This window comes from Pseudomonas sp. YuFO20, from assembly GCF_035064975.1.
GTDB lineage: Bacteria > Pseudomonadota > Gammaproteobacteria > Pseudomonadales > Pseudomonadaceae > Aquipseudomonas > Aquipseudomonas putida_AE.
The window spans coordinates 1-51300 of the sequence record NZ_JAXDEO010000047.1 but is presented as its reverse complement, the minus strand read 5'-3'; the positions used below and the strand labels follow the sequence as shown (position 1 = coordinate 51300).

The 51300-nt window shown below is 58.8% G+C and carries 46 protein-coding genes; 31 read left to right on the top strand and 15 right to left on the bottom strand.

What is annotated here, in order from left to right; all coding sequences use genetic code 11:
* The first annotated feature begins 182 nt into the window (after nt 1-182).
* Both SOP85_RS23490 and SOP85_RS23485 read left to right on the top strand, forming a co-directional pair.
* Entirely contained in the window at nt 183-1685 is a 1503-nt protein-coding gene (locus SOP85_RS23490) for an ATPase domain-containing protein (protein ID WP_323628378.1), read from the top strand.
* Nucleotides 1682-3352: a response regulator gene (locus tag SOP85_RS23485; protein ID WP_323628376.1), complete on the top strand. Its 1671-nt coding sequence runs from the start codon at nt 1682-1684 to the stop codon at nt 3350-3352. The genes SOP85_RS23490 and SOP85_RS23485 overlap by 4 nt, the downstream gene beginning before the upstream one ends.
* Nucleotides 3353-3459: 107 nt before the next feature.
* Here the strand turns inward: SOP85_RS23485 and SOP85_RS23480 are convergent, their stop codons facing one another.
* The 5 genes from SOP85_RS23480 to SOP85_RS23460 all read right to left on the bottom strand — a co-directional run bounded on the left by SOP85_RS23480 (nt 3460) and on the right by SOP85_RS23460 (nt 10001).
* Nucleotides 3460-3837 carry a response regulator gene (locus SOP85_RS23480; protein ID WP_274075813.1) on the bottom strand — a complete coding sequence of 126 codons (378 nt, stop codon included), beginning with the start codon at nt 3835-3837 and terminating at the stop codon, nt 3460-3462.
* A gap of 77 nt (nt 3838-3914) precedes the next feature.
* Nucleotides 3915-5096, bottom strand: a complete 1182-nt coding sequence (locus tag SOP85_RS23475) for a hybrid sensor histidine kinase/response regulator (protein WP_274075814.1) — start codon at nt 5094-5096, stop codon at nt 3915-3917.
* Entirely contained in the window at nt 5090-5683 is a 594-nt protein-coding gene (locus SOP85_RS23470; RefSeq protein ID WP_323628375.1) for a chemotaxis protein CheB, read from the bottom strand. The genes SOP85_RS23475 and SOP85_RS23470 overlap by 7 nt, the downstream gene beginning before the upstream one ends.
* Nucleotides 5680-6513, bottom strand: coding sequence for a CheR family methyltransferase (locus SOP85_RS23465; RefSeq protein ID WP_323628373.1), 834 nt, complete (start codon nt 6511-6513; stop codon nt 5680-5682). Before SOP85_RS23465 ends, SOP85_RS23470 begins: the two co-directional genes overlap by 4 nt.
* The gene (locus SOP85_RS23460; protein ID WP_323607899.1) at nt 6513-10001 is read right to left on the bottom strand and encodes a response regulator; all 3489 of its coding nucleotides are present in this window, start codon (nt 9999-10001) and stop codon (nt 6513-6515) included. Before SOP85_RS23460 ends, SOP85_RS23465 begins: the two co-directional genes overlap by 1 nt.
* Nucleotides 10002-10262: 261 nt before the next feature.
* Here SOP85_RS23460 and SOP85_RS23455 point away from each other — a divergent pair, with 261 nt between their 5' ends.
* The 13 genes from SOP85_RS23455 to SOP85_RS23395 all read left to right on the top strand — a co-directional run bounded on the left by SOP85_RS23455 (nt 10263) and on the right by SOP85_RS23395 (nt 27528).
* Nucleotides 10263-10646: a response regulator gene (locus SOP85_RS23455; protein ID WP_323607898.1), complete on the top strand. Its 384-nt coding sequence runs from the start codon at nt 10263-10265 to the stop codon at nt 10644-10646.
* 225 nt (nt 10647-10871) lie between these two features.
* Complete coding sequence (locus SOP85_RS23450) at nt 10872-12194, top strand: hypothetical protein (RefSeq protein ID WP_323628371.1); 1323 nt, start codon at nt 10872-10874, stop codon at nt 12192-12194.
* Between the two features lie 114 nt (nt 12195-12308).
* The gene (locus SOP85_RS23445; protein ID WP_323628370.1) at nt 12309-15266 is read left to right on the top strand and encodes a hypothetical protein; all 2958 of its coding nucleotides are present in this window, start codon (nt 12309-12311) and stop codon (nt 15264-15266) included.
* A 145-nt stretch (nt 15267-15411) separates the two neighbouring features.
* Nucleotides 15412-16713 (top strand): glycosyltransferase, encoded by a 1302-nt coding sequence (locus SOP85_RS23440; RefSeq protein ID WP_323628369.1) that lies wholly within the window; start codon nt 15412-15414, stop codon nt 16711-16713.
* Nucleotides 16714-16836: 123 nt separating this feature from the next.
* Nucleotides 16837-17727 (top strand): phospholipase, encoded by an 891-nt coding sequence (locus SOP85_RS23435; protein WP_323628368.1) that lies wholly within the window; start codon nt 16837-16839, stop codon nt 17725-17727.
* 66 nt (nt 17728-17793) lie between these two features.
* Nucleotides 17794-18699, top strand: a complete 906-nt coding sequence (locus tag SOP85_RS23430; protein WP_274075823.1) for an AraC family transcriptional regulator — start codon at nt 17794-17796, stop codon at nt 18697-18699.
* A 245-nt stretch (nt 18700-18944) separates the two neighbouring features.
* Nucleotides 18945-20255: an ABC transporter substrate-binding protein gene (locus SOP85_RS23425; RefSeq protein WP_323628367.1), complete on the top strand. Its 1311-nt coding sequence runs from the start codon at nt 18945-18947 to the stop codon at nt 20253-20255.
* 172 nt (nt 20256-20427) lie between these two features.
* Complete coding sequence (locus tag SOP85_RS23420; protein ID WP_274075871.1) at nt 20428-21327, top strand: carbohydrate ABC transporter permease; 900 nt, start codon at nt 20428-20430, stop codon at nt 21325-21327.
* Nucleotides 21328-21337: 10 nt separating this feature from the next.
* Nucleotides 21338-22168 (top strand): carbohydrate ABC transporter permease, encoded by an 831-nt coding sequence (locus tag SOP85_RS23415; protein WP_323628364.1) that lies wholly within the window; start codon nt 21338-21340, stop codon nt 22166-22168.
* A gap of 175 nt (nt 22169-22343) precedes the next feature.
* On the top strand, nt 22344-23447 hold the full coding sequence (locus SOP85_RS23410; protein ID WP_323607894.1) for an ABC transporter ATP-binding protein: 1104 nt from the start codon (nt 22344-22346) through the stop codon (nt 23445-23447).
* Nucleotides 23448-23462: 15 nt separating this feature from the next.
* Complete coding sequence (locus SOP85_RS23405) at nt 23463-24935, top strand: mannitol dehydrogenase family protein (RefSeq protein ID WP_323628363.1); 1473 nt, start codon at nt 23463-23465, stop codon at nt 24933-24935.
* A 138-nt stretch (nt 24936-25073) separates the two neighbouring features.
* On the top strand, nt 25074-26570 hold the full coding sequence (gene xylB, locus SOP85_RS23400; RefSeq protein ID WP_323628361.1) for a xylulokinase: 1497 nt from the start codon (nt 25074-25076) through the stop codon (nt 26568-26570).
* 13 nt (nt 26571-26583) lie between these two features.
* Complete coding sequence (locus tag SOP85_RS23395) at nt 26584-27528, top strand: carbohydrate kinase family protein (protein WP_323628359.1); 945 nt, start codon at nt 26584-26586, stop codon at nt 27526-27528.
* Between the two features lie 136 nt (nt 27529-27664).
* Here SOP85_RS23395 and SOP85_RS23390 read toward each other — a convergent pair whose 3' ends face one another.
* Nucleotides 27665-28966, bottom strand: a complete 1302-nt coding sequence (locus tag SOP85_RS23390) for an OprD family porin (RefSeq protein WP_323628358.1) — start codon at nt 28964-28966, stop codon at nt 27665-27667.
* Nucleotides 28967-29311: 345 nt separating this feature from the next.
* Here SOP85_RS23390 and SOP85_RS23385 point away from each other — a divergent pair, with 345 nt between their 5' ends.
* Together SOP85_RS23385 and SOP85_RS23380 are read left to right on the top strand one after the other, a co-directional pair.
* Entirely contained in the window at nt 29312-29581 is a 270-nt protein-coding gene (locus SOP85_RS23385; protein WP_274075831.1) for a DUF2790 domain-containing protein, read from the top strand.
* 89 nt (nt 29582-29670) lie between these two features.
* Nucleotides 29671-30066: a hypothetical protein gene (locus SOP85_RS23380; RefSeq protein WP_274075832.1), complete on the top strand. Its 396-nt coding sequence runs from the start codon at nt 29671-29673 to the stop codon at nt 30064-30066.
* Here SOP85_RS23380 and SOP85_RS23375 read toward each other — a convergent pair.
* Nucleotides 30063-30335: a DUF1652 domain-containing protein gene (locus tag SOP85_RS23375; RefSeq protein WP_323628356.1), complete on the bottom strand. Its 273-nt coding sequence runs from the start codon at nt 30333-30335 to the stop codon at nt 30063-30065. The genes SOP85_RS23380 and SOP85_RS23375 overlap by 4 nt on opposite strands.
* A gap of 303 nt (nt 30336-30638) precedes the next feature.
* On the opposite strand from SOP85_RS23375, the gene eco reads away from it, so the two are divergent.
* Nucleotides 30639-31121 (top strand): serine protease inhibitor ecotin, encoded by a 483-nt coding sequence (gene eco / locus SOP85_RS23370; RefSeq protein ID WP_323607887.1) that lies wholly within the window; start codon nt 30639-30641, stop codon nt 31119-31121.
* Nucleotides 31122-31133: 12 nt separating this feature from the next.
* On the opposite strand, the gene ilvA is transcribed toward eco, so the two are convergent.
* From ilvA to SOP85_RS23355, 3 genes are all read right to left on the bottom strand, one after another.
* A complete protein-coding gene (gene ilvA / locus SOP85_RS23365) occupies nt 31134-32147 on the bottom strand; it encodes a threonine ammonia-lyase, biosynthetic (RefSeq protein ID WP_323628355.1) in 1014 nt (337 codons plus the stop codon).
* Nucleotides 32148-32408: 261 nt separating this feature from the next.
* Complete coding sequence (locus SOP85_RS23360; RefSeq protein WP_323628354.1) at nt 32409-33560, bottom strand: PQQ-dependent sugar dehydrogenase; 1152 nt, start codon at nt 33558-33560, stop codon at nt 32409-32411.
* 43 nt (nt 33561-33603) lie between these two features.
* Nucleotides 33604-33945 (bottom strand): hypothetical protein, encoded by a 342-nt coding sequence (locus SOP85_RS23355; RefSeq protein ID WP_323628353.1) that lies wholly within the window; start codon nt 33943-33945, stop codon nt 33604-33606.
* Between the two features lie 192 nt (nt 33946-34137).
* On the opposite strand from SOP85_RS23355, the gene ku reads away from it, so the two are divergent.
* Nucleotides 34138-34998, top strand: a complete 861-nt coding sequence (gene ku / locus SOP85_RS23350; RefSeq protein WP_274075838.1) for a non-homologous end joining protein Ku — start codon at nt 34138-34140, stop codon at nt 34996-34998.
* Nucleotides 34999-35098: 100 nt separating this feature from the next.
* On the opposite strand, the gene lpxO is transcribed toward ku, so the two are convergent.
* Nucleotides 35099-35998 carry a lipid A hydroxylase LpxO gene (gene lpxO / locus SOP85_RS23345; RefSeq protein WP_323628352.1) on the bottom strand — a complete coding sequence of 300 codons (900 nt, stop codon included), beginning with the start codon at nt 35996-35998 and terminating at the stop codon, nt 35099-35101.
* A 494-nt stretch (nt 35999-36492) separates the two neighbouring features.
* Here lpxO and SOP85_RS23340 point away from each other — a divergent pair, with 494 nt between their 5' ends.
* Nucleotides 36493-38079, top strand: coding sequence for an ABC-F family ATPase (locus SOP85_RS23340; RefSeq protein WP_274075840.1), 1587 nt, complete (start codon nt 36493-36495; stop codon nt 38077-38079).
* Nucleotides 38080-38347: 268 nt separating this feature from the next.
* Nucleotides 38348-39535, top strand: a complete 1188-nt coding sequence (locus SOP85_RS23335) for an MFS transporter (protein ID WP_274075841.1) — start codon at nt 38348-38350, stop codon at nt 39533-39535.
* Here SOP85_RS23335 and SOP85_RS23330 read toward each other — a convergent pair whose 3' ends face one another.
* Both SOP85_RS23330 and SOP85_RS23325 read right to left on the bottom strand, forming a co-directional pair.
* The gene (locus SOP85_RS23330) at nt 39536-40573 is read right to left on the bottom strand and encodes an alpha/beta hydrolase family protein (RefSeq protein ID WP_323628351.1); all 1038 of its coding nucleotides are present in this window, start codon (nt 40571-40573) and stop codon (nt 39536-39538) included.
* A 169-nt stretch (nt 40574-40742) separates the two neighbouring features.
* Nucleotides 40743-41354: an FMN-dependent NADH-azoreductase gene (locus SOP85_RS23325; RefSeq protein WP_323628350.1), complete on the bottom strand. Its 612-nt coding sequence runs from the start codon at nt 41352-41354 to the stop codon at nt 40743-40745.
* A 130-nt stretch (nt 41355-41484) separates the two neighbouring features.
* Between SOP85_RS23325 and SOP85_RS23320 the strand changes: the two genes are divergently transcribed.
* Both SOP85_RS23320 and SOP85_RS23315 read left to right on the top strand, forming a co-directional pair.
* Nucleotides 41485-42393, top strand: a complete 909-nt coding sequence (locus SOP85_RS23320; RefSeq protein WP_323628349.1) for a LysR substrate-binding domain-containing protein — start codon at nt 41485-41487, stop codon at nt 42391-42393.
* A complete protein-coding gene (locus SOP85_RS23315) occupies nt 42390-42749 on the top strand; it encodes an MmcQ/YjbR family DNA-binding protein (protein ID WP_274075845.1) in 360 nt (119 codons plus the stop codon). The genes SOP85_RS23320 and SOP85_RS23315 overlap by 4 nt, the downstream gene beginning before the upstream one ends.
* Here SOP85_RS23315 and SOP85_RS23310 read toward each other — a convergent pair whose 3' ends face one another.
* Nucleotides 42750-43178 (bottom strand): DUF1294 domain-containing protein, encoded by a 429-nt coding sequence (locus SOP85_RS23310; protein WP_323628348.1) that lies wholly within the window; start codon nt 43176-43178, stop codon nt 42750-42752.
* Nucleotides 43175-44005, bottom strand: a complete 831-nt coding sequence (locus tag SOP85_RS23305) for an undecaprenyl-diphosphate phosphatase (RefSeq protein WP_274075847.1) — start codon at nt 44003-44005, stop codon at nt 43175-43177. The genes SOP85_RS23310 and SOP85_RS23305 overlap by 4 nt, the downstream gene beginning before the upstream one ends.
* Nucleotides 44006-44293: 288 nt before the next feature.
* Here SOP85_RS23305 and pnuC point away from each other — a divergent pair, with 288 nt between their 5' ends.
* From pnuC to SOP85_RS23265, 8 genes are all read left to right on the top strand, one after another.
* On the top strand, nt 44294-44857 hold the full coding sequence (gene pnuC, locus SOP85_RS23300) for a nicotinamide riboside transporter PnuC (RefSeq protein WP_323628347.1): 564 nt from the start codon (nt 44294-44296) through the stop codon (nt 44855-44857).
* Nucleotides 44854-45378 (top strand): AAA family ATPase, encoded by a 525-nt coding sequence (locus SOP85_RS23295; RefSeq protein WP_323628346.1) that lies wholly within the window; start codon nt 44854-44856, stop codon nt 45376-45378. The genes pnuC and SOP85_RS23295 overlap by 4 nt, the downstream gene beginning before the upstream one ends.
* A gap of 332 nt (nt 45379-45710) precedes the next feature.
* Nucleotides 45711-46148 (top strand): hypothetical protein, encoded by a 438-nt coding sequence (locus SOP85_RS23290; RefSeq protein WP_323628379.1) that lies wholly within the window; start codon nt 45711-45713, stop codon nt 46146-46148.
* A 1-nt stretch (nt 46149) separates the two neighbouring features.
* On the top strand, nt 46150-46722 hold the full coding sequence (locus SOP85_RS23285; protein WP_274075850.1) for an adhesin: 573 nt from the start codon (nt 46150-46152) through the stop codon (nt 46720-46722).
* Nucleotides 46723-46773: 51 nt separating this feature from the next.
* The gene (locus SOP85_RS23280; RefSeq protein ID WP_323628345.1) at nt 46774-48342 is read left to right on the top strand and encodes a heme utilization protein; all 1569 of its coding nucleotides are present in this window, start codon (nt 46774-46776) and stop codon (nt 48340-48342) included.
* Between the two features lie 62 nt (nt 48343-48404).
* Nucleotides 48405-49085, top strand: a complete 681-nt coding sequence (locus SOP85_RS23275) for a C39 family peptidase (protein WP_274075852.1) — start codon at nt 48405-48407, stop codon at nt 49083-49085.
* Between the two features lie 33 nt (nt 49086-49118).
* Complete coding sequence (locus SOP85_RS23270; RefSeq protein ID WP_274075853.1) at nt 49119-49865, top strand: hypothetical protein; 747 nt, start codon at nt 49119-49121, stop codon at nt 49863-49865.
* A gap of 46 nt (nt 49866-49911) precedes the next feature.
* Nucleotides 49912-51192, top strand: coding sequence for a hypothetical protein (locus SOP85_RS23265; RefSeq protein WP_274075854.1), 1281 nt, complete (start codon nt 49912-49914; stop codon nt 51190-51192).
* Nucleotides 51193-51300: the final 108 nt, after the last annotated feature.

Sequence of the window (51300 nt, the reverse complement as noted above, 5' to 3'; positions counted from 1 at the left end):
GCCGGCGAAGGCGTCCTTGAGATCGCCTTCGCCGGCAAGCCGGCTCCTACAATGGTTGCGAACACCCAACGCCATCTCCTTACAAAAAGTTGAACGCTCATTGCCGCCAAAGGTCAAGTGAACAGGTAGCCGGCTATGCTTTACGTGCTGCCTCGCTTCCCCTAGTCATGAGAGGGCATTTTTTGTCTACATCCAACGAGTTGATCAGCGTAAAAGCCGCCACAGGGATTGATGGTCTCGATGACATCCTCAATGGCGGACTGTCCCGCGGCCACGTGTTTTTGCTTGAGGGAGAACCCGGTACCGGCAAGACCACGGTCGCCCTGCACTTTTTGTTGGCCGGCGCCAAAGCCGGCGAACGCTCGTTGTACATCACCCTGTCGGAAACCGAACGCGAATTGCGCCAGGGTGCGCGCTCCCATGGCTGGGAGCTGGACGACAATGTCCATATCTTCGAACTGACGCCTCCCGAAAGCCTGCTGACGGCCGAGCACCAGCAATCGCTGCTGTATTCATCGGACCTGGAGCTGGGTGAGGCCACCAAACAGATTTTTGAAGTGGTCGAACGCGTCAGGCCAACCCGCGTGGTGCTCGACAGCCTCTCCGAGATTCGCCTGCTGGCGCAAAGCTCGCTGCGTTACCGCCGGCAGATCCTCGCCATCAAGCACTACTTCGTGCGCTACGAGGCCACGGTGCTGCTGCTCGACGACCTGACCACCGAATCCCTGGACAAGACCGTGCACAGCGTCGCCCACGGGGTGGTTCGCCTGGAGGAGCTGACGCCCAACTATGGCGCCGAGCGCCGCCGGGTTCGCGTGGTGAAGTACCGTGGCCAGAAATACCGCGGCGGTTTTCATGACTTCACCATCATGGGCGACGGCGTCCACGTGTTCCCCCGCCTGGTGGCCGCCGAGCACCGGGGCGATTACCTGCGCCAACAATTGACCAGCGGCATCCGCGAAATGGATGCGCTGCTCGGCGGCGGCATCGAGACCGGCTCAAGCACGCTGATCCTCGGCCCGGCCGGCACTGGCAAGTCGTTGATCTCGATGATTTTTGCCGCCGCTGCCGTCTCCCGAGGCGAGAAAGCGGCCCTGTTCATCTTCGATGAAGAACTGGGCCTGCTGTTCGCACGCATGAAGAACATCGGCATCGACTTGAAAGTCTTGCAAGACACCGGCAATTTACTGATCGAGCAAGTGGATGCTGCCGAACTCTCTCCTGGCGAGTTTTCCCACCGGGTGCGGCGCTGCGTCGACGAGGGTGACATCAAGACCGTGGTGATCGACAGCATCAACGGCTATCAAGCGGCGATGCCCGAAGAAAACGCCCTGGTGCTGCACATGCACGAGCTGCTGCTGTACCTCAATCGCAAAGGCGCGGCGACTTTCATGACGGTCGCCCAGCATGGCCTGGTCGGTGACATGCAGGCCCCGGTGGACATCACTTACCTCGCCGACACGGTCATCCTGTTGCGCTATTTCGAAGCCCTGGGCAAGGTACGGCGAGCCATTTCGATCATCAAGAAACGCACCGGCAGCCATGAATCGACCATCCGCGAATACAAGATCAATGGCAACGGCATGACCATCGGCGAGCCGCTGGAAACCTTCCAGGGCGTGTTGCGCGGTGTGCCAACCTACCTGGGCGCGAGCAATCCCCTGCTCGGGGATGAAAGCCCGTGATCGTCCATGAAGCGACGTCCGAGCGAGCGATCATTCTTGCACCGCTCGGGCGCGACAGTCAGATCGCCATGATGCTGCTCAACGAGGCAGGCTTCGCCGGAGTCGTCAGCAACGACCTGCCGGGGCTTTGCCAGGAACTGGAGCAAGGCGCCGGCTTGTTGCTCATGTCCAGCGAAGCCTTGCTGCACAGCGACCTTGAGCCGCTGCTCGGGCTGATCGAGCAACAACCGGCCTGGTCCGATTTGCCGATCGTGCTGCTGACCCACCACGGTGGCCCGGAACAAAATCCGGCGTCACGCTTTGGCCCCCTCCTGGGCAATGTCACATACCTGGAACGGCCCTTCCACCCGGAAACCTTGATCAGCATGGTCGCCGCCGCCCTGCGCGGACGCCGACGACAATATGAAGCCAGGGATCGGCTGGTGGACCTGAGCCAAAGCGAGCTGCGCCTGCAAAATACCCTCGAGACCCTGGAGCAGCAGGTCGAAGAGCGCACCGCACAACTGCGCCACAACGAGGAAGTGTTGCGTCAGTCGCAAAAAATGGAAGCGGTCGGCCAACTCACCGGTGGCATCGCCCATGACTTCAACAACATGCTGACCGGCATCATCGGCAGCCTGGAACTGTTGCGCCGACGCCTGGCCCGGGGGCGCACCGAGGATCTCGACAGCCTGATCGACCTCGGCGTGACTTCGGCCAACCGCGCCGCGAGCCTGACCCACCGGCTGCTGGCGTTTTCCCGGCGCCAGTCGCTCGATTCCAAGCCCGTGCAGATGAACACCCTGGTGGTGTCCATGGGCGAACTGTTGCAGCGCAGCATCAACGAAAGCATTCACCTGGACATGCAGTTGGACGAGCAGCTGTGGGTCGCCGAAGCCGACCCCAATCAACTGGAAAGCGCCCTGCTCAACCTGGTCATCAATGCCCGCGACGCCATGCCCAATGGCGGAAAACTGCTGGTGCAGACCTCCAACCGCCACCTGGACGCCGAATTCACCCAGCCCCACGGCAACCTCAAGCCCGGCGACTACGTGGTACTGAGCGTCACCGACAATGGCTGCGGCATGCCGCAAAGTACGATCAATCGAGCCTTCGACCCGTTCTTTACCACCAAGCCCATTGGCCAGGGCACCGGCCTCGGGTTGTCGATGATCTATGGCTTCAGCAAACAATCGGGCGGGCATGTCGCCATTAATAGCGAAGTCGGCACAGGCACCACGGTTAACCTGTATCTGCCGCGTTTTGGCGGAGACCTGCCCGAGGACCAGCCGATCGACACGGAACATCCTCCCTACGCGCAAAACGGCGAGACCGTGCTGATCGTCGAGGACGATCCGGCGGTGCGGCAATTGGTCAGCAACGTGCTGGGCGACTTGGGCTATGCCTTCGTCGAGGCCTGCGATGCCGACACGGCAATGCCGATTCTCGACTCGACCCAGCGCATCGACCTGTTGATCAGCGACGTCGGCCTGCCCGGCATGAACGGCCGGCAACTGGCGGAAATCGGCCGGCAGCTGCGGCCGGACCTGAGGGTCCTGTTCATCACCGGGTATGCCGAGCACGCGGCGGTGCGCGGCGGGTTCCTCGATCCGGGCATGCAGATGATCACCAAGCCATTCACCTTCGACCTGTTGACGGCCAAGGTGCAGGAGATGATTCGCGCCTGATCCCGTTCAGAACACACCACTCCCTGTGTAGGAGCTGCCGCAGGCTGCGATCTTTTGATCTTGATCTTTAAAAAGCAAGGTCAAAAGATCGCAGCCTTCGGCAGCTCCTACGACAGCATTTCCTGCATCATTTCCTGCAAACGGTCGAGATCGAAGGGCTTCTCCAGAATCGGTGCCTTGCGCGTGATCGGGCTGTCCGTCTCGCGGATTTCCTGGGCGTAGCCGCTGATGAAAATCACCTTGAGTTCGGGTCGCAGCTTCACCGCGGGCTCGGCGATCTGCACGCCGGAGATCCCGCCCGGCAGGCGGAAGTCGGTGATCATCATGTCCAGGTGCGGCTTGCTGGCGAGGATCTCAAAGGCCTGCTCGCCGTTTTCGGCCTGCAGGACCCGGTAGCCCTCCCCCGACAGGTAGGCCGAGAGCACCATCAGGATAGAGGGATCGTCCTCGACGACGAGGACTACATCTTGTGCATCTTCACTCATGGGAAGCCTTTGTTCGGTCAATAGCTGCTGATACGACCGTGGGGTCGATCAGAGGTTGCGTTTATCTGGCTGTTTTCCTACAGCGGCAGACAAACGCGAAACAGGGCGCCTTCGCCAATCCGGCTTTCGACGGTAATGGTGCCGCCATGGGCGGCAACTATCTGTTCGGAAATAAACAACCCCAGGCCCAGCCCGGCGGCAACATGGTTGGCCGAGACGCGCTCGAATTGCTGGAAAATTCGCTGTTGGTTCTCTTCACTGATGCCGATTCCGCTATCACGGACTTCGACCCGTGCCTCACCGTTCTCACTGTACACCTTAAGGCTGATCGGGCTCTTGGCGCCATAACGCAAGGCGTTGGTCAGCAGGTTGGAAATCACCTGTTCAATGCGAAATTCATCCCAATCGCCCATCACCGGTTGCTCGGCGTCAAGACTGACCGACGCCTCGGCGGCCTCGATCTGCGGGGCGAAATTCTGTACCAAACCCCGAGCCAGCGCCGCCAGGTCGAAGTGTGTGGGGCGGATCGACAACTTGCCGGTGCGGATGCGTGACACATCCAGCATGTCTTCGATCAGGCGGATCAGGCTTTTGATCTGCCGTTCGTCGCGATCGACCATGGCGTGCATCTTGTCGAGGGTAAACGCCGCGGCGTTGTCCCGGGCCAGGTGCATCTTGCGCAACTGGGTTTCGAGAATCAGGCCATTGAGCGGCGTGCGCACCTCATGGGCAACGATGGACATGAAATCATCGCGCATGCGCACCGCCTGCTCCAGCTCCAGCTGGGTACTCTGCAACTGCTGGAGCAGCGCTTCCTGCTCGCGGCGGCTGCGCTCCAGCGCTTCGACCTGTTGTTTCATGGCCTTGCTCTGGCGGTAAAGGTCGACGAAGACGTTGACCTTGCTCTTGACCGCCTGGATATCGAGGGGTTTGTGCAGGAAGTCGACGGCGCCGCTTTCGTAGCCCTTGAACGCGTAGTTCAATTCGCGACCGGCGGCGCTGACGAACACGATCGGGATGTTCCGGGTCTTTTCCGTACCGCGCATCAACTCGGCCAGCTCGAAGCCATTCATGCCGGGCATCTGCACGTCGAGGATGGCCATCGCGAATTCGTGTTGCAACAGCAGCGACAAGGCCTCATCGGCAGACAGCGCCTTGTAGACCAGACGGTCTTCACGGGCGATCAGCGCTTCGAGCGCCAGCAGATTTTCCGGCAGATCGTCGACGATCAGCAGTTTGGCCTGAATATTACTTAGCATGCGATTCTTTCCAGCTCGACAAGCAAACGGCCGATGCCGCGTAGGGTGAGTAGGTGGTCGGGTTGCAGAATATCCAGCGCCGCCTGGGGCATGGTCGCGACCTGGGCGTCCTCCGGGTCCTGGACGATGGTCAGCCCGCCACGCTGCTTGACCTGGGACAAGCCTCGCGCGCCATCCTGGTTGGCGCCGGTCAGCAACACCGCGGCCAGGGTCGGACCGTAGGCATCGGCGGACGATTCGAACAGATAATCGATGGCTGGCCGCGAATAATGCACTCGGTCCTCCAGGCTCAAGGAAAAGCTGCGGTCCCGTTCAACCGACAAGTGATACCCAGGCGTGGCGAAATACAGGGTCCCGGCTTCGACCGGGGTCTTGTCCCGGGCTTCCAGGACCGGCAGCGACACACGCCGGGCGAAAACTTCCGCCAAATGGCTGCGGCGCTCGTCCGGCAGGTGCAGGACCACGATGATCGGCAATGCGAACCCCTCACGCAGGGGGCCGAGGATGTTCAGCAGCGCCTCTACCCCGCCGGCCGACGCACCGATCACAATCGCTTCAATGGAAGGTAAGCCCGTTGCACTGTTCATGTTTTGCGATAGATCCGTTCTTGTTTGACCAACGGCTCGAACTGGTTGCCGAAGGCCGAAAAATCCGGGGTTTCCTTGCTGCCCAGCACCAGGAAACCACGGTGGCAAAGCGACTCATGAAACAACCCGAAGGCGCGATCCTGTAGTTTTTTATTGAAATAAATCAATACATTGCGACATGAAATTAATTGAGTTTCTGAAAACACACTGTCCGTTGCCAGGCTGTGATCGGCGAAGGTGACGTTTTCGCACAACGACTTGTCGAAAATCGCGTACCCATAGGCCGCCGTGTAGTAGTCGGCGAAGGAGCACTGGCCCCCGGCCTGCTGGTAGTTGGAAGTGTAGGCGCGGACATTCTCCATGGAGAAAATCCCCTGCTTGGCTTTTTCCAGCGAGCGCGGATTGATGTCGGTGGCGTAGATGATGGTGCGTTCGAGCAGGCCTTCTTCGCGCAGCAGGATGGCCATCGAATAGACTTCTTCACCGGTGCTGCACCCGGCGATCCAGATCTTGATCGACGGGTAAGTCTTGAGCAACGGCACCACCTCGCGGCGGATGGCGAGGAAGTGCGAAGGATCGCGAAACATTTCACTGACCGGGATCGTCAGCAGTTGCAGCAGCTGCATGAACGCCGTCGGATCGTGCAGGACCTTTTCCTGCAACGCCGAGATGGTCTTGCATTCGAACTGGCTCAACGCGTGCGCCACCCGACGCTTGATCGATGCGCCGGAGTAATCGCGAAAATCGTAGCTGTACTTGAGGTAGATCGCCTCGATCAACAAGCGCAGTTCGATTTCGCTGCTGCGCTCACCTGAATAATCACGCTCCACTAAATGCGTTCCATCTTCGGTAACCACACACGAATCAGCGAAAACAGGCGATCGAGGTCGATGGGCTTGGCCAGGTAATCGTTGGCGCCGGCCTGCAGGCAGCGCTCCTGATCGTCCTTCATGGCCTTGGCCGTCACCGCGATGATCGGCAGCTTGCGCCAGCGCGGCTCTTTGCGGATCAAGGTGGTGGCTTCGAAACCATCCATTTCCGGCATCATCACGTCCATCAACACCAGATCGATGTCTTCGAATTCATTCAATCGCTCGATCGCTTCACGACCGTTTCGGCCGATGACCACGACGGCGCCCTTTTGCTCCAGCGCACTGGTGAGGGCAAAGATGTTGCGAACATCGTCGTCCACCAGCAGCACCTTGCGCCCCTCGAACACCTTGTCGCGGCTGCGGGCGGTCTTGAGCATCTTCTGCCGGTCATGGGACAACCGTGATTCGACTTTGTGCAGAAAAAGTGTCACTTCGTCCAGCAGGCGCTCGGGGGAACGCGCGCCCTTGATGATGATCGAGCGCGAATACTTGCGCAGTTCGGCCTCTTCGTCCCGGGTCAGGTTGCGCCCGGTATAGACAATCACCGGCGGGAACGAGCAGATGTCCTCGGTGGACATGCGCTTGAGCAGATCGTTGCCGAGCATGTCCGGCAGCTTGAGGTCGATGATCATGCAATCGAACACGGTGGTGCGCAGCAGTGCCAGGGCATCCTGCGCCAGGCCAACGGCGGTGATTTCTATGTCTTCATCGCCGATCAGCCGGGAGATGCTGTCGCGTTGCAGATCGTCGTCCTCGACCAGCAGCACGCGCTTGACCTTCTGGGTCAGCTTGGCTTCCAGGCGCCCAAACACCTCCTTGAGTTCTTCGCGGGTGGTCGGCTTGACCGCATAACCGATGGCGCCCATGTGCATCGCGGCTTCGACCCGGTCTTCGACGGAAATCACATGCACCGGAATATGCCGGGTCTCGGCGTGCTCCTTGAGGCGTTGCAACACGGTCAGCCCGGAATGGTCCGGCAGGCGCATGTCCAGCAGAATGGCATCCGGAACGAATTGCCGGGCCAGGTCGTAGCCTTCGTCGGCGCCGTGGGCCACCAGGCACTGGTAACCCAGTTCATGGGCGAGGTCATAGAGGATGTGGGCAAAATTCGGCTCGTCCTCCACCACCAGGATACAGCGCACGTCGAAAGGTGCCTTGAGACGGTCATCGTTGAAACGCGCGATCTCCTGGACCGGTGCCTGCGCTATCGCGACGGGCGCAACCCGGGTGCTCGTGTGGGTCGGCGAGGCACGCATCGGCTCGACGGGCTCCTCGCCCGGTTCGACATATTGCAGCGGCAGGATCAGGCTGAACGCGCTGCCCTGCCCCGGCGTGCTGGTGACGTTGATCGAGCCGCCGAGCAGCGCGGCCAGGTCGCGGGAAATCGACAGGCCCAGGCCTGTCCCGCCATAACGACGATTGGTGGTGCCGTCGGCCTGGCGAAAGGCTTCGAAAATGATTTCCTGTTGATCGTCGGCAATGCCGATCCCCGAATCGCTGACAATAAAGGCTATGCCGTTGTTCGGCGCCGCGCTCACGGTCAGGCTGACTCGGCCTCGCTCAGTGAACTTCACGGCGTTTGAGAGCAGATTCTTGATCACCTGCTCCACGCGCTGGCGGTCGGTATACATCATCAATGGCGCGCCGTCCTGCAACTCGACCGCAAACTCCAGTTGCTTGTCCGCCGCCAGGGGCTGGAACATGCCGCGCAAGCCGTCCACCAGGCGCGCAACGCTGGTGTTTTCCGGGCGTATCTCCAGTTTGCCGGCTTCGACCTTGGAAATATCGAGAATGTCGTTGATCAGGTTAAGCAAGTCGTTGCCGGCCGAGTAGATCGACTCGGCGAACTTGACCTGTTCGGCACTGAGGTTTTCCTGCGGGTTTTCCGCCAGCAACTTGGCCAGGATCAGTGAGCTGTTCAACGGCGTGCGCAGCTCGTGGGACATGTTGGCAAGGAATTCGGACTTGTACTTGCTCGAACGCTGCAATTCTTCGGCACGCTCTTCGAGCTGGGTCTGGGCCTGATTGAGCTCGGTATTCTTCAGGTCCATGGCGTCGCGTTGGTCGGCCAGTACCTGCGCCTGTTCGGCGAGCTGTTCGTTGGTCTGTTCCAGCTCGACCTGCTGGGTTTCCAGATGGGCCTGGGATTCCTTGAGAATCCTTGACTGCTCTTCAAGCTCTTCGTTGGCGGTCTTGAGTTCTTCCTGCTGCACCTGCAGTTCTTCGTTGAGCTGCTGGGTTTCGGCCAACACCTCCTGCAAGCGCTGGCGATAACGCGCAGCCTCGATCGAGGTGCCGATATTGCCGGCGATGAGCTCCAGCAGATCGATGTCCCGCTCGGTCAGCGGGCGCAGGAAGCCCAATTCGATCACGCCGTTGATCCGGTCGTCGTCGCTGGTCGGCACCACCAGCACGCTGCGCGGCAAGCCTTCGCCGAGACCGGAACTGACCTTGAAATAGTCGCTGGGCACATCGTCCAGGCGAATCAGGCGGCCCTGTTGCGCCACCTGGCCGACAATGCCTTCGTCGCTGTAGATCTGCTGCTCACGCTCCTGCTGCTCACGGGAAAACCCATAGGACGCCACGCGGCGCAGACCGCCGTGTTCTTCGCGTACATAAATGGCCGCCACGGCAGTGCCCAAGTACTGCGCGCAGAACTGCAGGATGTTGCGCCCCAGCAGGTTCAGCGACAGTTGCCCCAGCACTTGTTCGGCCAGTTGGGTCTGGCCGTTGCGCAGCCAGGCCTGTTGCTCCAGCCGGTGGGCACTGGCCTGTTGCGCCGCCAGGGTCGCCGTGTAGCTTTGCGACAGATTGACCAGATCGCGACGACCGATGTACGCCAGCAATGCGCTGATAGCGGCAATGAACAACAGATAAAGGGTGATGCTCCAGATCGTGGTACGACGCACTTCCTCGTTGCGCGTGGCGCGCAACTGCTGCTCCATGTCGATCACGTCTTCGTACTGCTTGCGGATCTCATCGGTCAGGCGCTTGCCTTTCCCGGTCCTGACCGCCCCGCGGTAGTCACCGTTGGCGCGCTGCAGTTCGATCATCGATTGCGCGTAACCGGCCCACTCCTGCTGCAAGGACTCCAGCCTGTGCAAGCGGTCAGTCTGGACCGGGTTGTCGGCGGTCAGCTCGAGCAGGGTCTTGAGCACGACCTCGATGCGCGGCTTGGCCGTTTCATAGGGTTCAAGGAACTTGTCATCGCTGGTGAGCAGGAAACCGCGCATGCCGGTTTCCAGATCGACCGTCAGCTTGACCGCCTCATTGGCGTTATTGATCACCCGGTCCGTGTGTTCGACCCACTGGATGGTCGACAGCAGATAGGTGATCAGCGACACGAAGAAAACCGCACTGATGGCGCCGACGCCCAGCGGCAGGCTGATGTTGCGACTCAGGAGCTTACGGAATCGCTGCTCATCAACCGAAGACTCAGAGGTCATAGTTAAGCCTTGTTGAACCGATGAAAACCAAGGAGTTTGCCCCAAAACTGACGTAATGATCGAATTTTCTCACAGCGATGGGCGCAAAATCCCACATTCCACTGCTGCCGCGCCTGCACAGCGGTTATCCTTTGCCCAGGCGTATGCCGCCATTCTTTTTATAGCCCATGGGGAACTTGTCGGGATCCGTCACTTACTCATGCAAGAGAGCCGGCGATTTTGATCGGCCGAAAACCTAACCACCCTTTCGAGAGCGCCATCATGATCACCAACGCCCCCACCATCCTGGTCGTCGAAGACGATGCCATCGTGCGCATGTTGATTGTCGACGTGCTGGAGGAGCTGGAGTTCAAGGTGCTTGAAGCAGATGGCAGCGAACAGGCGCTGGAGCTGATCAAGGACATGGGCCAGCACATTGACCTGATGATGACCGATGTCGGTCTTCCGGGCATGGACGGCCGCGAGCTGGCCATTGAAACGCGCACCCTGCGCCCCGCCCTGCCCATCCTGTTCGCCAGTGGATATGCAGAAAATATCGATGTTCCGGATGGCATGCACCTGATTGGCAAACCCTTTTCCATCGATCAGTTGCGCGACAAGGTTAAAGGTATACTGGCTGAGCCGCTTACAACCCTGCCCAAATGAATACCCCATTTATTTATAAGCATTGCCATAGCCGGCCAGAAACCTGGCCGCCTTGAAAACCAACTCCCCGCAAGAAACAAAAAGCACAACATACCCTCTGGCAAATTCAATATCGCCGGCCCTACTCTGCAACTGAACGATCACAAACACCCTGCAAACCGTCCTACCCGGTTATCTCCACAGACTCGCGCTCGCCTGCGAGATCATCAACAAAAGGATTTATTGATGAACACTCTTAAATATGATTTTCGCAAGACATCGACTATTGAAAATTTAAAATCCGACATCGATGCCTTGCTGGAGGCAAACAGGTTAGAAAAAAACCTCATCATTGAGTCGCTGGAGGGATATGTCAATGACCTCCCCGATGCAAACGTCGAATTCAAACTAAGCAACCTGCTTATTTCTACCACCCCGGGAAGCGCTCTGGAGTTAGCTCAACGTGCGGGCCAAGCCAAACTGAACGACCTGCTGGAAAGCAACGAGTTCATGAGCCTGGAGGAGTTATCCAGCCTTCCCGAATCCGCCAGCTACGTGTGCAACTCGAACAAAGAGCTTCACGTCGTGATTGACGACACGCCCATGCAAATCGATGACCTTCTCAAGGAGAATGAAACTCTCAACCGACACCTGGATGAACTCAGTGAATACGCGACCAACGCGGGTGGCTCCATTTACAGCGCTGGCAAGATCAACGTAGAGCAGTGGATCAGATTTTATGGGTATCCTCTGCCCTCCACGGCCCAGCAACTTGCCCACCTCATGGTTGTTTTCCAGAAAGGACGCCCTGCATTATCTGGAACGGGAAAATATTACGAGATACTCAAGGACCCGCAAATCTCCCCGACTGCATTGTCTCTCGTTCAGCGCGAAACAATCAGGAACATAACGACAGCGTTTGGGCTGGGTGGCACAGGCCAACTCTTGAATAGCCTTTTCGTACATTACCAGAACACGCTGGTCAACGAGAAACTGGACTTGGCTGAATGTATTGACGCGTTCATGAAAGGCATGATCGGTATGAATGTCGCGCAGGACAGCATTGAAGCGTTAGGCTGGTACGGCAGCGACGTGGATGAGCCACCCCGCAAAGAGGATCTGCAACAACTCCTCATGGCAGCGATCGTTTTGAACATTGATCCGAACATGGGTGAGGTGCAAAGCAAAGGTCGCGTGCAGGGTTATGAAATTTACCAACCCAAAAATGCGGACCTGCACCCCACTCAAATCTTGCTGAACCTGGAAGAGCATCTTGTCGCCAATAATCTTATTCTCGCTAAAGCAGCGCCCCTTGCCGCCTATATTCTAATGGCTGACGAGGCACCTGAATTCCTTGTGAAAAATATTCCGGGCAGTATGACCATCAGCTCGCCTGGATGGGTCGCGCATAGTATTACTGTCGCAAAAATCGAAATCATTTCCCCGGGATCATCGCGGGACATGACCTATGACCAAGTACAGTCTTATGCCGACCTGGTGCCCATCGACCAGTTGCTCGACAAGGTCAAAGGCGTACTTGCTGATCGACTTAAAGCCCCTCGCAGATGAATATCCAGCTGACCCTTTGAGCATCGAAACCCCAGAACCTCCTGCAAAACAATTACCCAGCTATCTTCACAGACTCGCGCCCTGTTGTGAAATCATCAAAAAAAGGATTTATTGATGAACACCCTTGAATACGACTTCCGCAAAACATCGACTATTGATAATTTAAAATCCGATATCGATGCCTTAATGACGGTAAACAAACTGGAAAAAAATTTCATCACTGAGTCGCTGGAGGGTTATGTGAATGACCTTCCCGATGTAAACGCCGAGTTCAAACTGTGCAACTTGCTTATCCCTGCCACCCCTGGAAGCTCTTTAGAAATAGCTCAACGTGCGGGGCAAGCGAAACTGAACGATTTATTGAACAGCGACGAATTCAATCGCCTGAATGAATTATCGAGCCTGCCCGAATCCGCCATCTACGTGTGCAACTCGCACAAAGAGCTACACGTCATGATTGACGACACCCCCATGCAGATCGATGACCTTCTCAAGGAGAATGAAATCCTCAATCGACACCTGGAGGAGCTCAGTGAATACGCGAAAAACGCGGGCGGCTTCATTTACAGTTCCGACGAAATCAACGTAGAGCAGTGGATCAGATTTTATGGGCATCCTCTGCCGTCCACGGCGCAGCAACTTGCAAACCTCACGGACTTTTTCAACAAAGAACGCCCTGCATTATCAGGCACAGGAAACTATTATGAGATTCTAAAAGACCCGGAAATTTCCCCAAATGCATTATCGCTTGTCCAGCGCGAAAAAATCATAAACACAACGGCAACGTATGAACTAAGTGAAACAGGCCAATTACTCAACAGCCTGGTCGAGCAAAACAAAAATTCACAAGTCGATTTGAAAGTCGACCCGGATCGATACATCAACGAGTTCATGGAAGGCATGATCGGCATGAATCTCGCGCAAGACTGCCTTGTAGCGTTAGAGTGGTACGGCACCGACTCGGATGAACTCTCCAGCCATGAGGATCTCCGACAACTCCTCATCGCAGCTATCATACTGAACATCGATCCGAATATAGGTGAAATTGAAAGCAAAGGTCGTGTGCAGGGCTACGAGCTTTACCAACCGGCCAATGCGGATCTACACCCCACTCAAATCTTGCTGAACCTGGAAGAGCATCTTGTTGCCAATAATATTGTTCTTGCTAAAGCATCGCCCCTCGCCGCGTATCTTCTAGTGGCTGACGAGGCACCTGAATTCCTGGTAAACGAAATTCCGGACAGCATGACAATCAGTTCCCCGGCGTGGGTCATGCATACCTTTGCTGTCGCAAAAGTTGAGATCATTGCCCCAGGTTCATCGCGGGGCATGACTTATGACCAAATACAGTCTTACGCCGACCTGGGGCCCTTCGATCAGCAACTCGAGCAACTATTCGGGCTCGGCGTGATAACACACATGCTTAATTGGGGCGCAGTGAACGGCCTTTTTCCCTACAGTCCTGACGGTGAATACACCGTTGAAAACTTCTGCACCGCCGAGACTCATTACAACCAATACACCGAGGCCCTGGAGCAATGCAGCAATGCCATAAACACCCCCCTTCCTACGCGCGAAGAAGTCGCCTTGGCCGAACTTAAAAGAGCCTTGCCGGATGGTGAATACCTGACCGACAAACGTTACGGCCACAAGGACCTTCCAAGGAGCAAGGCAATATCGATTCATGAGTTGTTTATGTCAGGAGACTTGATGCATAAGGGCTGGACGGGAACCCATATGTCCGCAGACATCTTTACTCTTGACTACCATGACGGACTGAAATTAGCCCAACCTTATTTTTACATGCTTCAAAACATCCAGACTCTATACGCCAAGACATTCGACGACTACTTCAAAAAAATACAACAAGGAACATCCACAGCATTAAAGCTCGCCTTATCAAAAATCCCCGAGACAGATCGAATTCGCCTGGAATATGGTGCCCTGACCTTTTATACAGTCCGCGAAAAATTCTCCGATCACGCAACACATGAGACACAACGATTGAGAGACAAATACAGAGGGCGCTATGGCGTGATCATCTGCGCTGAACACGACTTTCAAAAATATTATTATGAACTATTTACCCTGCGAGCCGAATGCTACAGCCGACAGGATCTTGGCGATATTTTCCTGACTACTTCCATTGAATATTTCGAGCCTAGCATCAATACTGATAAAGACCGATTGCAATGGCAGACGCAAGCCCTTGATTGGCCTTTGGATATAAACGCCTATATCAAGGGCACGGCACCCGTTAAAAACGCCACCGGTAAATTGGTGGTCGAGAAATTATGGGAATCCAACGAAACCCCACAACACGCCCCGCACACCAGGAGCCAACTTGAAACTTTCTTCTCGCAAAGAACAAGCAGCACTGTAGCGCGAATACTTTCACACTTCCCACCGGCCACATACAATGAACTTTTCGATGCCGGTTATGGCATAGCTCCCCTTGAAGCTGCGCGAAAGAATACAAAAGACAATATAGACCTGGTTCTCAATTTGATTATTCCGTTCAAGGGCTGTATCGAAGATCTGACTTCGGCTGACCCTGACCGTGAAGCATCCGGAATTTTTGGATGCGCACTGGACGCGCTGGCGGTTGTTGGCTCTGTAGCAGGCGTCGCCTCTAAATTTGCCAGCGTCGCTTTGAAGTCGGGTAGCCTTCTTTCAAAATCGGTAAAACTGGTCAGGCTCAGTGGCAATTTTGCGTTGAGTCTGATTAACCCACTGGATGGCATCCCGAGCCTCTTGAAAAAGGGCGGGAAGATTAGCAAAAATGGCGTGTTGCTCATCACGGGTCAAGGCATCAAGACCTCCGGCAAAGCCACCCGACAAATTCGATCCGTAAGCGGAACGCTCGATGCATTTAACGCGGCAAAGTCCTTGAATATTGCAGATGTGAAAGCTGCCCGCCTGGGGGATATTGGCGAGCTTTCTCAAGCAACGGATGTACTGATCTGCAACACAGCGAACAACTGGTACCAACTCTCACTTAATTCCAATCGGGCCAGAGGCGGGAAGATCACCAATTTCCGGGAGATAAGCGGAGTGAGTCCATACGTGTGACTTGACCCAACAGCGACGTCGACGGGCGGTGCACATCAAGGGCGCTGCCCTTCGTCAGCTCAGCTATCCGTCTCCTGTTCGCCGGCTGTGGTTTAATGCGCGCGTTTTTTCCCCCGCCCCTGGCCGCATCAAGGAATTCGCAATCATGAATCAGCCCCGCGCAACCAAAATCCTGGTCATTGGTTACGTCTGGCCCGAGCCTCGCTCTTCTGCGGCCGGTGGTTATGTGATGCAACTGCTCGGGGCTTTCCTGCAACAGGGCTGGGACGTCACCTTCAGCAGCCCCGCCGGGGCTGGCGAGCATCAGGAAGACCTGACGGTGCTGGGCATTCGTGAAGTACCGATCGAGCTGAACGACAGCAGTTTCGACCGATTCATCAGCGAACTGGCCCCGGATATCGTGCTGTTCGAACAATTCATGATGGAAGAACAATTCGGCTGGCGGGTCGAAACGCACTGCCCGAATGCCTTGCGCGTGCTGGGGACCCAGGATTTGCAAAGCCTGCGCCATGCCCGTCATCAACGGCTCAAGGATCGGTTGAAGGGCAGCGTCGATGACAATGACTTCAACGATCTGTTTGCGCCGGCGCTGCGCCAGGAGTTCGAATTCATGGCCGTGACCGACGTGGCCAAGCGGGAAATCGCCGCGATCTATCGTTGCGACTTGAACCTGATGATCTCCGAAGTGGAGATCGAGTTGCTGGTCGAGCACTTCAAGCTGCCGCGCAGCTTGCTGCATTGGTGCCCGTTGATGGTGGACCTGCCCACCCATGCGCCTGCGCCGTTCGAAGACCGGGCGCACTTTATTCACATCGGCAATTTTCGCCATGCCCCCAATTGGGATGCGGTGCTCTGGTTGAAAACCACCATTTGGCCAATGATTCGCCAGCAATTACCCGCTGCACAGCTGCACATCTACGGCGCCTACACACCGCCCAAGGCCACCGCGCTGCATAACGCGGCACAGGGGTTTCATGTGATGAACTGGGCTGAAGACGCCTTGCAAGTGATGTCGGCGGCGCGGGTGTGCATGGCGCCGTTGCGTTTTGGCGCGGGCATCAAAGGCAAGATTGTCGATGCAATGCTCTGTGGCACGCCAAATGTCACCACGCCCGTCGGCGCCGAAGCCATGCACGCAGACGAACCCTGGCCGGGGGCGATCACCCGCACTGCCCGGTCCTTTGCCGACAGTGCCGTTGAGCTTTACCAGGACAAGGCGCAGTGGCTCAGCGCCCAGGCCCTGGGCCTGGACTTGCTGGCGAGTCGTTATCAGCCACGTATTCATGGCCCGGCACTGATCGCACGGCTCGAAGATTGCCGCCGACACCTGGCGGCCATCAGAAGAGACAACTTTACCGGCAGTATGCTGCGTCATCATCAGCACAAGAGTACCCAATACATGGCGCAATGGATTGAAGCCAAGAATCGCCACAAGGCAGATAGCTGACAGCAAAAGACATTTCTTGCATCAAGCCTTGGTTGGTTGCAGCCATTGAACATGGTTATAAATGGCTGCCATTTATTATTCTCCACCCCAAGGCAGGGGTGGAATAAACCACAAGGAATGACAATGACACAATCTGAAAGAGGGGCTCTGGACACCAACAGATGGATGAGTAACTGCCTCGAAATCGAACGCCTGAAACTGACTGACATTGTCTGGCCAGGCGCCCATAACGCCGGCATGGACAAACAAGCCCCCAACTACGAAGTCGTCGTCGGCAACTGGACCACTTGCCAAAACGATTCGTTTACCTGGCAATTGTCAAAAGGCGCGCGGGTGTTTGATATTCGACTTGGCTATACCGAAGGTCTCGACCAACCTGTCTTCTACTTCCATCACAATGGTCACCAGTCCCATCGCACCCTCGATGAATTGATCGACGCAACAACAGCTTTCCTTGATCAGAATCCTGACGAGTTCATCGTGTTCGACTTTCATCAGTTGGGCGACGGCCAGAAGTATTTTGCCCATAAAAAGCTGAGTGACCTGCTGATAAGGCGTCTCGGACAACGCATCATCCCCCCTGGCGACGCCACTAAAACGGTGGCCGAGCTCATGCGCACCAGCACTCGACGAAGGGTGATATTGGCAGCACCTGTCGTCCGCGAGCTGGACGATGATTATTTCTGGCCTTCCATCACCCACAAGTGGAGCGGCATGTCCTTTGCCGATACCCGGGACCTGAAGCGCCACATCTCCAGCACGCTGGCATCCGTACCTTTCACATCGTTCCTCTGGTCGTTGTCAGCCACCAGCTATGGCTTTTTGGGCGGGCCGCAGAAGATCAAGGACGAGATCAACGACTGGTTCAACCCAACACGCGACTGGGTCACACGCTGCAGCATCATCAACCTCGACTTCTTCGAAGAGTCCAACATCGTGCGTTATTGCTGGAGTGCCACGAGCATGAAGGCCGTTTATGGCAGCGCCCTGTTGTCGCGACCTCTATCCACATAACGCCCTGGCCTATTCGCCCGTGAAAGAGGCATGATCGAGGTGCGATAACAATATAAGCGCCCCGACATGAGCCGAGCCACCCGCGTTACCGACCCTTCCTATGAACTGATGGACGACCATAACGGGTTGTCCATCATCTATCGCCAGCACGGATTCCCGTGTCCCCTGGTACGCTGGCATTTTCACAAGGAGTACGAGCTGCACCTGATCGTCGCCAGTTCAGGCAAGGTGTTCATCGGCGACTACATCGGTAACTTCCACCCGCAAACCCTGTTCCTCACCGGCCCCAACCTGCCCCATAACTGGATCAGCCAGGTGGCCGAAGATGAAGTGGTGCCCAAGCGCGACATGCTGGTCAACTTCACCGACGAGTTGTTCGACAGTGGCTATCAGGTATTTGCCGAGCTCAAGACCCTGGCGCCCCTGCTGGAGCGCGCGCAGTACGGCATCGAGTTTCGCTGCAAGCACACGATCGGCAAGGCGATGGAGCTGATGCAGCGCATCGCCGACACCCAGGGCGTGACCCGCCTCGGGCACTTTTTCATATTGCTGGAGTTGCTGGCCGCTTCTGACGATTACCAGTTGCTGTCCGGCGCGACGACGCCACAACTGGCCGATGAGCACAGCATCGACCGCACCAACCGCGCGGTGGATTACATCTTCGCCCACTACGCCCGCGAGTTGCCGCTGGAGGAAGTCGCCGGGCATCTTGGCATGAAGCCGACCTACTTCAGTCGCGTGTTCAAGCAGGCCACCGGGCGCTGCTTCATCGAGTTCGTCAATCGACTGCGCATCAGCAAGTCCTGTGAGCTGCTGGCCGATGGCGACAAACCCGTGACCGATGTCTGCTTCGAATCGGGCTTCAACAATATTTCCAACTTCAACCGGCGTTTTCAGCAGCTAAAGGGCATGACCCCTTCGCATTATCGGCGGTTGGTGGTGCAGCGGTTGACCGAGCAGAATCAGGGATAGCGCAAAGATCAAAAGATCGCAGCCTTCGGCAGCTCCTACATTGGAATGCATTCCCCTGTAGGAGCTGCCGCAGGCTGCGATCTTTGCTTTTGCAGGTGCAAAAAAGTATCAATCCAAGTGCGATGGATGATTTGTCTCGCCCGCCATTCAAGGCTGTAATCGCTGCACATTCTTCCAACCTTCGGAAGACACAAAAACAATAACTGTCCTTCTGTGGCCCTCCGGGTGCAGAAAAGGAGTGCACGATGCAACCTTCTGTAAAAGCCCTGCTCGCCCTCACCTGCATGACCCTCAGTAGCGTCAGCCTTGGCGCCCAGACCCTGACCATCGCCACCGTCAACAACAGCGACATGATTCGCATGCAAAAGCTGTCGAAAACTTTCGAGGCAGAGCATCCGGACATCAAGCTCAACTGGGTGGTGCTCGAGGAAAACGTCCTGCGTCAGCGCCTGACCACCGACATCGCGACCGAGGGTGGGCAGTTCGACGTGCTGACCATCGGCATGTACGAAGCGGCGCTGTGGGGCGCCAAGGGCTGGCTGGAACCCATGAAGGACTTGCCCGCCACTTACGATCTGGACGATGTGTTCCCATCCGTGCGCGAAGGATTGTCGGTGAAAGGTTCGCTGTATGCCTTGCCGTTTTACGCTGAAAGCTCGATCACCTATTACCGCACCGACCTGTTCAAGGACGCCGGCCTGACCATGCCCGAGCGCCCGACCTGGACTCAGATAGCCGAGTTCGCCGCCAAACTCACCCACAAGGACAAAGAACAGTACGGCATCTGCCTGCGCGGCAAGGCCGGCTGGGGCGAGAACATGGCCCTGATCACCACCGTGGCCAATGCCTATGGTGCGCGCTGGTTCGACGAGCAGTGGAAGCCGGAATTCAGCGGCCCTGAATGGAAAAATGCGCTGAACTTCTACGTCGACACCATGCAGAAATCCGGCCCGCCGGGTGCGTCGAGCAACGGTTTCAACGAAAACCTGGCGCTGTTCAACAGCGGCAAGTGCGCGATCTGGGTCGATGCCAGCGTCGCCGGCTCGTTCGTCACCGACAAGACCCAGAGCAAGGTCAGCGACCACGTCGGTTTCACCTACGCGCCTCATGAGGTCACCGACAAAGGCTCGGCCTGGTTGTATTCCTGGGCACTGGCGATCCCCACCAGTTCCAAGGCCAAGGAGGCGGCAAAGACCTTCAGTGCGTGGGCCACTTCGAAGGAATACGGGGCACTGGTCGCGGAAAAAGACGGCATCGCCAACGTGCCGCCAGGCACCCGGGCGTCTACTTACAGCGAGGCCTACCTGAGCGCCGCGCCCTTTGCCAAGGTCACGCTGGAATCGCTCAAGGCGGCGGACCCGGGCAAGCCGACCCTGAAACCGGTGCCCTACATCGGCATTCAGTTGGTGACCATCCCGGAGTTCCAGGGCATCGGCACCCAGGTGGGCAAAGCGTTCTCGGCGGCGCTGATCGGCCAGACCACGGTTGACCAGGCGCTGGCAGCGGCCCAGCAAACCACTGAACGCGAGATGAAGCGCGCGGGTTATCCGAAGTAACCCCGTATTCAATGTGGGAGCGGGCTTGCTCGCGAAGAGGCCGGTACATCCGATGCATCTTCAGCGTCTGGAATGTTGCTTTCGCGAGCAAGCCCGCTCCCACAGTTGATCTTCATATGCCTGCCATTAATCGGTTGTGATCACCATGAATACGTCTACTGCCAAAGCTCACATGGAAATACCTCAGCCACTGCGCAAAAGCCGGTTGGCAAACCCCGGCTGGTTCCTCGTCAGCCCATCGGTAGCGTTGCTGCTGTTGTGGATGATCGTGCCGCTGGGCATGACCCTGTACTTTTCGCTGATTCGCTACAACCTGCTCAATCCAGGTGAAAACGAGTTCGTCGGGCTGGAAAACTTCAGCTACTTCCTGACCGACTCGGGCTTCATGCCCGGGGCTACCAATACCTTGCTGCTAGTGGGCAGCGTGCTGCTGATCAGTGTGGTGCTCGGCGTGTTGATCAGTGCCCTGCTGGAGGCCAGTGAGTTTCTCGGTCGCGGCATCGTGCGGGTCATGCTGATCTCGCCGTTTTTCATCATGCCCACGGTCGGTGCGCTGATCTGGAAGAACCTGATTTTCCATCCGGTGTCGGGGATTCTCGCCTACGTCTGGAAGCTGTTCGGCGCGCAACCGGTGGACTGGCTGGCGCACTACCCACTGCTGTCGATCATCATCATTGTCGCGTGGCAATGGCTGCCCTTCGCGATCCTGATCCTGATGACGGCGATGCAGTCCCTCGACCAGGAACAAAAGGAAGCCGCGCGCCTCGATGGCGCCGGGCCGATCGCGATCTTCTGGCACCTGACCCTGCCGCACCTGGCGCGACCGATCGCGGTGGTGGTGATGATCGAAACCATCTTCCTGCTGTCGGTGTTCGCCGAAATCTTCACCACCACCAACGGCGGCCCCGGCTACGCCTCGACCAACCTCGCCTACCTGATCTACAACCAGGCGCTGGTGCAGTTCGACGTCGGCATGGCGTCCGCGGGCGGGCTGATCGCCGTGGTGATCGCCAACATCGCGGCCATCGTCCTGATCCGGATGATCGGCAAAAACCTGACTGACAAAGCCTGAGGCCCGCGCCATGACCCTTCAACAATCCCGTCGCCTGCAAAGCCTGCTGCTGGGCACCCTGGCCTGGGCCATCGCGATCCTGGTCTTCTTCCCGATCTTCTGGATGGTGCTGACCAGTTTCAAGACTGAAATCGATGCCTTTGCCACGCCGCCGCAGTTCATCTTCACCCCGACCCTGGAGAACTACCTGCACATCAACGAGCGCAGCGACTACTTCAGTTTCGCCTGGAACTCGGTGGTGATTTCCTTCAGCGCCACGGCGCTGTGCCTGCTGATCGCGGTACCGGCAGCCTACTCCATGGCGTTCTACGAAACCCAGCGCACCAAGGGCACGCTGCTGTGGATGCTCTCCACCAAGATGCTGCCGCCGGTGGGCGTGCTGATGCCGATCTACCTGCTGGCCAAGAGTTTCGGCCTGCTCGATACGCGCATCGCGCTGATCGTGATCTACACCCTGATCAACCTGCCGATCGTGGTCTGGATGGTTTACACCTACTTCAAGGACATCCCCAGGGACATCCTCGAAGCCGCTCGACTGGATGGCGCAACGCTGACGCAGGAAATGCTCCGGGTCCTGCTGCCGATCGCCAAGGGTGGCCTGGCCTCGACCGTGCTGCTGTCGCTGATCCTGTGCTGGAACGAGGCCTTCTGGTCGCTGAACCTGACCTCCTCGAAAGCCGCGCCCCTGACCGCGTTGATCGCCTCGTACTCAAGTCCCGAAGGCTTGTTCTGGGCCAAGTTGTCGGCAGTGTCGACCCTGGCCTGTGCACCGATCCTGATCTTCGGCTGGATCAGCCAGAAACAATTGGTCCGCGGGCTGTCGTTTGGCGCCGTGAAATAACGCGATTTGCCGGCCCCACGCGATCCCCTGTAGGAGCGAGCTTGCTCGCGATGGGCGTGAACGATGACGCGCGCTGCCTGAAAGAACTCATTGTCTGGATGTTTTTCGCGAGCAAGCTCGCTCCTACAGAAAACCGTCCGGTGTAACGAATAACAACAATCGGAGGCCCATGATCATGGCCAACCTGAAAATCAAGAATCTGCAAAAAGGCTTCGAAGGCTTTTCCATCATCAAGGGCATCGACCTTGAAGTGAACGACAAGGAATTCGTGGTATTCGTCGGCCCGTCAGGTTGCGGCAAATCCACCCTGCTGCGCCTGATCGCGGGGCTGGAGGAAGTCAGCGGCGGCACCATCGAACTCGACGGCCGCGACATCACTGAAGTCAGCCCGGCCAAACGCGACCTGGCGATGGTGTTCCAGACCTACGCCCTGTACCCGCACATGAGCGTGCGCAAGAACATGTCGTTTGCCCTCGACCTGGCCGGAGTGCCAAAAGCCGAGGTCGAGAAAAAAGTCGGTGAGGCGGCGCGCATCCTCGAACTCGGGCCGATGCTCGAACGCAAGCCCAAGCAACTGTCCGGCGGACAACGTCAGCGTGTGGCGATTGGCCGGGCGATCGTGCGTAACCCGAAGATTTTCCTGTTCGACGAGCCCCTGTCCAACCTCGACGCCGCACTGCGGGTGCAGATGCGCCTGGAACTGCTGCGCCTGCACAAGGACCTGCAAGCGACGATGATCTACGTGACCCACGACCAGGTCGAAGCGATGACCATGGCCGACAAGGTCGTGGTGCTCAATGGCGGCAAAATCGAACAGGTCGGCTCGCCACTGGACCTCTATCACCAGCCGGCCAACCTGTTTGTCGCAGGCTTTCTCGGCACACCGAAAATGGGCTTCCTCAAGGGCCAGGTCAGCCGGGTCGACGGCCAGGGCTGCGAAGTGCAACTGGACGCCGGCACCCGCATCAGCCTGCCGCTCAGCGGCGCGAGCCTGAGGGTCGGCGGCGCAGTCACCCTGGGCATTCGCCCGGAACACCTGCAACTGGCCACGCCCGGTGACTGCACGCTGCAAGTCACCGCCGACGTCAGCGAACGCCTGGGCAGCGACACCTTCTGCCACGTGCGCACCGCGTCCGGCGAAGCGCTGACCCTGCGCGTTCGCGGCGACCTGGCCAGCCGCTATGGCGAGACCTTGAGCCTGCACCTGGACGCCAGCCACTGCCATTTGTTCGATGCCGACGGCGTGGCGCTGACCCGCCCGTTGCGCGTCGCCGCCTGACTCAGAGAGCCTGTGATGAAACTCGATAAAAACCACCTGCAGCGCCTCGCCCCCGAGGTGGTCCTGCCCGCCTACGCCCTGAGTGACACCCGCCAGGGCATTGCGCACATCGGCGTCGGCGGTTTCCACCGCGCCCACCAGGCGTATTACACCGATGCGCTGATGAACACCGGCGTTGGCCTGGACTGGGCCATTTGCGGCGTCGGCCTGCGCGCTGAAGATCGCCGCGCCCGGGATGACCTGCGGGAACAGGACTACCTGTTCACCCTGTTCGAACTCGGCGACAGCGACGACACCCAAGTGCGCGTCATCGGTGCTATCCGCGACATGCTGCTGGCCGAAGACGATGCCCAGGCGCTGATCGACAAACTCGCCAGCCCCGAGATCCGCATCGTTTCGCTGACCATCACCGAAGGCGGCTACTGTATCGATGACAGCAACGGCGAGTTCATGGCCCACCTGCCGCAGATCCAGCACGACCTGGCGCACCCGAATGCGCCGACAACCGTGTTCGGCTTCCTGTGCGCCGCGCTGGCCAAACGCCGCGCGGCAGGCACCCCGGCCTTCACCTTGATGTCCTGCGATAACCTGCCGCACAACGGCGCGGTCACCCGCAAGGCCCTGCTGGCCTTCGCTGCCCTGAGCGATTGCGATCTGCGCGACTGGATCGAGGGCCACGTCAGCTTCCCCAACGCCATGGTCGATCGCATCACGCCGATGACCAGCACCCAACACCGCCTGCAACTAGCCGACCAGCACGGTGTGGACGACGCCTGGCCGGTGGTCTGCGAACCGTTCGTGCAGTGGGTGCTGGAGGACAAGTTCGTCAACGGTCGCCCGGCCTGGGAAAAGGTCGGCGTGCAGTTCACCGACGACGTCATGCCCTATGAAGAGATGAAGATCAAGCTGCTCAACGGCAGTCACCTGGCCCTGACCTATCTGGGTTTTCTCAAGGGTTACCGCTTCGTCCACGAGACCATGAATGACCCGCTGTTCGTGCGCTACATGCGTGCCTACATGGACCTGGACGTCACGCCGCAACTGTCGCCGGTGCCGGGCATCGACCTGACCGAGTACAAGAACACCCTGGTGGCGCGCTTCTCCAACCAGGCGATTGCCGATCAACTGGAGCGCGTGTGTTCGGACGGCTCGTCGAAGTTTGCCAAATTCACCGTACCGACCATCAACCGCTTGCTGGCCGATGGCCGGGACACCCGGCGAGCGGCGCTGGTGGTGGCGGCGTGGGCCTTGTATCTGAAGGGGGTGGATGAGAATGGCGATACCTACGCCATTGCGGACCCGCGGGCGGCGTTCTGTCAGGCGCTGGTGGTGGATGATGTATTGATTACCCAACGATTGTTGGCGGTTGAGGAGATTTTTGGTAAGGCGATTCCGCGCTCGCCGGAGTTTGTGGCGGCGTTTGAGTGGTGTTGCAACAGTTTGCGCGAGGTTGGGGTGACGCGGACGTTGGAGCGGATTCTGGCGTGATGTCGGTGGTGTAGCCATTGCCGTCTTCGCGAGCAAGCCCGCTCCCACATTATTTGCGTCCGCTGAAGATCTCCTGTGGGAGCGGGCTTGCTCGCGAATGACTTCACCGAAATCAACCTGACACACCAAGGACCTGCCATGGCAAACCAACAATTATTCCTCGGCATCGACTGCGGCACCCAAGGCACCAAAGCCATCATCCTCGATGCGCTCAGCGGCCAGGTGCTGGGCCAGGGTGCCGCCGCGCATGAACTGATCAGCGGCGCCAACGGTCGCCGCGAACAGGACACGGCGCAGTGGCTGGACGCATTCACCCTCGCCACCCGTCGTGCGTTGCTGGCGGCGCAGGTCGACGGCCAGGACATCCTCGGCATCGGCGTTTCCGGCCAGCAACATGGCCTGGTATTGCTCGACGATCAAGGCCAGGCCCTGCGCCCGGCCAAGCTCTGGTGCGACACCGAAACCACAGCAGAGAACGATCGACTGCTCAAGCATCTGGGCGGCGAAAAAGGCTCGCTGGAACGCCTCGGCGTGGTCATTGCGCCGGGCTACACGGTGTCAAAATTGCTCTGGACCAAAGAGCAGCACCCCGAGGTATTTGCCCGAATCGCACACATTCTGCTGCCCCACGACTACCTGAATTTCTGGCTCACCGGTCGCCGTTGCAGCGAGTACGGCGATGCCTCGGGCACCGGCTATTTCAATGTGCGCACCCGCCAGTGGGATTTGCAGCTGCTGCGCGACATCGATCCCACCGGGCGTCTGCAAGCCGCGCTGCCGGAACTGATCGATGCCCACCACGCGGTGGGCACGGTGCTGCCGGGGATCGCCGAACACCTGGGCATCAACCCGCATGCGCTGGTATCGAGCGGCGGTGGCGACAACATGATGGGCGCCATCGGCACCGGCAACATCAAGCCTGGCGCCATCACCATGAGCCTCGGATCGTCCGGCACGGTGTATGCCTACGCCGAGCAACCGAAGATCAGCCCGGACACGACCGTCGCTACGTTCTGTTCCTCCAGCGGCGGTTGGTTGCCGTTGATCTGCACCATGAACCTGACAAACGCCACCACGGCTGTTCGCGAGCTGCTCGAACTGGATATCGAAACTTTCAACGCCCTCGTTGCCCAGGCCCCCATTGGCGCCGAAGGGGTCAGCATGCTGCCGTTCCTCAACGGCGAACGTGTCCCCGCGCTGCCCCACGCCACCGGTAGCGTGCTGGGCCTGACCATGGGCAACCTGACAAGGGCCAATCTGTGTCGCGCCGTGGTCGAGGGCACGACCTTCGGTTTGCGTCATGGGCTGGACCTGCTGCACCACAATGGCTTACAAAGCCTGCGCATCTGCCTGATCGGTGGCGGCTCGAAAAGCGCGGTGTGGCGGCAGATCGTCGCCGACACCCTGAACATGCCCGTCGTCTGCCCCGAGCAAAGCGAAGCCGCCGCCCTGGGCGCGGCGATCCAGGCGGCGTGGTGCACGTCCTCGGCAAACGGGCATGAGGACAGTCTGGCGGATCTGTGCGAACGCTGCGTGAGGCTCGATCCGGCCAGTGAAACCTGGCCCATTGCAGAAAACGTGGCCGCCTCCCAGTTGGCCTACGAACGCTATCAACGGCATGTCGCAACCCTTTAAAGAGCGATCAACTATGTATCTGGTGTGTGGCGAAGCGCTGTTCGATTTCTTCAGTGAAAACGAGGTCAGCGGCCTGGCTTCAAAAGTGAATTTCAAGGCAATTGCCGGCGGCTCGCCGTTCAACGTGGCGGTGGGTTTGTGCCGCCTGGGCATGGACGCTGCGCTGTTTGCCGGGTTGTCCACCGACTACCTCGGCCGGCGTTTGCTCCAGGTGCTGGAGGAGGAAGGCGTATGCACGGACTATCTGGTGGATTTCGCCGCACCGACCACCCTGGCGATGGTCGCCGTGGGGGCCAATGGCTCGCCGCACTACAGTTTCCGCGGCGAAGGCTGCGCCGATCGACAACTTCAGCCCGGGCACTTGCCGGCGTTGGGACCTGAAGTGCGGGGTTTGCACATCGGTTCGTTTTCCCTGGTGGTGCAACCGATCGGCGACACGCTGCTGGAGCTGGTACGCCGGGAAAGCGGCAAGCGCCTGATCAGCCTTGATCCGAACGTGCGGCTCAACCCTGAGCCGAACATCGAGCTGTGGCGTTCGCGGGTGGCCACCCTGGTCGAACATGCCGACCTGATCAAGGTCAGCGATGAGGACCTGAGCCTGCTGTACCCCGAACAGGACCCGGCGCGGGTGATCGAGGGCTGGTTGCAACACCGCTGCCAACTGGTGTTCCTGACCCGTGGTGGCGAAGGTGCGACGGTGTTCAGTCGGGTCCACGGTTCGTGGTCGGTGCCGGCCTGTGCCGTGAAGATTGCCGACACCGTGGGTGCCGGCGATACCTTCCAGGCCGCATTGATCAGCTGGCTGACCGAGCAGCGGCTGGACTCGGTCGAGGGGGTGCGGCAATTGAGTCGCCAGCAGATCGAGGCGATGCTGAGGTTTGCGGTGCAGGCGGCGGCATTGACATGCAGCAAGACCGGGCCGGATTTGCCATATCGGCATCAGCTGGATTTGCATTGAATGTGACGGCCCCTTCGCGAGCAAGCCCGCTCCCACATTGGATATCGGTGGACACGAATTTTGTGTTCAACAACGATCCAGTGTGGGAGCGGGCTTGTTCGCGAAAGCGGTATACCTCTCACCGCCAAACTCAAGGTCACAACACCGAGAAGTTGTAGCTGACGATCAACCGCGTCTCGTCCACATCCCGGGCGTACTGCGCGTAATTGCTGCGATAGGTCGCATTGCGCAACCGCAGGCTGACATCCTTGAACGTCCCGCCCTGCACCACATACTTGAGCTCGCTGTCGCGCTCCCACTCCTTGCCTTCCTGATCGCTACCCGGCACCTTGATGTGATCTCCGTTGACATAGCGGGTCAGGAACGTCAGGCCGTTGAGGCCGATGGCCTTGAAGTCATAGTCGTAGCGCAACTGCCACGAGCGTTCCTGCGCCGCGGCGAAGTCGTTGACCTGCACGTAGTTGACCAGGTACGGATTGCTGCCATCCAGGTACGGCATCGAGTTATCGCCGTTCATGCGCTGCCAGCCAGCGCTGAACGTATGGCCGCTGATGGCGTAGGCGAGCAAGGTGCTCAGGGCGCGGTTGTCGATGGAACCGGCGCGGGCCTCTCCGCTATCGGCACTCTTGAGCAAACGCAGATCGGCCTTGAGCACGCCGCCAGCCAGCGGCTGGTTGGCCAGCAAGCCGAGGAAGTGCTGTCGGTAGATGTCTTCCAGTTCGGCATAGTGGTACTGCCCCACCAGCCGATCGTTGATCTTGTAGTCGAAGCCGTACATGTCGAAATGATCGGCGGTGATGTTGCAGGCATAACGCTTGTTCTTGCAGTGCACGCGAATGTCCTGGGAATCAGTGGAGTCCCGGGCGGTGTACTTGTCCAGGCGCGCGGCCATGACATTCAGGTCCTTCACTTCCCTGGACGTGAGCATCGCGCCATTGAACATCGTCGGCAGCAGGCGGCCATCGTTGTACTTGAGCAGCGGCACATCCGGCAGCAGCGCGCCGTACTTCAGTATGCTCTGCGACACGCGCACCTTGGCGGTCAGGCCGAGCTTGGTGTATTCGTCCGCCGAACCCCGCGGGTTACTGCCGCTGGACGGCAGCAGGCCGCTGTTACTGCTGTCGGGACTGGAGTCGAGCTTGAACCCCGCCATGCCCAATGCATCGACACCAAAACCCAGTGTGCCTTCGGTGAACCCCGATTGCAGATTGAGAATGAAACCCTGGGCCGACTCTTCGCGTTTGGACGCGCCCTGCTCGTTGGAGGTGTGGCCGTCACGGAAGTCGCGGTTGAAATACACCGTGCGTGATTCGATGTTCGCCGTGGTGTCGTCGATAAAGCCGCTCGCCTGGGCCGGCCCGGTAAAACCGGCGCACAGCACCAGGGCGCCGAAGCCGAATGACTGGCGCGCGAAGATGAACGTAAAGGGGGGACGCATTAAAAAGCTCCAACAATGCAGCGTTTGCGCCAGGGCGCAATCAGCCAGAAATAGCCTTCATCCGGTCAGGTAACAGACCGGGCTGAAGTGAAACGCGGGGTGAACGACAATGATGGCAGAACGCTTTTTCTTGCTGCAGACGACTTTAGTCTGAAAAGTGACCGTATTGTTTTTCGCCGAACGGTAGTGGTTTGACGACAGGCGGCATTCAACTGGCTTTAACCAATGCTTAATCGCGCAGTCCAACACTCTACTGGACCGCACGCCCTCAGAGTCCTCTGACGCCCAGTGCGGCAGGCTCGACGATACGTCGAGCTCACTTGCACCTGCACTGGAGATCACCCCATGAACTCGCGCGCCCTGCTCGTTTCAATCGCCCTTGTCTGTGCCGCATCGACCGGCATTGCCCAGGCCAATGACCCCGCCACACAAAACGTGCCCTCCTATCACTACGGCATGCCATTGCACGTGGGCAAAGTGATTGCGCTGAGCGAACCCACGACCCTGGACTGCGAAGTGATTACGGCGACGATGAAGTACATCGACTCACAATCGGGCCAGCCTGCAGAAGTCGCCTACCGAAAACTGTCTGACGCTTGCAGTTATCAGAACTGAAGGAAAATTCTGATTTAACGCCTTGCGGTACTCGTGGGGAATTTCAGGCGCTATGCTCAGGCGCTTCCTCACTGCCGCAAGGATTCGCCATGCAGTTGTCGTTTCGTACGTTATCGACATCAACCGCCGCTTTGTGTTTGCTGCTGGCACTGGCCTGGGGCGTCATGCCCGACTGGCTGCTGGCCACCTGGGATATTGAATACTCGCCGACCGCAGGCCTCATTGCACGACGCATAGCGGTGCTGTTCGCAGCGTTAGGCGTGATGTTCTATCTGGTGCGCAACCAGGCGCCCTCCGCGTCTCGCCAGGCATTGGCCATTGGCTTTGTGGTGGGCTGCTGGGGCCTGGCGATACTGGGTTTCGGCGAATGGCTCAATGGCCATGCCGGACCGGGCATCTTGCTGGCAGTCGGGGTTGAACTGGCGCTGGGCCTGGCGTTTTTCCAGACCCGGCGCGAATCGGCAGAATTTGAAACGACTGCTTAAAGTGCTTTACGCATGCCCTGGCTATGCCCGGGTTCCGTGTAGTGGTTTTGGAGATCGGAACGCAGAACGGCGATCAGTTCGTTGATTTCCCGACAGCCATTGAGTTGCTGGGCGTCGATACCGGTTTTCAGAAGATCGAGTTGATCGGTTTCACCATCGGCAAACACTTTTACAGTCATGGACAAGTCCGGCGACAGCGTGCATTGACAGCGTCTTGGTAGAAAACTGCTTTCAATGATATTGCGAAGTTCCAAGGCAGAAAGAAACATGGCGACCCTCTCCGTTGTGAGACTGCCAATTAACTATCGACGCTGACTCATATGGAATCCCGGTCAGCTTGAGAACAGCTACAGCATAAAACATGCCCTGAATTTCGCTGTGCAGCTCATCGGTAAATCAAGGGCTTATTGTAAGGTCTCGTAAAAATGGTCGTGCAATCTGCAAAAAACGGCTTGTGCCGGCCCTGCAATTTGCACGCTGGGCGAAGGATTTGCATTGACCGCCGGCGCCGTCGAGAATGGCCGCCAGCCGATCCAGTATCCGCTCACCCCACACATTCGCAAGGAGGCATCATGGGTTCATCGACCATCAGTACCACCGTCGGGCTGATTGCCGTCACGCTGTCCGGCATCGTCCACGGGGCAAAACTCGAAGACGTCGCACCCTTCCCGAAACCGGACAGCGGTTTCACCCGCCAGGTCATCCACCTCACGCCACAAACCCGTGAAGACGATTTCCAGGTCGAGATCCTTGCCGGCAAGACCCTGGCAGTCGACTGCAATCGCCAGCGCCTGGGCGGCATTCTCGAAGAGAAGAACCTCGAAGGTTGGGGCTATCCGTTCTATCGCCTGGACAAAGTCATCGGCCCGATGAGCACCCTGATGGCCTGCCCCGATGGCAAGAGCACGCAGGCGTTCGTGCCGGTGGTCGGCGACGGTTTCATGCTGCGCTACAACAGCAAGCTGCCGATCGTGCTCTACGTCCCCAAGGACATCGAGGTGCGCTACCGGGTCTGGTCAGCCTCCAGCAAGGTCGATAAAGCCGTCGCGGAGTAGGCCTTACATGCATCAAGCGAGCGTGTCGCACAACGCGGCACGCTCGGCGACATGGCGCAAACTGTCGAAATTGATATTGGCACCCGACTCGATGGCGATGAACGTCTGGCCGCGGGTCTTGCTTCTCGCCACGTACTTCTTGATGCCAGCCACCGCCAATGCACCGGAAGGTTCGGCGATCGAGCGGGTATCGTCATAGATATTCTTGATTGCAGCGCAGAGCTCATCGTTGCTGACCGTCAGCACCTCATCGACGCAAAACCGGCATACCTCGAAACCATGGGCACCGATCTGGGCGACCGCCACCCCATCGGCGAAGGTGCCGACGTGGGGCAGGACAACACGTTGATCGGCCTCCAGCGCCGCTTTCAAGCAAGCGGAATGCTCCGACTCGACGCCGATGATGCGCACTTCTGGCCGCAGGTATTTGATGTACGCCGCGATGCCGGCGATCAGACCGCCACCGCCCACCGGTACGAAGATCGCGTCCAGCGGACCTTGGTGCTGACGCAGGATCTCCATGGCCACCGTGCCCTGCCCGGCAATCACATCCGGGTCGTCGAAGGGCGAAACAAAGGTCTTGCCGGTTTTTTCCGCCAGATCCAGCGCATAGGCCAGGGCAAACGGAAAACTCTCGCCGTGCAACAACGCCTGTGCGCCACGACTGCTCACTCCGAGCACCTTCAATTCCGGTGTCGTCGCGGGCATCACAATTGTCGCTTCGATCCCCAGCTCACGCGCCGCCAACGCCACCCCCTGGGCGTGATTGCCTGCCGAAGCCGTCACCACGCCCCGCGCCTGTTGCCCAGCACTCAATTGTACTAGCTTGTTGTAGGCACCCCGGATCTTGAAGGAAAAGGTCGGTTGCAAATCTTCGCGTTTAAGCAGGATCTGATTGCCCAAGGCTGCGGACAGCGCCGGAGCTGGTTGCAAGGGAGTGCGCACAGCCAGTTCATAGACCGGCGCGGCAAGGATTTTCTTGACGTAATGCTCAAGCAGGGTTTGTTGGGCGGGAACACTGGTCATGATCGTCTCCTGACATTGATCAGAGCCCCGAGACAGAAAATGAAAACCCGCCTCAAGGGCGGGTTGGGTGCTGCAGTCGTGAGCTAGCCCGCCAAATGAGGAATGGCGGTAATAATGCTTGGCTGGCAGCGCAATACGGTGGAAGTCATGTCCGGAAAATATCCGGGCGTGGGTGGCAAGTCAATGGTTCGATTTCAAGATAGCCATCGCGAGCAAGCTCGCTCCCACACTTGATCTCGGTCGAATGTGGGAGCCATGCCTTTACTTCAATCCCACCCTGTACAGCCCACCATCCTCTTCATCGGTCAGTACATACAAATATCCATCCGGGCCCTGTCGGACATCACGGATGCGCTTGTCGAGTTCGCCCAGCAAGCGCTCTTCGTGAACCACCTTGTCGCCGTCGAACTGCAGGCGAATCAGCTCCCGGGTGACCAGCGCGCCAATGAACGCGTTGTGCCGCCAGGCCTTGAAACGGTCGCCGTCGTAGAAGGCCAGGCCGCTCAGGCCAGGGGATTTTTCCCAGACATGGTGCGGCCCGACGGTGCCTTCGGCGATCTTGCCGTTGGCTTCCGGGATTGGCTGACCCGAGTAATTGATGCCGTGGGTGGCCAGCGGCCAGCCGTAGTTCTTGCCGCGCTCGATGATGTTGACCTCATCACCGCCCTGCGGACCGTGTTCGTTTTCCCAGAGCGTGCCGGTCCAGGGGTTGAGCGCCGCCCCTTGCGGGTTACGCACACCGTAGGCCCATATTTCCGGGCGCACGCCGGCTTGTCCGACAAAGGGGTTGTCCTCGGGCACCTTGCCGTCCGGATAGATCCTGACGACCTTGCCCTGCAACTTGTCGAGGTCCTGAGCGGTGGGCCGGCCGTTGTTTTCCCCCAGGGTAATGAACAGATAGCCATCCCGGTCGAACACCAGCCGCGAACCAAAATGGTTGCCGACCGAGAGCTTGGGCTCCTGGCGGAAGATCACCCGGAAATCCTTCAGCGTCGTCAGGTCTTCGGACAACCGTCCGCGACCGACCGCGGTACCGGCCTTGTCACCCTGACCGCCACCTTCGGCATAGGACAGGTAGATCATCCGGTCTTGCTTGAAGTCGGGTGACAGCGCCACATCCAGCAAGCCGCCCTGCCCCTTGGCCCAGACCTTGGGCACGCCATTGAGTGGCGCCGACAATTTGCCCTCGGCCGTTACCACGCGCAGGTTGCCCGGACGTTCGGTGACCAGCATGCCCTGGCGATCAGGCAGAAAGGCCAATGACCAGGGATGCTCAAGTCCGGTCGCGATCGGCGTGAGCTCAAGGGTGCCCTGCTCGCTTTGCATGTCCCGGGCAGTCGCTGCGAGAACAGGCAGGCTGACGGCGAACAAGGTGCTGGCGCAGAAAGTGGCCAGGAGGGTTTTACGCAACATGCACGATTCCTTTTGTCATGGGATACAGGCTGCTGCCTCTCTTTCAAGGGCTGCGGGGAGGTGGATTGGGGATGATCTTCGGGGCACTGGTGGGGGCCGAGCCTTGGGGGTAGCGATTGCCGATGCCACCGTTGTCGAGGGTGGGCGGACGTGGCACCGGCACGGTATTCGGCCCATGGATGGCAGGGGCACTGGGTTGCGTGCCCTGCATGCTGTTTGGATTGGCCCGACGGATCGGGCTGTTGTAGGGATTATTGTTGGTGCTGCCCGGAAGGTTTTGCGCCACCTGCAACGGAGCGCCGGGCGAAGCGACGTCGGCCTGTGCCGCATGACCGAGTACGCCGCTCAATGCCAGCACGATAAGGCCAGGTACGTATCGATTCATGGGATGCCTCTCGACCTGTGCGTGAATACAGTCTTCGATAGCACGCTACGCCTGGGGTTCGGATTTGTTAACACAAACCTTGCCGGCAAGATGTAACACGAAGTTGATGCGCGGCCTGGACCGGGCCGCAGCCCGCTGAAACTTTTGCGCAGAGCCCAAGGTCACCTGATCATCACTTTCGGGAAGACGACCATGGCACGGGCAATCTGGAAAGGCGCGATCAGTTTCGGGCTGGTGCATATTCCTGTGGCGCTGGTCTCGGCGACGTCCTCCCAAGGGGTGGATTTCGACTGGCTCGACAGCCGCAGCATGGACCCGGTGGGCTATAAGCGCGTCAACAAGGTCACCGGCAAGGAAGTCACCAAGGAGCACATCGTCAAAGGCGTGCAGTACGAAAAAGGCCGATACGTGGTGCTCAGCGAAGAAGAAATTCGCTCGGCGCATCCCCTGTCGACTCAGACCATCGATATCTTTGCCTTTGTCGACGCCGAGCAGATCCCGCTGCAGAACATCGACACGCCCTATTATCTGGCACCGGACAAACGCGGAGGCAAAGTCTACGCCCTGTTACGCGAAACCCTGACCAAGACCAACAAAGTCGCGCTCGCCCGCGTGGTGCTGCATACCCGCCAGTACCTGGCGGCCTTGATGCCGCTGGAAAAGGCCATGGTCCTGGTCAAACTGCGCTGGCCGGCGGAGGTTCGCAGCCTGGACGAACTGGCATTGGGCCCCGATGTGACAAAGGCCGAGCTGGCCAAGGGCGAACTGGACATGGCCAAGCGCCTGGTGCAGGACATGAGTGTCGAGTGGTCGCCGGAGGATTACCGGGACGAATTCGAAGACAAGATCATGGCCCTGGTGGACAAGAAAGCCCATGAAGGCAAGATCGAGGATGTTGAAACGGCCACGGGCGAAGAGGAGCGTAAGACAGCGGATGTGATTGATTTGACCGAGTTGCTCAAGCGCAGCCTGGGGGGCAAGGGGGCGGCCAAGGCGCCTGCCAAGCCCAAGTCGACGACCAAGCCGGCGGCAAGGAAGAAAGTCAGCAAGTAATGTGTTGGATGTTCCTGCCTCTTCGCTGGCAAGCCAGCTCCTACAGGTTTTGTGTGCACCGCCAATCTCTGTAGGAGCTGGCTTGCCAGCGAAGGCGTTCTCAGATCACAACAAAAATCGCCAGCAACCCACCAAAAAACGCCCACTTCTGCAGGTAATACAGCTTGCGATTGCGCTTCTTCAACGCCTTGCCGTGCAGGCGAACCTTGTAGATCTTGCCAAACAGCCGGTTGATCCCACCCGTCTTGTCCCCCGCCTCGTTCGGCGCACCGGCAGCCGACATGACATTGCGGCTGAACCAGCCATTGAACGCCGCCGCCCAGCGGTATTTCATCGGGCGCTCAACGTCGCAGAACAGGATGATGCGGTTCTGCTGGGTAGTGTTTTGCGCGTAATGAATAAACGTTTCGTCGAACATCACCGCCTCACCATCGCGCCAGTGATAGTTCTCGCCATCGACATTGATGTAGCAACCGGCATCATTGGGCGTTTCCAGGCCCAGGTGGTAACGATAGGAACCGGCATACGGATCGCGATGGCGAACCAGTTTCGACCCCGGCGGCAACTCGGCGAACATCGCCGCCTTGATCGAGCCGATGCCCTGCACCAGTTCGGTGGTGCGCGGGCAGAGTTTCATGGCCGAGGGGTGGCTGTCGCCGTACCACTTGAGGTAGAAGCGCTTCCATCCGGTCTTGAAGAAGGAGTTGAAACCAACGTCGTCGTAATCGTTGGAGCGCTTGATTTCCCCCGCCTTCAGCAAATTCTGGCCTTCGGCGCGAATTTCTTCCCAGTGGGTCTGCAGCGGCGTCAGGTCGGGAAAATCCGCCGGGTTGAGAAACGGCCTGTTGGGGATCTTCGAGAACAGATAAAGGAAGCAATTGATCGGCGCCAGGAACGTCGAGTGGTCGCTCAGTTGACGGCCCAGTTTGTGGCGCACGCGACCGCGCAGGTGGACATAGGCGATGGAAACAAGGTACACAGCGGCAATGATGAGCTTCACGGAAATCGTCACACGTCAGAGGTGAACAAACTGCGCCCCCTGGCGGCCAACGGCCTGTGGGGCTTGTGCAGCGTCTGAAAACCAAACAGCGGGCCCGATGACCCGTCCTTGAGCCGATGCCGACGTTCGGCATCAAGTGAAAGATGGTATTTTAGCCATCGCCTGTAACCAATTGTTAGCTTTCAAATGTGAAAATCTGTCCGTTGATACCGGCAATGCGTCGGTGCGGCCTTATTGCCCTATCGTTTAAAGAGCCAGACCAGTACAATCGCCGCCAAACTTTACGCGCCCCCCTTGGTTGATGACGGGAACGATCCCGGCCTCAGCGCACTTCGACTCGGGCCAAGCGCTCCATATGCTGCTGTCCACTTATTGCCAGATGGATCTTCCGCTTCTGACCGGGATGCATTTCCCGTGATCCGAATGACGGAAACGGGTACTGATTCGGTACTGCCGCAACCCTAGCTACTCTGAATGCTTCGCAGGAAAAACCTTTGATTTCTACAGCTAACATCACGATGCAGTTCGGCGCCAAGCCGCTATTCGAAAACGTGTCGGTCAAATTCGGCGCGGGCAACCGCTACGGCCTGATCGGCGCCAACGGTTGCGGCAAGTCGACCTTCATGAAAATCCTCGGTAGCGACCTTGATCCGTCCGGCGGCCAGGTCATGCTGGAACCGAACGTGCGCCTGGGTAAATTGCGCCAGGACCAGTTCGCCTACGAAGAATTCACCGTAATCGACACCGTGATCATGGGTCACGAAGAGCTGTGGAAGGTCAAGGCCGAGCGCGATCGCATCTACTCGCTGCCGGAAATGACCGAAGAAGACGGCATGGCCGTGGCCGAGCTGGAAACCGAATTCGCCGAAATGGACGGTTACACCGCGGAGTCCCGTGCTGGCGAACTGTTGCTGGGCCTGGGTATCGGCATCGAGCAGCATTTCGGCCCGATGAGCGAAGTTTCCCCAGGCTGGAAACTGCGCGTATTGCTGGCTCAGGCGCTGTTCTCCGATCCGGAAGTGCTGTTGCTCGACGAACCGACCAACCACCTGGATATCAACACCATCCGCTGGCTGGAAAACGTTCTGACCCAGCGTTCCAGCTTGATGATCATCATCTCTCACGACCGTCACTTCCTGAACAGCGTATGCACCCACATGGCTGACCTGGATTACGGCGAGCTGCGCCTGTTCCCGGGCAACTACGACGAGTACATGACCGTGGCGACCCAGTCTCGCGAGCAACTGCTGTCGGACAACGCCAAGAAGAAAGCGCAGATTTCGGAACTGCAATCGTTCGTCAGCCGCTTCTCGGCCAACGCCTCGAAAGCCAAGCAGGCCACTTCCCGCGCCAAGGCGATCGACAAGATCCAACTGGCCGAGGTCAAGCCTTCGAGCCGCGTGAGCCCGTTCATCCGTTTCGAGCAAAACAAGAAGCTGCACCGTCAGGCGGTCATCGTCGAGCGCATGGCCAAAGGCTTCGACGGCAAGCCACTGTTCAAGGACTTCAGCTTCCAGGTTGAAGCCGGCGAACGCGTGGCGATCATCGGCCCGAACGGTATCGGCAAGACCACCCTGCTGCGCACCCTGGTCAACGAACTGACCCCGGATGCCGGTAGCGTCAAGTGGACCGACGCCGCTGAGCTGGGCTACTACGCTCAGGATCACGCGCACGACTTCGAAGACGACGTGACTCTGTTCGACTGGATGGGTCAGTGGACCCAGGGCGAGCAGATGATTCGCGGTACATTGGGTCGCATGCTGTTCTCCAACGACGAGATCCTCAAGTCGGTCAAGGTCATCTCCGGTGGTGAGCAAGGTCGCATGCTGTTCGGCAAACTGATCCTGCAAAAGCCGAACGTGCTGATCATGGACGAACCGACCAACCACCTGGACATGGAATCCATCGAAGCGCTGAACCTGGCGCTTGAAAACTACCCGGGCACGCTGATCTTCGTCAGCCACGACCGTGAGTTCGTGTCGTCCCTGGCCACCCGCATCATCGAGTTGAGCCCGAACGGCGTGACCGACTTCAGCGGTACCTATGACGATTACCTGCGTAGCCAGGGTGTGGTGTTCTAAAAGCAGCTATTAGTTTCTAGCTGCAAGCTGCAAGTTAAAGCCCTGTCCTTTGTGACGGGGCTTTTTGTATTCAGACTCATGATTTTCTGTGGTGTCGAGACCATCGCGAGCAAGCCCGCTCCCACAGGGGGAATGCATTCCAAATGTGGGAGCGGGCTTGCTCGCGAAGAGGCCTTCAAGAACAGCGATAATTAGTTAGCCTGCTTCCTTTTATCCCACAGCCGCGCCATCATGCTGTTCTCCCTCCGCCGCCCGCGAACGAGCCCTCATGTCTGCGCAAGAACAGCCACCACAAAGCTCCATGGCGATCACCCTGCAGATCGTTTCCATCGTTTTCTATACCTTCATCGCCTTCATCTGCATCGGCCTGCCGATTGCGGTGTTGCCGGGGTATGTCCATGAGCAGCTCGGGTTCAGTGCCGTTATCGCCGGGTTGACCATTGGCTCGCAATACCTGGCCACCCTGCTCAGCCGGCCCATGGCCGGGCGCATGTCCGACAGTGTCGGGACCAAGCGCGCCATCATCTACGGCCTGACGGGGATCGTCTTGAGTGGCGGGCTGACCTTGTTGTCGACCTTGCTGCAAAGCTTTCCATTGATCAGCCTGTTGATCCTGATCGCCGGACGCTTGTTGCTGGGCATCGCCCAAGGGCTGATCGGGGTCGGCACGATCAGTTGGTGCATGGGCCAGGTAGGCGCCGAACATACCGCGCGCTCGATCTCGTGGAACGGCATCGCCTCCTATGGTGCCATTGCCATCGGGGCGCCGCTGGGGGTGGTGATGGTCGGGCAGCTGGGGTTTGCCAGCCTGGGTATCACCCTGTCGGTGCTGGCCCTGTTGGCTTTGCTGCTGATTCGCAACAAACCGTCGGTGCCAGTGGTACGCGGTGAGCGGCTGCCGTTCTGGGCGGTGTTCGGACGGATTGCGCCATTCGGTGCAAGCCTGAGCCTGGCCTCGATCGGCTACGGCACCCTCACCACCTTCATCACCCTGTATTACGTCAACCGGGGCTGGAGCGGCGCGGCGTACTGCCTGACGGTGTTCGGGGTGTGCTTCATCCTGGCGCGGCTGTGTTTCATTTCCAGCATCAGCCGTTTTGGCGGTTTCACCTCGGCCGTTGCCTGCATGTCCATCGAGACCGTCGGCCTGGTGCTGTTGTGGCTGGCGCCTTCGACCGGCTATGCCTTGATCGGTGCCGGCCTGACCGGTTTCGGTTTGTCGCTGGTGTATCCGGCCCTGGGCGTCGAGGCGATCAAGCAGGTGCCCAACTCCAGCCGAGGCGCCGGCCTGAGCGCTTATGCGGTGTTTTTCGACCTGGCGCTGGCGATTGCCGGGCCGTTGATGGGCGCAGTGGCGTTGAACCTGGGGTACGCGTGGATCTTCTTCAGTGCGGCGTTGTTGTCGGTGTGTGCGCTGGGCCTGACCCTTTTGCTCAAGCACCGTGCAACGACCTGATTACTGATCGGCGGTCTGCATCCCCGCCCGCGTCGGTTTGCCTAGGGTGCGCGAGAAGAAACGCCCGGCTTCCGAGATCAGGCTACGGTGAATGTCCGCGCGATCGACGCCCTCTGCATCGGTACACAGGGCCGGCATGATGACGATTTGTTCGTCATTGCACGGCGCCATGAACACGAAGTGCCCGGCCCCGGCGAGCAGCTTGAAGTCGGGGGCGACGGGCAGCTTGCGCGCCAGTGCCGCGGCGTTCTTGTCGGGCGCCACCAGCTGGTCGCCATCGCCACTATAAAGCAGTACCGGAACATGCACATCGGCCAGGGTATGACGGCCGAACTTCAGGCTCAGCGGCGCCATCAGCAACAGTGCATGGACCCGTGGGTCGGCCACCGGCTGCAAATCGTCGCGGTCGACGATCAGTTCACCCTGGGTATTGCAGGCATCACGGTCGTCCGGGCGCTCCTGGCAGTAACGGCGCAGACGATCCAGGTCCGGGGTCGCGCCGGACAGTATCAACGCCGTTTCGCCGCCTGCCGAGTAACCGATGACCCCGACCTGCTCGGCATTGACGAAGGGTGCCAGCATGGGATCGCCCAGCGTCGCGGTAATGGCTTCGGAAATCTGGATCGGCCGTCCGTACAGGTTGCTCAAGGTGCCGAGGCGGCTGTGGTCTTTGGAGTTGTCGCCCGGATGAATCACCGCCACCACCACAAAACCCTTGCGGGCCAGGGACGTGGCCAGGTCGTGCAGGGCCAGCGGCGTGCCGGTGTTGCCATGGGACAGCAGCAGCATCGGAAACCGGCCGATAGCGACTTTGGTGTCTTCGCCGGCTTCGACGTTGTACCCCTCAAGCAGGCTGGTGTGTTCCTTGGCGCTCGAAGGATAGAAGGCAATGGCACGCATCGGTTGCAAGTCGAGCGGGTCGAGAAAGCTCAGTTCGTGATAACCGACGCTCCAGTGCGGATGCGGCGCAGGCGCGGCGTGCACTGAATTCAGGCTGGCGAGCAGACAGATCAGTAAACCTGCACAAAGACGCACCATGGGATGCCCCACCTTGTTACCGGAACAGAGACGTTAAGCCTCAACTGCATAACTCGGGCCACAATTTGCAACAGACAGAAACAAAAAACTCCGCATCTGCCACTTGCGTGATCAGAATACAGAGTTTTTTGGGAATTGCCTGCAGCGGCAATGGGTGTTTACGCAAGCCTTACGCGGCGGCGAACAGCTGCTCGCTGATTTGCGCCTGGGCGTCGTTCATGGCTTTGCCACGCACTTCGTCACCGTAAGCCAGGCCGTGGGCACGGACGAATTCGATGTCGGTAATGCCGATGAAACCGAACAGGACCTTCAGGTAGTCTTCGTGGGCAACACCGGTTGCCTGGCCGGCGTGCAGGCCACCGGAAGTCGAAACGATCACGACTTTCTTGCCACCGCACAAGCCTTCAGGGCCGGCTTCGGTGTAGCGGAATGTCTGGCCGGCAACGGCGATGCGGTCGATCCAGGCTTTCAATTGGGTCGGGATGGTGAAGTTGTACATCGGCGCGGCAATCACCACGGCATCGGCGGCGAGGAATTCGGCCAGGGTCGAGGCGCTCAGCTCGGCTTCGTGCTGTTGGGCGGCATTGCGCAGTTCAGCGGCGGTACCTGCTGCAACCAGGGTGGCCCCGGAAAAGTGGCTGATGGCGTCGGCAGCCAGGTCACGGTAGGTCACTACGGTGGACGGCTCGGCGGCTTGCCAGGCTTTGACGACTTCGCCGCTCAGCAGACGGGAAGCCGAGTTGTCACCAAGAATGCTCGAATCGATATGCAGCAGTTTCATGTGGGATCTCCAGGTGAGGATCGCCTCCAGGGCGATCTGATGGAAACAATCCTACAGACGAAACCAATAGCTGATTAGGCTGCAACAATGCGATAGTTTGTCCCACTGATAGAACGATCGAGAAAGTGCCATGCAAGACCTGAACGACCTCTATTACTTCGCCAAAGTCGTGGAGGCCGGTGGCTTCGCGGCCGCCGGGCGTTTGCTGGGGATTCCCAAGTCGCGACTGTCACGGCGCATTGCTGAACTTGAGGAGCGCCTGGGTGCGCGGCTACTGCAACGCACCACCCGCCAGCTGAAACTCACCGCCGTGGGCGAACGTTATCTGCGCCACTGCCAGGCAATGCTGCTGGAAGCGGAAATGGCTGACGAAGCCGTGGCCAGCATGTCCAGCGAGCCACGCGGGCGCTTGCGGGTATCGTCCCCGGTCGGCCTGGCCCATGAAATGCTCCCGAGGGTGATCAGCAACTTCCTGGAGAAATATCCCCAGGTACAGCTGGAGGTGATGCTGGTCAATCGGCGCGTCGACCTGGTGACCGAAGGCGTGGACGTCGCGTTGCGCGTACGCGAGCCGGGTGATGAAGATCCGCTGCTGGTCACCCGCCGCCTGCGTCAGGCGCAGATGCTGATGGTCGCCAGCCCCGCGTTTCTCCAGGGACTGGACATCACTCTCCCCGATGACCTGAAGAACCTGCCGGTGCTCGGCGCCCTCGAGCCCGATCGCCTGGTGCACATTGGCCTGGTCGATCGCCAGGGCAAGAAACATGACCTGGCTCTTGAAGCGCGACTTGGCATCGACGACTTCATAGTGCGCAAGACCTGCGCCCTCGCCGGCCAGGGGTTCACCACGTTGCCTATGATGTATTGCGAGCAGGAACTGGCCAATGGCTCACTGGTACAGTTACTGCCCGAGTGGTCGTTGCCCGGGGGCTGGTTGCAGGCGGTCTACCCTCACCGACGCGGGGTGATGCCGGCCGTGCGTGCCTGGCTCGACCATCTGATCGAAACCTTCAATGCCTGTGGGGACCGTTTGATATGAAGGCAGGACGCATGAACGAGGCCGACGTGGCGGCTTTCTGCCTGGCATTGCCGGGTGCGCGGGAAGACTACAAATGGGGTGGCGTGCGGGTGTTTTCGATTGCCGGTACCAAGATGTTCGCCTTGCAGAACCTGCGCGGCGACTCCCTGGCGTTCAAGGTCGACAAGGACCTGTTTCTCGGTCATTGCGACCGCCCGGGCATTCACCCGGCGCCCTATCTGGCGCGGGCCCAATGGATCATCATGGCCACGCCCTACCCGCTCGGCGCCGAGGAACTGCAAGGCTTGCTACGGCGCTCCCATCAGCTTGTCGTCAGTAAGTTGCCCAAGCGCACCCAGGTCGGGCTGTTGCTCTGATCAGAACAGTGAGAACAGCTGCGCGCCGAGGAACAGCCGGTCGATCCAGAACACCTGGTGCAGCAGCACGATGATCCAGAACACCCCTTGAAAGGACAGCTTGCGCGTCTTGTGTCGAAACACTTGCTGCGCGAGCAAGGCGCCCGGCCAGCCGCCAGCGAACTCCAGCGCATGCAGGACGTTTTCCGGGATACGCCTTTGATCGGCGCGCGCCTTGCGCTTGTCGCTCCAGTACAGCAGGAACGCCAGCCCGCTGACGATGCAGTAGGCCGCCATGGGAATCAGCGAAACCCCCTGCAGCCATAACGACATCGAACCGAACAGCGGCAGCGCGCACAACATCGCCAACACCAGCAGTTTCAGGCGCAGATGGCGGATGCCTGCCCCGGATTGGCGTCCGGCGTCGTTGCGCGCGCGGGTATCGTTCATGGCTTGGCGGCGGTCCAGTCGACCCAACCGAACTGCCAGGTCGCCAGGATCAGCAAGCCGAATGCAATGCGGTACCAGGCAAACGCCGCATAGCTGTGGCTGGCGATGAACTTGAGCAAGCCCCTGACCGCAATCATCGCGAAAATGAACGCAGTGACGAAGCCGACCGCAAACACCGGGAAGTCAGACGGTACGAACAGGTCGCGGTACTTGTAGCCCGAGTACACCGCCGCGCCGACCATGGTCGGCATGGCCAGGAAGAAGGAAAACTCGGTAGCGGTCTTGCGCGACAGGCCGAACAACAGGCCGCCGATGATCGTCGAGCCGGAGCGCGAGGTACCCGGAATCATCGCCAGGCACTGGGCCAGGCCGACTTTCAGGGCGTCTTTCCAGGTCATGTCATCGACGCTTTCGGCATGCACTTCGTGCTGACGCTTTTCGGCCCACAACATGATGACCCCGCCCACCACCAAGGCCGTGGCCACCGTGATCGGGTTGAACAGGTAGTGGTGAATCAGGTCGGCGAAAATGACCCCCAGTACCACCGCCGGCAGGAACGCAATCAGCAGGTTGGCGGTAAAGCGCCGGGCACTTGGCTGCGTCGGCAGGCCGACGACCACGTCGAAGATCTTGCGGCGAAACTCCCACACCACCGCCAGGATGGCGCCGAGCTGAATAATGATGTTGAACGCCATGGCCCGCTCGCCACCGAAGTCGAGCAAGTCGGCGACAATAATCTGGTGCCCGGTACTGGAAATGGGCAAGAACTCCGTCAGCCCTTCTACAACGCCAAGAATCAAAGCCTGAAAGGCCGTCCAAAGATCCATCAATCCCCCAAAAGGCCATGCGTCGACGCATGCCCCGTTAATTTATTCAAAGCCGTTTACTGTCATCAGCGTCGTTGAGTCCCGCGCGCACAAGCCTACGCAAAAAACGTCGCGAGTTTCGTGAAAAATCAGTTTGATTTCAGGTTTTTGCGTGCGGGATGAAATCCTAGCAGACAAGTGCGCTTTACGCTGCCGTGCAGTCGGCATCGAAGGCACCCGCTGCTACAAGCCTCTCGGCCATAATCCGGTTACAATCGCGCCCCTCTTCGATTTCTCCAAGGAACCTGCATGTCCGGGCTTGAACTGTTTGCCGCCACCCTCGGCGTCATTGCCGTCTGGTTGACGGTCAAACAGAACCCCTGGTGCTGGCCGATCGGCCTGGTCATGGTGCTGATCTATAGCTGGATCTTTTACGAGGTCAAGCTGTATTCCGACATGCTGCTGCAAGTGATCTATGCCGGGCTGCAAGTTTACGGTTGGTGGCAGTGGACCCGCGCGGGCCAGGCCCACCACGGGCGCGAAGTCAGCCGACTGGACGCACCTGCGGTGGCGTCGGGGCTGGCCCTGGGCGCGCTGGGCAGTCTGTTGCTGGGCGCCGCCATGGCGCACTGGACCGATGCCGCGCAACCCTGGCTCGATGCTGCCCTCACGGCCTTCAGCCTGGTGGCTCAATGGTGGATGGCGCAAAAACGCCTGCAGTGCTGGCCGCTGTGGATCGTCCTGGACTGTGTGTTCGTCGGCCTGTTCCTTTATAAGGGGATGTACCTGACGGCTGCCCTGTATGGCCTGTTCACCCTGCTGGCCATACAAGGCTGGCGCACATGGCGCAGCGATCCGGTGTTGTGCCCATGAAGGTGTTGGTTTTGGCAGGACCTGAATCGAGCGGCAAAAGTTGGCTATCAAACGAGATTCACGCCAATTTCGGCGGCATACTGGTCGGCGAGTACGTTCGGCATTTCATCGAAAAAGAAGCCCGAGTAACCTGCTACGAAGACATCACACCAATAGCACTTGGCCAGCTGTCTTGGGAAGATCAGGCACGGGCCCAACAGCCGTCCCTGTTGATTCTCGATACGCATCTGTTGAGCAACATCCTTTGGAGCCGCACCTTGTTTGGCGCTTGCCCGGTGTGGATTGAGCAGGCATTGCAGGTACGGCACTACGACCTGCATCTGCTGCTGAGCCCGGAAACCGTGGCCTGGCACGACGATGGGCAGCGTTGCCAACCGCAGCTGGCAGAACGCCAGGCGTTTTTCCAGGCCAGCCGCCAGTGGCTTGACCTGCATCGCCAGCCTTACCAGATAGTCCAAGGTGACTGGCAACAGCGCAAGGACGCGGCATTCGAGGCTGTAACGCGCTTGCTCAAGGCCTGACAGGACGGCCCCGCCCTGCCGGAAATGTCCATTCCTGAAACACCCTCCCCAGCGAAAACCCGCGAGCTAGAGCGATTCGAGCATTTTCACCAGAAAATGTTAAGCCACTGATACAACCTGCCTTAAACGCCCTCAGCGAGCAATGCCGCCAGCAAGGACGGCACTTTTGCGTGCTTCTGTCTCAGGGGCGTTACAAAGTGTTTTTCTCCACCTCAACAGTTAAAGCCAAGCCACTGTTTTCAATAGAAAAGCAAAAACCGGCACAGCTTCTGCTCTCTTCCTTCGCAACGCTGATAAGGGCCAGCGTTCCACTTACAGAAGGAATTGCCGCCGTGGGGAAATTTCATAACAACATCCATAGTCTCCTGCTGGTCGGATGCGCTCTGAGTTCAATGGCTTGCCTGCCTGTCCAGGCGGACAACGGGATCATCATCATCAAACGCGATGTCCAGGTACGCAACGCAACGATTCCGCCGCTCGTTCCCGATCCCAACCCCACGACTGTCAACGCCAACCCGTCCAAACAGGTCCTCGCTCAAACCAACGAGTTGAGCGACGGGGACTTTGCCGGCGTCGCCAGTGGTGCAGGCATCTCCCGCCTGGTCACGCAAAACACCAACAACCTGGGCGGCAACATCAGCACCCAGAACCAGCTTTCAAACCTTCCCGCCGGGCGGTCGGGCAACTCCGGCAGCGGCATTGCCAACATGGTCAACTCCAACGTCCAGCAGGGCCTGGGTGCCCTCAGAATCATAACGGGAGACCGTTAAGATGAATCGTACGCTGCTGATGATCGCCATGTTTTGCAGTGCATCGACCTTCGCCCAATCCCCCGTCATTGATAACGCCACCATCGACAATTCGGGCGCGCAGTACCAGGGCAACGTCGGGGTCAACCAGGCAGCCGGCGACTTGCAGCAACAGGCGAACGCCAGGGCCTTCGCCATTGGCCGTGACGCCAGCGCGACCACGGATATTCGCCAACGGTTGCGCACCATTGTCGATCCCAGGATCGATGCCCACGCCAGTATTCAAGGCGACTCCTTCAGCCATGGCAATGGCGCATTGGGCGTCAACCAGAGCGCGGGCGCCAGCAACCAGCAAGCCAATGCGCTGCGCATAAGCACCAGTGAGCAGCCGCAAAGTATCGACGACAGCGTCCTCATGCAACAGAACGTGACGCTGCTCTACAACTCCGATCCAACTGACTCTGCACCCGGCTATCGCCAGGTCACTACCAGTGACCAGGCATTCACCGGTAGCCGTGGGGTGATTCAGTTGAATCAGAGCGCCGGGGTGGGAAACCGAATGGCCAACACCCTGAGCGTACGGGTCGTGGATTGACCCAAATAGGTAACAACAACACTTAACCTAAAATAAGTACGGAGAATCACCATGAAACCTTCGATGGCATTAAAGCCTCTGGTTTTCGCAATTGCTGCGGTCATGGCTGTTGCTGTACAAGCTGGGCAAAACGATAGGCGTGGCAACCACCATAACCATGGTGGCCAACAACAAACCCCTCCTGCAAGGATGGTCCCCATCAGCGCGACTGCCAATGCGACGGACAGACAGAGCAGCACCGGCAACCGCATCTGGAATGAAGGGGTAGAAAACTCGGCCGAGATGAGCAGTTCGGCCGCAGGCGCGAGCGGTAACGTCGGCGTCAACGTGGCGGCAGGTTCCGGCAACCAGCAAGACAACGCCGCCGCCATCGCCAACGCAGCCTCCGACAACGCCGCGATCGATAACAGCTTCGTGTTCGGCACGGCCACTGCCACCGCGAACGTCACGCAAATCAGCAACAATAACCGCGTCAGCAACTTTGGCGTGACCAACTCTGCCGTGATGAGTGGATCCGCCGACGGCAGCAGCGGTAACGTGGGTGTCAACATTGCTGGTGGCGATCTGAACCAACAGAAAAACACCATGGCAATTGCCAATACCAATGCTCCACTGGGTAGCGCAAGAGCCACCGCCTCCGCCAACCAAAGCGGTCCTGGCCTGACAGTGAACAACACTGCCGATCGGACCTACCGTGTTGATACGATCACCGTTACCAATACGCGGTCTGGTAGTGCCTCGTTTGACAAGTCGTTCGAAGCCAGCGGCAGTCAAAGCAGTTCTTCGAGCTGGGCCGCGGCCGGATCCAAAAGCTCTGATGCCAGCGGTTCGCTTAGCATTGATCTGAGCGGTTCTACCGCCAGCGCTGCGAGCGGTTCCAACAGCAGCGCTGCCAGCGGTTCCAACAGCAGCTCTGCCAGCGGTTCCAACAGCAGCTCTGCCAGCGGTACCAACAGCAGCACTGCCAGCGGTTCCAACAGCAGCACTGCCAGCGGTTCTTCGAGCGCTTCTCTGACTGCTTCCCTGGGCGCTACGCTGGACGCTGAAGCTGCGTCTTCCAACTCCACTACCGTCAACTTCGGTTTTGGCGATCGCACCCGCAGCAGCAGTTCCGATGCATCGGTCAACGCTTCGCTTGATGCAACCCTTGACGTAGCGGTAGACAGATCGTACGACCGTTCGCGCGACTCCTCGTTCGACCGTTCACGCGATTCCTCGTTCGACCGTACCCGCGACTCCTCGTACGACCGTTCGCGCGACTCCTCGTACGACCGTTCGGCCGAGTCTTCGTACGACAAGTCTCGCGAATCGTCGTTCGAGAAAGCGTTCGATGCTTCGTTCGAGAAATCGACCGCGTCCTCGTACGATAAATCGGGCAGCAAGTCGGCCGAATCTGCGTACGACAAAGCGAAAAGCTACAGTGAAAGCAGCTCTTATGATTTGAGCAACACCTACTCTTATCAAGTGCTGACTCCAACTGGCTGGGCCAACCCTGTGACCAACACTGCAACCCTGAGCGGTTCGGTGAACGGTGGCAGCGGCAACCTGGGTGTCAACGTGGCTGCTGGTGTGGGCAACCAACAAAGCAACTCGCTGGCCATCTCCAACCAATCGTTCTAATGCTGTCTGTGGAGGCCCCCTTCCGGGGGCCTTTTTCAACCCAACCAGAAGGCGTCCCCACCATGCGTATTATCGCCTTGGCAATTTTGCTTTGCGTGGCCAGTGTGGTCGAGGCTGCACAACTGCCGCTGTCCGTACTACCGGGTGGCGGGTTGGTGTACAAACCGATCCAGAGCGTACGCGAACGCAAATTTTCCGACCTGGTGCAACAGAAAACCGACTTCAGTTGCGGCGCCGCGGCGCTGGCGACCATCTTGCGCCAGGCCTATTGGCTTGACGTGGACGAAGAACAGATCATCGAAGGCATGCTGTCACACTCCGATCAGGACCTTGTCCGCGTCCAGGGCTTTTCCATGCTCGACATGAAGCGCTACGTGGAAAGTCTCGGCATGCGCGCCCGTGGCTATCGGGTAGCGACGGAAACCCTGAACGAGATCAAGATCCCGGTGGTGGTACTGATGGATGTCCGTGGCTACAAACATTTTGTGGTCATGCAAAGAGTCCATAAAGGCTGGGTCTACATCGGCGATCCGGTACTCGGTCATAAACGCTACAAAGTCGACGAGTTCACCAAAGGCTGGAACGGCATCATCTTTGCCGTCATCGGCCAGGGCTACGACAAAACCAATGCGTTGCTCGACCCGCCGCTGCCTCTGACCGCCAAGAACCGCGTCAACGCCTTCAGCCCGGTGCAGGACGCTGAGTTAATGGATTTCGGATTTATCCAAAGCGACTTCTTCTAATAACAATGGAGCACGATGCTCCGGGAGTATCCAATGAAGACTCCAATCTGGCTGGCCGTGGTTTGCCTGGCCGCCAGCCTGCCGACCCATGCGGAACTGTTGAAACCCATTGAACTGAATGACCAGGAACTGGCAAGCCTGCGCGGCCGTTATGTCATGCCGGGGCGGATCATCAGTTTCGGCATCGCCATGAGCAGCACCTGGCAAAATGCCAACGGTGAGGTGATCGGCGCGACGTCCTCGATGCAAATTCAGCAATCGACCATCAAGCCACAGTTCTACGTGACGATGATCGACGAAAAAGGCTATGGCTCGGCGCATACCCAAAGCGCCGGCACCGGCACCGTCACGGGCGGCGCCGGCCTCAACAGCACCGAGGGCGTCACCCAGGTCGTGCGGGCTGCCGGCGACAACAACAGCGCCTATAACAACGTTGATATCAACGTCTCCAAGGCCAACCAGGCGCCAGCCATGCAACCGCAAGGCCAGGCCCTGGCCGCGGGCTCGACGCTGGTAGGTTCCAATGGGGCGGGCTCGCTCAGCGTTTCCTCGAGCGGTACGGGTGTGCAAATGAACATCGTGGCCAACAACAACCAAGGCAGTACCGTACAACGCCTGGCCCAGGGTGGCTTGATGCAGAACACCACTTTGCTCGGCAGCAGCAACCAGGTGAGGAACCTCACGTCCCTCAATGTCGTGCTGCGTGACAACGTGGCAACAGCCGGCTCTCTGAACGGGAATCTCGACCAGCTTAAAGGTCTTCGCACTCAAGGATTCTGATCTACGCTCAGTCTCATCAAATGTAGTCAGAAGGGACGGCTAACCCATGCACCGAATGTTAACGTTCAGAGCTATTGTCTGTTTGAGTAGCCTGGCCCCGGCTTCATTGCTTTACGCAGCACCGGATCCCCAGGTCGAAGCACTAAAACAAGAACTCATGGAGCTGAAACAGCGGTACGAAGCACAACAGAACGCGCTGATGGTCCTCGAGCAGCGCGTTCGCCAAGTCGAAGAAGCACCGGCCACACCTGCTCCCAAACGCCTGACCAAATCCCCCGCCGAATCGCCCAACAGTGGCCAGACGGTGGCTGCCGGCGCGCCTGGAACCACCGGCAGTTCCTACGGCCAGTCGCTCAAGGATGACTCGGAACCAGCACAGAGCGTGTCCAACCTGTACGACGAAGCCAGCGGGTTCTTCGGCGGCGGCAAGTTCAGCGTGGAAACCGGCCTGACCTACACCCACTACGATACCCGTGCGTTGACGCTCAACGGCTTCCTGGCACTGGACTCGATTTTCCTTGGCAACATCAACCTCGACCGTATCAAGTCGGATAACTGGACCCTGGACCTGACCGCCCGTTATAACGTGGCGCAACGCTGGCAGTTCGACATTAACGTCCCCGTGATCTACCGCGAATCCACGTATTCATCCGGTGGCGCCGGTGGCGCAGCCAACGGGGTTTCAGACGAAACCGTTACCCGCGACCCGAACATCGGCGATATCAACGTTGGCGTTGCCTACAAGTTCCTCGATGAGTCGGCCAACCTGCCCGACGCGGTGGTTACCCTGCGCGTCAAGGCGCCGACCGGGGATGACCCTTACGGCATCAAGCTGGTCGAGGTGCCTGGCAACGATAACCTCGCGGTCCCCGAGGACCTGCCGACCGGCAACGGTGTCTGGGCGATCACCCCGGGTATCTCGCTGGTCAAGACCTTCGACCCGGCCGTGCTGTTCGGCAGCCTGGCCTACACCTACAACATGGAGGACTCTTTCAGCGACATCAGCCCTACGGTCAACACCAAGGTGCCCGGGGACGTGAAACTGGGCGATTCCTGGCAAGTTGGCGCCGGTATTGCGTTTGCCCTGAACGAGAAGATGAGTATGTCGTTCTCCTTCACCGACCAGTTTGCCCGCAAGAGCAAGATCAAGCCGGACGGCGGCGACTGGCAATCGATCTCCAACAGCGACTACAACTCGGCCAACTTCAACATCGGCATGACCCTGGCAGCTTCCGACAACCTGACGATCGTGCCCAACCTGGCCATTGGCCTGACCGACGACTCGCCAGACTTCTCCTTCAGCCTGAAATTCCCGTACTACTTCTGAACCAAAACAGAGCCCCGTTGCGACTTCGATCGCAACGGGGCTTTGTTGTAGAGCAAAAGATCGCAGCCTGCGGCAGCTCCTACAAGGTGAACGTATTCCCATGTAGGA

Coding starts and splice junctions, on each gene's coding strand:
- SOP85_RS23480 (WP_274075813.1), bottom strand. CDS start 3,837: ATGAGTGAAGATGCACAAGATGTAGTCCTCGTCGTCGAGGACGATCCC.
- SOP85_RS23475 (WP_274075814.1), bottom strand. CDS start 5,096: ATGCTAAGTAATATTCAGGCCAAACTGCTGATCGTCGACGATCTGCCG.
- SOP85_RS23470 (WP_323628375.1), bottom strand. CDS start 5,683: ATGAACAGTGCAACGGGCTTACCTTCCATTGAAGCGATTGTGATCGGT.
- SOP85_RS23460 (WP_323607899.1), bottom strand. CDS start 10,001: ATGACCTCTGAGTCTTCGGTTGATGAGCAGCGATTCCGTAAGCTCCTG.
- SOP85_RS23455 (WP_323607898.1), top strand. CDS start 10,263: ATGATCACCAACGCCCCCACCATCCTGGTCGTCGAAGACGATGCCATC.
- SOP85_RS23450 (WP_323628371.1), top strand. CDS start 10,872: ATGAACACTCTTAAATATGATTTTCGCAAGACATCGACTATTGAAAAT.
- SOP85_RS23445 (WP_323628370.1), top strand. CDS start 12,309: ATGAACACCCTTGAATACGACTTCCGCAAAACATCGACTATTGATAAT.
- SOP85_RS23440 (WP_323628369.1), top strand. CDS start 15,412: ATGAATCAGCCCCGCGCAACCAAAATCCTGGTCATTGGTTACGTCTGG.
- SOP85_RS23435 (WP_323628368.1), top strand. CDS start 16,837: ATGACACAATCTGAAAGAGGGGCTCTGGACACCAACAGATGGATGAGT.
- SOP85_RS23430 (WP_274075823.1), top strand. CDS start 17,794: ATGAGCCGAGCCACCCGCGTTACCGACCCTTCCTATGAACTGATGGAC.
- SOP85_RS23425 (WP_323628367.1), top strand. CDS start 18,945: ATGCAACCTTCTGTAAAAGCCCTGCTCGCCCTCACCTGCATGACCCTC.
- SOP85_RS23420 (WP_274075871.1), top strand. CDS start 20,428: ATGGAAATACCTCAGCCACTGCGCAAAAGCCGGTTGGCAAACCCCGGC.
- SOP85_RS23415 (WP_323628364.1), top strand. CDS start 21,338: ATGACCCTTCAACAATCCCGTCGCCTGCAAAGCCTGCTGCTGGGCACC.
- SOP85_RS23410 (WP_323607894.1), top strand. CDS start 22,344: ATGGCCAACCTGAAAATCAAGAATCTGCAAAAAGGCTTCGAAGGCTTT.
- SOP85_RS23405 (WP_323628363.1), top strand. CDS start 23,463: ATGAAACTCGATAAAAACCACCTGCAGCGCCTCGCCCCCGAGGTGGTC.
- xylB (WP_323628361.1), top strand. CDS start 25,074: ATGGCAAACCAACAATTATTCCTCGGCATCGACTGCGGCACCCAAGGC.
- SOP85_RS23395 (WP_323628359.1), top strand. CDS start 26,584: ATGTATCTGGTGTGTGGCGAAGCGCTGTTCGATTTCTTCAGTGAAAAC.
- SOP85_RS23390 (WP_323628358.1), bottom strand. CDS start 28,966: ATGCGTCCCCCCTTTACGTTCATCTTCGCGCGCCAGTCATTCGGCTTC.
- SOP85_RS23385 (WP_274075831.1), top strand. CDS start 29,312: ATGAACTCGCGCGCCCTGCTCGTTTCAATCGCCCTTGTCTGTGCCGCA.
- SOP85_RS23380 (WP_274075832.1), top strand. CDS start 29,671: ATGCAGTTGTCGTTTCGTACGTTATCGACATCAACCGCCGCTTTGTGT.
- SOP85_RS23375 (WP_323628356.1), bottom strand. CDS start 30,335: ATGTTTCTTTCTGCCTTGGAACTTCGCAATATCATTGAAAGCAGTTTT.
- eco (WP_323607887.1), top strand. CDS start 30,639: ATGGGTTCATCGACCATCAGTACCACCGTCGGGCTGATTGCCGTCACG.
- ilvA (WP_323628355.1), bottom strand. CDS start 32,147: ATGACCAGTGTTCCCGCCCAACAAACCCTGCTTGAGCATTACGTCAAG.
- SOP85_RS23360 (WP_323628354.1), bottom strand. CDS start 33,560: ATGTTGCGTAAAACCCTCCTGGCCACTTTCTGCGCCAGCACCTTGTTC.
- SOP85_RS23355 (WP_323628353.1), bottom strand. CDS start 33,945: ATGAATCGATACGTACCTGGCCTTATCGTGCTGGCATTGAGCGGCGTA.
- ku (WP_274075838.1), top strand. CDS start 34,138: ATGGCACGGGCAATCTGGAAAGGCGCGATCAGTTTCGGGCTGGTGCAT.
- SOP85_RS23335 (WP_274075841.1), top strand. CDS start 38,348: ATGTCTGCGCAAGAACAGCCACCACAAAGCTCCATGGCGATCACCCTG.
- SOP85_RS23330 (WP_323628351.1), bottom strand. CDS start 40,573: ATGGTGCGTCTTTGTGCAGGTTTACTGATCTGTCTGCTCGCCAGCCTG.
- SOP85_RS23325 (WP_323628350.1), bottom strand. CDS start 41,354: ATGAAACTGCTGCATATCGATTCGAGCATTCTTGGTGACAACTCGGCT.
- SOP85_RS23320 (WP_323628349.1), top strand. CDS start 41,485: ATGCAAGACCTGAACGACCTCTATTACTTCGCCAAAGTCGTGGAGGCC.
- SOP85_RS23315 (WP_274075845.1), top strand. CDS start 42,390: ATGAAGGCAGGACGCATGAACGAGGCCGACGTGGCGGCTTTCTGCCTG.
- SOP85_RS23310 (WP_323628348.1), bottom strand. CDS start 43,178: ATGAACGATACCCGCGCGCGCAACGACGCCGGACGCCAATCCGGGGCA.
- SOP85_RS23305 (WP_274075847.1), bottom strand. CDS start 44,005: ATGGATCTTTGGACGGCCTTTCAGGCTTTGATTCTTGGCGTTGTAGAA.
- pnuC (WP_323628347.1), top strand. CDS start 44,294: ATGTCCGGGCTTGAACTGTTTGCCGCCACCCTCGGCGTCATTGCCGTC.
- SOP85_RS23295 (WP_323628346.1), top strand. CDS start 44,854: ATGAAGGTGTTGGTTTTGGCAGGACCTGAATCGAGCGGCAAAAGTTGG.
- SOP85_RS23285 (WP_274075850.1), top strand. CDS start 46,150: ATGAATCGTACGCTGCTGATGATCGCCATGTTTTGCAGTGCATCGACC.
- SOP85_RS23280 (WP_323628345.1), top strand. CDS start 46,774: ATGAAACCTTCGATGGCATTAAAGCCTCTGGTTTTCGCAATTGCTGCG.
- SOP85_RS23275 (WP_274075852.1), top strand. CDS start 48,405: ATGCGTATTATCGCCTTGGCAATTTTGCTTTGCGTGGCCAGTGTGGTC.
- SOP85_RS23270 (WP_274075853.1), top strand. CDS start 49,119: ATGAAGACTCCAATCTGGCTGGCCGTGGTTTGCCTGGCCGCCAGCCTG.
- SOP85_RS23265 (WP_274075854.1), top strand. CDS start 49,912: ATGCACCGAATGTTAACGTTCAGAGCTATTGTCTGTTTGAGTAGCCTG.